This is a genomic window from Streptomyces sp. NPDC055632, assembly GCF_053618675.1.
Map to the genome: position 1 here is coordinate 1 of NZ_JBSHHY010000029.1, position 57051 is coordinate 57051.

The window sequence follows — 57051 nt, forward strand, 5'->3', positions numbered from 1 at the left end:
GTATAAGAGACAGGGCCTCCCCGGTGATCCGGGGAGGCCCTCTCGCGTACGTGCCGCTCAGTTGCCCGTCAGCTCCGCCACCAGCTCGTCGGCGGCCGCGTACGGGTCGAGGCCGCCCGCCGTGATCCGCTCCGCGAGCGCGTCCAGGCGCCGGTCGCCGCGCAGGTCCCCGATCCGCTCGCGCAGGGCCGTGACCGCGATGGTCTCGACCTCGCGCGACGCCCGGGTCCTGCGGCGCTCCGCCAGGACCCCGTGCTCCTCCATCCAGGCGCGGTGCTTCTCCAGGGCCTCCACGACCTCGTCGACGCCCTCGCCGCGCGCCGCGACCGTCTTCACGATCGGCGGCCGCCAGTCGCCCGGACCGCGCGACTCCCCGAGGCCGAGCATGTGGTTGAGCTCGCGGGCGGTGGCGTCCGCGCCGTCCCGGTCGGCCTTGTTCACCACGTACACGTCGCCGATCTCCAGGATGCCCGCCTTCGCGGCCTGGATCCCGTCGCCCATGCCCGGCGCGAGCAGGACCACCGAGGTGTCGGCCTGGGAGGCGATCTCGACCTCCGACTGCCCGACGCCGACGGTCTCCACGAGGATCACCTCGCAGCCGGCCGCGTCCAGGACGCGGATGGCCTGCGGGGCGGACCAGGCGAGGCCGCCCAGGTGCCCCCGGGTGGCCATGGAGCGGATGTAGACGCCCGGGTCGGAGGCGTGGTCCGACATCCGGACCCGGTCGCCGAGCAGCGCTCCCCCGCTGAACGGGGAGGACGGGTCGACGGCCAGGACGCCGACCCGCTTCCCCGCCCGGCGGTAGGCGGTGACGAGCGCGGACGTCGAGGTGGACTTGCCGACGCCGGGCGAGCCGGTCAGGCCCACCACGTACGCGCCGCCGGTGAGCGGCGCGAGCGCCGCCATCACCTCACGGAGCTGCGGGGACGCCCCCTCCACCAGCGAGATCAGCCGGGCCACGGCCCGGGGCCTGCCCTCGCGCGCCTGGGCGACGAGTGCGGGGACGTCCACCATGTGCAGAGCTCCTTGCCTCGGTGCTTACTTGCCGGCCACGCGGACGATCAGGGCGTCGCCCTGGCCGCCGCCGCCGCACAGGGCCGCCGCGCCGACGCCGCCGCCGCGCCGCTTGAGCTCCAGGGCGAGGTGGAGCACGACCCGGGCGCCGGACATGCCGATGGGGTGGCCGAGGGCGATGGCGCCGCCGTTGACGTTCACCTTGTCGGAGGTGACGCCGAGGTCCTTCATCGACTGGACGAGGACCGCGGCGAAGGCCTCGTTGATCTCGATCAGATCGAGGTCGTCGACGCTCAGGCCCTCCTTCTTCAGGGCGTGCAGGATCGCGTTGGCCGGCTGCGACTGGAGGGAGTTGTCCGGACCGGCCACGTTGCCGTGGGCGCCGATCTCGGCGATCCACTCCAGGCCCAGCTCCTCGGCCTTGGCCTTGCTCATCACGACGACGGCGGCGGCGCCGTCGGAGATCTGCGAGGAGGTGCCGGCGGTGATCGTGCCGTCCTTGGCGAAGGCGGGACGGAGCTTGCCGAGGGTCTCGGTGGTGGTCTCGGGGCGGACGCCCTCGTCCTTGGCGAAGATCACCGGGTCGCCCTTGCGCTGCGGGATCTCGACCGGGGTGATCTCGGCCTCGAAGAGGCCGTTCTTCTGGGCGGCGGCGGCGCGCTGGTGCGACAGGGCGCCGATCTCGTCCTGCGCGGGGCGCTCGATGCCCAGGCGGGTGTTGTGCCGCTCGGTGGACTCGCCCATGGCCACGGCGTCGAAGGAGTCGGTGAGGCCGTCGTACGCCATGGAGTCGAGCATCTCGATCGCGCCGTACTTGTAGCCCTCGCGGGACTTCGGGAGCAGGTGCGGGGCGTTGGTCATCGACTCCTGGCCGCCGGCGACGACCACGTCGAACTCGCCGGCGCGGATGAGCTGGTCGGCGAGGGCGATGGCGTCGAGCCCGGAGAGACACACCTTGTTGATGGTGAGGGCCGGGACGTTCATCGGGATGCCGGCCTTGACGGCGGCCTGGCGGGCGGGGATCTGACCGGCGCCCGCCTGCAGCACCTGGCCCATGATCACGTACTGCACCTGGTCGCCGCCGATGCCGGCCCGGTCGAGGGCGGCCTTGATGGCGAAGCCGCCGAGGTCGGCGCCCGAGAAGGACTTGAGCGAACCGAGCAGGCGACCCATGGGCGTACGGGCGCCCGCGACGATCACTGAGGTGGTACCGGTCGTTCCAGACATGAGGCACGGCCCCTAGGGATGAGAAGTGAACGAGGGTTTACCGCCAATGTACTGAGGGGTCCGGCACCCGGTCATCGGCGCGACGGTGTGACGGCGCGCACGTTGCGTAACCGCCCCTTCGGGGATGCACTGGACCCATGCTGACGCGAATCGACCACATCGGGATCGCCTGTTTCAACCTCGACGCGACCGTCGAGTTCTACCGCGCGACCTACGGCTTCGAGGTCTTCCACACCGAGGTCAACGAGGAGCAGGGCGTCCGCGAGGCCATGCTCAAGATCAACGGGACCTCGGACGGCGGCGCCTCCTACCTCCAGCTCCTGGAGCCGACCCGGGAGGACTCGGCGGTGGGCAAGTGGCTCGCCAAGAACGGCGAGGGCGTGCACCACATCGCCTTCGGCACCGCCGACGTCGACGGGGACGCCGAGGCCATCCGCGGCAAGGGCGTCCGGGTCCTCTACGACGAGCCGCGGACCGGCTCCATGGGCTCCCGGATCACCTTCCTGCACCCCAAGGACTGCCACGGCGTCCTCACGGAACTGGTCACCTCGGCGAAGCCGTCGGCTGACCACTCCTCAGCGGAGCACTGACCTCCGGATTCCCGGCCCGGTAGAGTGGGCGGCTCCGGGCCGGGGCCGGTCGGGGCCGCTCCGCGTGGCACCCAAGTCGGGATGTCGGGGTCGTCCGATCTGCCACGATTCCCCGGGGGCCCGTCCCCGGCCGAGGGGGCGGCGCTCGTTGAGTGTCGCGACCAGGGTTGGGGTCTTCCCTGCTCGAACGCGTTGAGAGCTCGGGGAAGGATGGGACCGCGCAGTGCGGGGCTACGAACGCCAGGAGAGCCACCGAGCTGAAGACGACCATCTCGCCCGGTTCGAAGCCGAGATGGACCGGCTGAAGACCGAGCGGGAGAAGGCCGTCCAGCACGCCGAGGACCTCGGTTACCAGGTCGAGGTCTTGCGCGCCAAGCTCCACGAGGCGCGCCGCACCATCGCGTCCCGGCCCGCGTACGACAGCGCCGACATCGGCTACCAGGCCGAGCAGATGCTGCGGAACGCGCAGGCGCAGGCCGAGCAGCTCCGCCAGGACGCCGAGCGCGAGCTGCGCGAGGCCCGCGCCCAGACCCAGCGCATCCTCCAGGAGCACGCCGAGCACCAGGCCCGGCTCCAGGCCGAGCTGCACAACGAGGCCGTCCAGCGCCGTCAGCAGCTGGACCAGGAGCTGAACGAGCGCCGCCAGACCGTCGAGGCGCACGTCAACGAGAACGTCGCCTGGGCCGAGCAGCTGCGCGCCCGTACGGAGTCCCAGGCCCGCCGGCTGCTGGAGGAGTCCCGCGCGGAGGCCGAGCAGGCGCTCGCCACCGCCCGCGCCGAGGCCAACCGGCTCGCCGAGGAGACCAGCCGCCGCGTCGGCGCCGACGCCGAGGCCGCCCGTGCCGAGGCCGAGGCGATCCTGCTGCGCGCCCGCAAGGACGCCGAGCGGCTCCTCGCCAACGCCGCGGGCCAGGCCCAGGAGGCCACCAGCCACGCCGAGCAGCTCCGCTCCTCCACCGCGGCCGAGACCGACCAGGCCCGCCGCCAGGCCACCGAGCTGTCCCGCGCCGCCGAGCAGCGGATGCAGGAGGCCGAGGAGAGGCTGCGGACCGCCCGTACCGAGGCCGAGAGGGCGCTCACCGAGGCCAAGGAGGCCGCCGCCCGGCAGCTCTCCTCCGCCGAGTCGGTCAACGAGCAGCGCACCCGTACGGCCAAGGCGGAGATCGCCCGGCTCGTCGGCGAGGCCACCAAGGAGGCCGAGAACCTCAAGGCCGACGCCGAGGAGAAGCTGCGCGAAGCGACCGCCGAGGCGGAGAAGCTGGTCGCGGAGGCCTCCGACAAGGCCCGTACGGCCGCCGCCGAGGACTCCGCCGCCGCGCTCGCCAAGGCCGCCCGCAGCGCCGAGGAGATCCTCACCAAGGCGTCCGAGGACGCCCGGGAGACCACCCGCAAGGCCGCCGAGGAGGCCGAGCGGGTCCGCCGGGAGGCCGAGACCGAGGCCGACCGGCTGCGCGCCCAGGCCGAGGAGCAGGCGGACGAGCTGCTCGGTTCGGCGAAGGACGACACCAAGGAGTACCGCGCCAAGACCGTCGAGCTCCAGGAGGAGGCGCGGCGGCTGCGCGGCGAGGCCGAGCAGCTGCGCGGCGAGGCCATCGACGAGGGCGAGCGGATCCGCGGCGAGGCGCGCCGCGAGGCCCTCCAGCAGATCGAGGAGGCGGCCGGGACCGCCGAGGAGCTGCTGTCCAAGGCCCGTACGGACGCCGAGGAACTGCGGACGAAGGCCGGCGCGGAGAGCGAGCGGGTCAAGTCCGAGGCGATGGAGCGCGCCCAGACGCTCCGGGCCCAGGCCGAGGAGACCCTGGAGCGCACCCGCGCCGAGGCCGAGCGGCTGCGCGCCGAGGCCGAGGAGCAGGCCGAGTCGGTGCGGACCGCGGCCGAGACGGCGGCGGCGGGGCTGCGCGCGGACGCCGAGCGGGCCGCCGAGGCCCGGCGCGCGGAGGCCGCCGAGGAGCTGACCCGGCTGCACACCGAGGCCGGGGCGAAGGTCGCGGCCGCCGGGGAGGAGCTCACCGACGCGCGCGCCGAGGGCGAGCGGATCCGGCGCGAGGCCGCCGAGGAGACGGAGCGGCTGCGGACCGAGGCCGCCGAGCGCATCCGCGTCCTGCGGGAGCAGGCCGAGCAGGAGGCCGAGCGGCTGCGGATCGAGGCGGCGGCGGACGCGGGCGCCGCGCGCGCCGAGGCCGAGGCCGTGGCCGTACGGCTGCGCACGGAGGCGTCCGACGAGGCCGAGCGGCTGCGGTCGGAGGCCCAGGAGACCGCCGACCGGGTGCGGGCGGAGGCCGCGGCCGCCGCCGAGCGGGTGGCCGCCGAGGCCGCCGAGGCGCTGGCCGCCGCGCAGGAGGAGGCCGTACGGCGCCGCCGGGAGGCCGAGGAGACCCTGGAGTCGGCGCGTTCCGAGGCCGGCCGGGAGCGCGAGCTGGCCCGGGAGCAGTCCGAGGAGCTGCTCGCGGCGGCCCGCAAGCGGGTCGAGGACGCCCAGACCGAGGCGCAGCGCCTGGTCGAGGAGGCGGACGCGCGGGCGACCGAGATGGTCGCGGCGGCCGAGCAGACCGCCCAGGAGGTGCGGGACTCGGTGGCCGGTCTGCGCGAGCAGGCCGAGGAGGAGATCGCCGGGCTGCGGTCGGCGGCCGAGCACGCCGCCGAGCGGACGCGCACCGAGGCGCAGGAGGAGGCGGACCGGGTCCGCGCCGACGCGTACGAGGAGCGGGAGCGGGCGACCGAGGACGCGGCCAGCGTCCGGGCGCGGGCCCAGGAGGAGTCCGAGGCCGCGAAGGCGCTGGCCGAGCGGACGGTCACGGACGCGCTCGCCGAGTCGGAGAAGCTGCGGGCGGACACCGCCGAGTACGCGCAGCGGGTGCGGACCGAGGTGACGGACTCGCTCGCCTCGGCCGAGCAGGACGCGGCCCGTACGCGGGCGGACGCCCGGGACGACGCGAACCGGATCCGTTCGGAGGCCGCGGAGCAGGCCGAGACGGTGGTCGGCGAGGCGCGGACCGAGGCGGACCGGCTCACCGCCGAGGCGGTCGAGCTCATGGAGACGACCGAGCAGGACGCCCGGCGCATCCGTACCGAGGCCGAGCAGGTCAAGGCGGACGGCGAGGCGCACGCGGAGGCGCTGCGGGCGGCCGCGCTCGCGGACGGTGAGCAGGTCCTCGACGAGGCCCGCAAGGCCGCCGACAAGCGCCGCGCCGACGCGGCCGAGCAGGCCGACGCCCTCATCGCCGAGGCCACGAGCGAGGCCGAGCGCCTCACCCGCGAGGCCGCCGAACTGGCCGAGCGGGTCACGTCCGGGGCGACGGCCGAGGCCGACCGGCTCACCGCCGAGGCGGTCGAGCTCATGGAGACGACCGAGCAGGACGCCCGGCGCATCCGCGCCGAGGCCGAGCAGGTCAGGATCGACGGCGAGGCGCACGCCCAGGCGCTGCGGGCCGCGGCCCTCGCGGACGGTGAGCAGGTCCTCGACGAGGCCCGCAAGGCCGCCGACAAGCGCCGCAGCGACGCGGCCGAGCAGGCCGACGCCCTCATCGCCGAGGCCACGAGCGAGGCCGAGCGCCTCACCCGCGAGGCAGCCGAACTGGCCGAGTCGGTCGTGGCGGAGGCGCGCGCCGGGGCGGAGGCGACGACGGGTGCCGCGCGGCGGGACGCCGAGGAGGTCCGTGCCGGGTCGGAGCGGCTGAAGGCGGACGCCGAGGCGGCGGCCGAGCGGATGCGCTCGGAGGCCCGCGAGGAGGCGGACCGGGTCCTCGACGAGGCGCGGGAGGCCGGGGCCAAGAAGCGTTCGGACGCGGCCGAGCAGGCGGACCAGCTCATCGACAAGGCCCGGGAGGAGGCGCTGCGCGCCACCACGGAGGCCGAGTCGCAGGCGGACCTGATGGTGGGCGCGGCCCGCAAGGAGGCCGAGCGGATCGTCGCCGAGGCGACCGTCGAGGGCAACTCGCTGGTGGAGAAGGCCCGTACGGACGCGGACGAGCTCCTGGTCGGGGCGCGCAGCGACGCGACGGCCATAAGGGAGCGGGCCGAGGAGCTGCGGGGCCGGATCGAGGGCGAGATCGAGGAGCTGCACGACCGGGCGCGGCGCGAGACGGCCGAGCAGATGAAGACGGCCGGCGAGCGGGTCGACAAGCTGGTGAAGGCGGCGACGGAGCAGCGCGCCGAGGCCGAGGAGAAGGCGAAGGAGCTGGTCTCCGACGCGAGTTCGGAGGCGAGCAAGGTCCGGATCGCGGCGGTGCGGAAGGCCGACGGGCTCCTCAAGGAGGCCGAGCAGAAGAAGGCGTCGCTCGTCGCGGAGGCCGAGGCCATCAAGGCGGAGGCCCAGCGGATCAGGGCCGAGGCGGAGGCCGAGGCCGCGGAGACGATCGCGGAGGGCAAGCGCGAGCTGGAGGTGCTGGTGCGCCGGCGCAAGGACATCAACGCCGAGATCTCGCGTGTCCAGGACGTGCTGGAGGCGTTGGAGTCCTTCGAGGCGCCGGGGGGCGCGAAGTCGGCCGGGGGGATCGGCACCAGGGCGGGGGCTTCGGCCGGTTCCACCCGTACGAGTGGCAAGTCCCAGGACGGCTAGCCACTCAAAAGGCTGGACATTCTCCAGACCAAACAGGCATACGCTCGATGACACGCCGCTTCGGCCCCTAGGATTCCCTCTAACACCTCACCGGTCTCATTCGACAGGAACCCCATGAGCGACACTTCCTCCCCCTTCGGCTTCGAGCTCGTGCGGCGCGGTTACGACCGCGGTCAGGTGGACGACCGCATTACCAAGCTCGTGGCCGACCGCGACAGTGCTCTTTCACGCATCACCTCTTTGGAGAAGCGCATCGAGGAGCTCCACCTCGAAACGCAGAACGCCCAGGCACAGGTCACCGACGCCGAGCCGTCGTACGCGGGGCTCGGCGCCCGGGTCGAGAAGATCCTCCGGCTCGCCGAGGAGGAGGCGAAGGACCTGCGCGAGGAGGCCCGTCGCGCCGCCGAGCAGCACCGCGAGCTGGCCGAGTCGGCCGCCCAGCAGGTGCGCAACGACGCGGAGACGTTCGCGTCGGACCGCAAGGCCAAGGCCGAGGACGAGGGTGTCCGGATCGTCGAGAAGGCGCAGGGCGAGGCCAACTCGCTGCGCGCCGAGGCGCAGAAGGACGCGCAGTCGAAGCGCGAGGAGGCGGACGCCCTCTTCGAGGAGACCCGCGCCAAGGCCGCCCAGGCCGCCGCGGACTTCGAGACCAACCTGGCGAAGCGCCGCGAGCAGTCGGAGCGGGACCTGGCCTCGCGCCAGGCGAAGGCCGAGAAGCGCCTGGCCGAGATCGAGCACCGGGCCGAGCAGCTCCGCCTGGAGGCCGAGAAGCTGCGTACGGACGCGGAGCGCCGGGCCCGCCAGACGGTGGAGACCGCGCAGCGCCAGGCCGAGGACATCGTGGCCGACGCGAACGCCAAGGCCGACCGCATCCGCAGCGAATCGGAGCGCGAGCTGGCGGCCCTGACGAACCGCCGGGACTCCATCAACGCGCAGCTGACCAACGTCCGCGAGATGCTGGCGACGCTGACCGGTGCCGCGGTGGCGGCGGCCGGCTCCCCGATCGACGACGAGCGCCAGGCCGGCGTCCCGGCCCAGCAGACGCGGTAACGGCACGCCGGACGACGGTCCGACGACGCCCCGGGAACCCCCCGCCACTCCGGTGGCGGGGGGTTTCGCGCGCCCGTAGGTTGGTCGCATGATCGAGCTGGAGGGCCTGACCAAGCGCTACGGGACGAAGACCGCGGTCGACCACCTCTCCTTCCAGGTGCGGCCCGGCGTGGTGACCGGCTTCCTCGGGCCGAACGGGGCGGGCAAGTCGACGACGATGCGGATGATGCTGGACCTGGACAACCCGACGAGCGGGACGGTCCGGATCGACGGGAAGCACTACCGGGAGCTGCACGAGCCCCTGAAGCACATCGGGGCGCTGCTCGACGCCAAGGCGATGCACGGCGGCCGGTCGGCGTACAACAACCTGCTGTGCCTGGCGCAGTCGAACCGCATCCCGCGGAGCCGGGTGGACGAGGTGCTCGGCCTGGTGGGTCTGACGCCGGTCGCGCGGAAGAAGTCGAAGGGTTTCTCCCTCGGCATGGGGCAGCGGCTCGGCATCGCCTCGGCGCTCCTGGGCGATCCCGAGATCCTGATGTTCGACGAACCCGTCAATGGTCTGGACCCCGAGGGAATTCACTGGATCCGCAATCTCATGAAGGCGTTGGCGGCCGAAGGCCGGACGATCTTCGTTTCCAGCCATCTGATGAGCGAAATGGCGCTGACGGCCGATCACCTGATCGTGATCGGACAGGGAAAACTGCTGGCCGACACGTCGATGGCGGATTTCATCCAGCGGAATTCGCGGAGTTATGCGCGGCTGCGTTCGCCGCAGCGGGAGCGGCTGCGGGACGTGCTGCGCGCCCACGGCTTCGTCGTGGTCGAGGCGGGCGGCGACGTCCTGGAGGTGGACGGGGCGACGACCGAGAAGCTGGGCGAGCTGGCGGCGGAGAACGGGATCGTGCTGCACGAGCTGAGCTCCCAGCGCGCCTCGCTCGAAGAGGCCTTCATGCAGATGACGGCGGACACGGTGGAGTACCACGCGCACGGCACCGACGTACACGGCGGCGCACAGGCGCCGGGCCCCCGGTGGGGCACGACCTCCGAGGGAGACTGAACGATGACAGCGGCATCCGCGGTCCTCCAGTCCGAGTGGACCAAGATCCGGACGGTGTCGTCGACCGTCTGGACCCTGGCGAGCGCCCTGCTCGTCACGGCGGGCATGGGGGCGGGCCTGTCCGCGCTCACGGCCGCCAACTTCGACAGCCTGTCCGAGGCCGAGCGGTTCACCTTCGACCCGACCACGGTCAGCTTCTCCGGGATGATCCTGGGCCAGCTGGCGATGGTGGTCTTCGGCGTCCTGGTGGTGGGGACCGAGTACTCCTCCGGCATGATCCGCACCTCGCTGGCGGCCGTGCCCGGGCGGGGGACCTTCCTCTTCTCGAAGGTCGCGGTGGCGGGGGTGCTCGCGCTCCTGGTGAGCCTGGCGACGAGCTTCCTCTCCTTCTTCCTGGGGCAGGCGCTGCTCGGCGAGCACCGGACGACGATCGGCGCGGACAACGTGCTGCGGGCGGTGGTCGGCGGCGGGCTCTACATGGGCCTGATCGCGGTCTTCTCGATGGGGGTGGCGGCGATGCTGCGCTCGTCGGTGCTCTCGCTGGGCATCCTGGTGCCCTTCTTCCTGCTGATCTCGCGGATCCTGATGGCGGTGCCGGGGGCCAAGGAGGTGGCCCGCTACTTCCCGGACCAGGCCGGGTCGAAGATCATGCAGGTGGTGCCGGGCGCCCTGGACTCGGACAAGCCCCCGTACGGCCCGTGGGGCGGGCTCGGGATCATGCTGCTCTGGGTGGCGGCGTCGCTCCTCGGCGGCTACCTGGTGATGAAGGAGCGGGACGCCTGATCCCCCTCTGTTTGGCCGGAACCGTCAACGGCTCGATAAGCTCCTAGCTCATACGGGGGGCTCCGGCCGACGGACGCCGCGCCCCGGCACGGATCCGACCGACCTGTCGATGGGGCTGCAGAATGATCGAGGCAGTCGGCCTGACGAAGCGCTACGGCGCCAAGACGGCCGTGTACGACCTTTCCTTCCGGGTGAGGCCCGGCGTGGTGACCGGCTTCCTGGGGCCCAACGGCTCCGGGAAGTCGACGACGATGCGGATGATCCTGGGGCTCGACCAGCCCTCGGCGGGCCATGTGACGATCGGCGGCCACCCCTTCCGGCAGTTGCCGAACGCACCCCGGCAGGTGGGCGCGCTCCTCGACGCCAAGGCCGTGCACGGCGGCCGGAGCGCGCGCAGCCACCTCCTCTCGCTCGCCCAGCTCGCCGGCATCCCGGCGCAGCGGGTCGACGAGGTCCTCGGCGTGGTCGGCCTCCAGGACGTGGCCAAGCGGCGCTCGAAGGGCTTCTCGCTCGGCATGGGCCAGCGGCTCGGCATCGCGGCGGCGCTCCTCGGCGATCCGCAGGTGCTGCTCTTCGACGAGCCGGTCAACGGTCTGGACCCCGAGGGCATCCTCTGGGTGCGGAACCTGATGAAGAAGCTGGCCGCCGAGGGCCGGACGGTCTTCGTCTCCAGCCACCTCATGAGCGAGATGGCGCTGACGGCGGACCACCTGATCGTGATCGGCCGGGGACAGCTCCTCGCGGACATGAGCGTCAAGGAGTTCATCTCGGCCAACTCCGCCGACTTCGCCCGGGTGCGGACGCCGGGGACCGAGCCGGCGCAGCGGGAGAAGCTGACGGCGGCCCTGACGGAGGCCGGCGGCCAGGTCCTCTCCGAGCCGGACGGGGCGCTGCGGGTGACCGGCCTGCCCCTGCCGAGGATCAGCGACCTGGCGCACGGCGCGGACGTACGGCTCTGGGAGCTGTCCCCGCACCAGGCGTCCCTGGAGGAGGCGTACATGCGCCTGACGCAGGGCGCCGTGGACTACCGCTCCACCGACGACCGGCTCGCCCACCTCCAGCCGCCGCTCCAGCCCGGGCAGCCGGGGTACGGGACGCCGCCGCGGCCGGTGGTCCAGGACGTGCCGCAGCAGGGCTGGTACGCCCCGCCGCCGCCCGGACAGAACCCGTACGCCACGGCGCCGCAGGCTCCCGGCCACGCTCCCGCGCCGGCCCCGTACGCCCCTCCGGCCGCTCCCCGGCCGGGCGACACCACCGAGGACGCCCGATGACCGCCCCCGCACACCCGCAGCACGTCCCGGCGCCGCACGCCTACGTCTCCCCCATCCCGGTCCGCCGGGCGCACCTCGGGGACGCCCTCGCCTCCGAGTGGACGAAGATCCGCTCGGTGCGTTCGACGGTGTGGACGCTCGGCGTCATGATCCTGCTGATGGTGGTCATCGGCCTGGGCGTGGCGGCCATCGCCTCGGCCTCCGAGGCCCCGATGGGGGACGAGAGCGCGCTCGCGTTCGGCTTCTTCGGGATGCTGCCGGCGTCGATCTGCGTGATCACGCTCGGGGTGCTCACGATCGCCTCGGAGTACGGCACGGGCATGATCCGCACGACGCTGACGGCCTGCCCGAGCCGGGCCCGGGTGCTCACGGCGAAGGCGATCGTCTTCTTCCTGCTGGTCTTCACGGTCACCACGGCGGTGGCGACGCTGGTCGCGGTGGCGCAGGTCGGCATGGTGGACGGGGCGGAGCCGTCGGGCGGCGAGTGGCTGCGCGCGACGGTCGGCGCGGGCGCCTACCTGGCCGCGCTCGGTCTGCTGTCGCTGGCGATCGGCACGGTCATCCGGCACTCGGCGGGTGCGATCACGGTGATGATCGGTCTGCTGCTCCTGCCGCTGGTGGCGGCCCTCTTCATGTTCTCCGAGGCGCTGAAGTCGGTGCAGGAGTGGCTGTTCACGTACGCGATCCCCTCGCAGATGATCGCGCTCTACAGCTCGCGGCCGCCGTTCGGCGAGGACGGTCCGGCCGGCTGGGAGCCGCTGCTGATCATGGGGGGCACGGCGGCGGTGGCGCTCGCCGGCGCCTACGCCCTGCTGAACAGCCGGGACGTGTAGGCGGACGCCTTTCAGTACCTCGGCGCGTTGCGGGACCGCTGCACCCGGCTGGTGCGGCGGTCCTTCGCGTTCCAGCAGGCCTTGTGCCAGTGGCGCCGGTCGTCCACTCCCCCGTACTCCGGCCAGGCGACCACGTGCGGGGCACCGGCCGGGATCTCCTGGTCACAGCCGGGGCAGCGGTAGCGCTTGCCGGGTGAGCTGGCCCCGGCGACGAGGCGGACGTACCACTCCTCGCCCTGCCAGCTCTCGGTGCGATGCGCCCCGCCGTACCGGTCGCCGTGATCGCCCTGCGGCTCGGACTGGTCGCGGCCTCGGGCGCGGTTGTGACGCGGGGACACGGGCACACCTCACGGGATCGGGGAACACGGACGGTTCCCTCCAGCCTACGGGCCGCCACGCGGTGCCCCGGGCCCGGTGGGCGGGGGCCCTGCCGAAAATCGCAAGAACTTCATGAACGGCCGTTGCCTTTGGCACGTGTCAGGCGTTGTTGCCAGTGCGAGGGGGAGATTCGCGTCGGCCGCAAGGAGGCACAAGGCGATGCGCGTGGGTACGTTCGTTCTGGCCGCCCAGTTCCCGGGCCAGGGACAGGGAGAGGCGCTGCACCGTGCGGTGCGGACCGCCGAGGTCGCCGAGGAGGCGGGACTCGACTCCGTCTGGCTGGCCGAGCACCACTTCGTGCCGTACGGGGTGTGTCCCTCGGCCGTGACGCTGGCCGCGCTGCTGCTCGGCCGCACCCGGCGGCTGCGGGTCGGCACGGCGGTGAGCGTGCTGCCGACCGTCCACCCGGTCGCCCTGGGCGAGCAGGCGGCGCTGCTGCACCTCACCTCGGGCGGCAGGTTCACCCTCGGGGTGGGCCGGGGCGGGCCGTGGGTCGACCTGGAGGTGTTCGGCGCGGGTCTGGAGGCGTACGAGAAGGGGTTCCCCGAATCGCTCGACCTGCTGCTTCGCTGGCTGACCGAGCCGCGCGTCGGCGCCGGAGGGGAACGGTTCTCCTTCCGGGAGGTGCCGGTGGTGCCCCGGCCGGACGAGCTGATCGGCGGGGAGGCGGCCCCGGAGGTGGTGGTGGCGTGCACCTCGCCGAAGAGCGTGCGGCTGGCCGCCGAGCGCGGCCTCCCGATGCTGCTCGGGATGCACTGCGGCGACGAGGACAAGGCCGAGATGGTCGCGGCCTGGGCGCGCTGGTCGCGGGAGTCCGGGCGGGACCCGGACGAGACCGCGCGGATCGGCTCCCACCACGTGTCGGCGGGGGTGGCCCAGCTCGCGGACCGGCGCGAGGACGCGGCCGAGGCGCTGGTGAAGGCGATGCCCGGCTGGCTGAGGCAGGGGCTCGACGCGCACGTGACCGTGGACGGCCGGCACCGGTCGATGCGGGACCCCGTGGCGTACACGGAGCTGCTGTGCGGACTGCACCCGGTGGGCACGCCCCGGCTCGCGGCGGACCGGCTCGCGGCGACGGCGGAGCGCACGGGCATCACGCGCTTCGCCCTGCTCGCGGAGGGCTCGGGCGACCTCGCGGCGACCGAGGAGAACGTCCGGCGCCTGGGCGCGGAGGTCCTGCCGCTCCTGGTGTGACGCGGCGGGATCCCGGTGGCGGGGCGGCGGGCTTCCCGGTGCGGGGCCGCGCGGTCCCGTCCTCCCGGTGACTGTGCTGCCGCTCCGGCATCCCTTCGCGCCGGTGCGCGTCGACACGCGCCGGCCCCCTTCTCCCGCGACGGGGAGCGGCAGCACCACGACTCAGCAGTCGCGCAGTTCCGGGGACTGGTTGAGCAGCTGCCCCCTGATGGACGTGAAGCGGGCGAGCCGGTCGTCCACCGCCGGGTCCAGCGGGAAGACCGCCACCCGGTGGCAGTTCTGGAAGGCGAGACGCACCCCGAAGTGCCGCTGCAGGGCGCCACGGATGGCGTCGCTCGCGAGTGCGCGCAGCAGCTGACCACGTGCCTGCTCATTCGGCGGCGGCGTCTGGTTGTCGGCGAACTCTCCGCCGTCGACCTTCAGCTGGGCCACCAGAGAACTGATCATCTCCCATGCGTAGGGCAGGGAGGTCCGGACGCAGTCGACGAAGTCGGCTTCGTCGACCTCGCCTCGCTCGGCCTGTTCCAACAGGGCCGGTGAGACGTCGAGCGACATGGGTTCTCCTCTCGCGACCCCGCGGGCGGGGTCTTGCGGGCAGGGCGAAGGCCGGGCCGTGCGCCACGCAGCGTGCACGGACGACGACCTCCAGCTTCCACGGTAAGCGCGCAGTCCTGGCCGCACCAGAAGATGGGGAACACAACCGGCTGATAACCGACGGGTGTTCGGCTCATGAAGATCCCCCTCCGAACTCCGGATGACGCCCGAATCGCGCGGGAGAGCGCCCGTCTTGTAGCGTTGCCGACCATGCGTCTCGTCATTGCCCGCTGTTCCGTCGACTACGCGGGCCGGCTCACCGCCCACCTGCCCTCCGCGCCCCGTCTGATCCTGGTCAAGGCAGACGGCAGCGTCTCCATCCACGCGGACGACCGGGCGTACAAACCGCTCAACTGGATGTCCCCGCCGTGCACCCTGAAGGAGGGTGCCGACGCCGAGGCCGGCGTCTGGACCGTGATCAACAAAGCGGGCGAGAAACTGATCATCACGATGGAGGAGATCCTCCACGACTCCTCGCACGAGCTGGGCGTGGACCCGGGCCTCATCAAGGACGGTGTGGAGGCGCACCTCCAGGAGCTGCTCGCCGACCGCATCGAGACCCTCGGCGCGGGGTACTCCCTGATCCGCCGCGAGTACCCGACCGCGATCGGCCCCGTGGACATCCTGTGCCGCGACTCGGACGGCGCGACGGTCGCGGTGGAGATCAAGCGGCGCGGCGAGATCGACGGCGTCGAGCAGCTCACCCGCTACCTGGAGCTGCTCAACCGCGACCCGCACCTGGCCCCGGTCAGGGGCGTCTTCGCGGCCCAGGAGATCAAGCCGCAGGCGCGGGTCCTCGCGACGGACCGCGGGATCGGCTGCGTGGTCCTCGACTACGACGCCCTGCGCGGCATCGAGGACGACAAGCTGCGCCTGTTCTAGGAGCGGTACGGACGGTACGGGAACGGCCCCGGGTGCGTGGACACGCGCCCGGGGCCGTTCCCGTTCTTCCGTGCGTACGGGGTCAGGCGGGGGTCTCCGTGGCGGGAGGCTCCGTGGCGGTGGAGTCGGCGGGGGCGGGCGCGCTGCCGAGGGAGGCGGAGGCGGAGTTGCTGGGGCTGCCTTCTCCGGCGGGCGGGCTCGTCGTCTCCGTCGTCTCCGTCGGCTCCGGTTCGGTGGTCGGCGGGGTCACGGGCGGCGTCGTCGGAGGGGTCGTCGGCGGCTTCGACGTCGAAGAACTCGGCTTCGGCGACGTCGGCGGGCGGGACGTGGTCGGCCCCGACGTCGGGGACGTGGGCCGCGTCGTCTCCGTCGGGGACGTCGTCGTCGACGGGCCGTCCGAGGAGGAGGGCGAGCCGCCGGTGGCGCCGGGGCTCGTGGAGGAGGACGGCGAGGCGCTGCCGGAGCCGGAGGGGCTCGGGGTGCCGGAGGCGGAGGGCTCGCCCGTCTCCCCCGGTTCGGCGTCCTCGGACGCCTCGTCGGCCTCGGTCTCCTCGTCGGGGGCGCCCTGGGTCGCCGTGCTGTCGGAGGTGACGCGCTGCGGGGCCGGGTCCTCGCCGTTGCCGGAGGTGGCGCCGAGGGTGACGACGGTGCCGAGGACGGCGACGAGGAGCGCGCCCGCGCCGACCGCGACGAGGTTGCGGCGGGCGCCGTCGAGGATGCCGCTCCCGAGGCCGGGGCGGCCGTCGCCCTTGACGGGGACGGGGACGGGGCTCGTGGCGGGCTCCGGGCCCTTGTCGGCGAAGCCGGAGAAGCTGGCGAAGCCGGGAAAGGCGGGGGCCGGGGGCCGTACGGGTCCGCCGGGCAGCGGGGCCGTGGCCGGTTCCGGGGCCGGGCGGACCGGGCGGGCGGCCGGGGTGCCGCGCGGCGGGGAGACGGGCTCCTCGGCGCGGAGGGCGGCCGGGGCGGTGTGCTCCCGGGAGAGGTCGGCGACGAGGGCGAGCGCCCGGCGGCCGGCGACGGTGCCGGGCTTGTCGGCGAGCACGCCGCGCATGCCGATGGAGGCCTCCAGTTCGGCGCGGGCCCGCTCCAGGTTGCCCGCGCAGATCGCGAGGACGCCGAGCTCGTGGTGGAAGTAGGCCTCCTCCGCGACGTCCCCGGTCAGCCGGGCGGCCTCCTGGCCGGCGCGCAGGGCCCGCTCCCAGGCGCCCCAGTGCAGTCCGGCGGCGAAGGCGGGGGCGGCGGCGCGGGCGAGGAGGACGGCGGTGGCCCGCTGCTCGGCGGCGGCTTCGGCGTCGGTGGTGTTGCCGGGGAGGAGGGCGGTGAGCGCGGCGAGCAGGGCGTCGGACTCGACGGCGGCCCGTTCGGGGGTGACGGAGGGGTGGGCGGCCCACCAGGCGTAGTGCTGGGCGGCGGTGTGGGCGCGGTCGGCGGCCCCGGGCTCGTACCCCTGGGCGAGGAGCTGGGTGAGGACCCCGGCGGCGAGCCGGTAGCGGGGGCCGGCCGGGGAGAGCAGGCCGCAGGCCATGAGTTCGCCGAGGGCGGCGTCGGCGTGGGTGTCGCCGACCAGGGCCGGCAGGTGGGCCTGGTGCGGGACCTCGCCGCCGAGGGCGACGGCGAAGCGCAGGGCGGTCTGGGCGGAGCGGCTGAGCCGGGAGGCGAGGAGGGCGGCGGGGGCGGCGCCCTCGCCGAGGCTGGGCAGGGGTATCTCGCGCAGTTCGACGTCGGGGTCGTCGACGCCGTCGAAGGCGGCGGCCGCGGCCTTCGCCGCCGCTTCGGGGTCGGTGGGTCCGAAGGCCTCTTCGAGGGCGCCGAAGGCGTCGAACTCGGCGGGGGTGACGCGCAGCCGGTCGCGCTGGCGGAGCAGGGCGCCGGCCTGGACGAAGCGGAGGGGCAGGCCCTCGGACTCGAACCACAGGTCGCCGGCCCAGTTGGCCTCCTCGTCGGTGAGGGTGCGGCCGACGGCGCTCTCCAGGAGCTTGAGGGCGGCGCCGCGGCCGAGGCCGGCGAGGAGGACCTCCTCCAGGTGGGCGGCGGCCGGGGGCGCGGGGGTGTCCGGGGACGCGGCGAGGAGGAAGGCGCACTCGGGGGCGGCGGCGAGGAGTTCGTCGAGGGCGGCGCCGCCGAACTCCAGGTCGTCGACGACGACCACGGCGCCGACGCCGCGGAGCTGGTCGAGGAGGGCGGGCCGGTCGGGCCGGTGGCCGGGGGCGTGCCGGACGGCGTCGAAGAGCTCGTGGAGGAGTTCGCCGGCGGTGCGGTGGTGGCCGGAGAGGCGGACGACGCCGTCGGGGGCGAGGTCGGCGCAGTCGGCGGCGACCGCGTCGAGGAGGGCGGTGCGGCCGGAGCCGGGGACGCCGAGCAGCCGGGCGGAGCGGCCCCGGCCGAGGATCGCGGCGAGCCGCTCGCGCTCCTCCTGGCGTTCGAGGAGCGGCAGGGCGGGGGCCGCCGGGCCGGGCGGTACGGACGGGGCGGCGGCGCGGGCGGCCTCGGCGCGCTCCTCGGGGGTGCGGGGGCGGGGCGCTTCCGGCGTCTGTCCGGGCGGGCAGGGTTCGATCTCGCTGCCGTCGACGGGGTTGACGGTGAGGAGGAGCTCCCCGGAGACGAGCCGGACGACGCGGGCACGCGCGGGCGTGGGCGCGGGTGCGGGCACGCCGCGGCCCTGGCGGGCCTCCTCGCCCTCGGTGTCGTGACCGTACTCCTCCGACCCAGGATTGATCGGGTCCATGGTCCTAGCCCCCAAGAAGCGGTGTGCGGGCCCGCCGGGTGGGTCGCGTCCTCGTCGGACGGCCGAATGTGCGGACGGCCGAAACCCTAGACCGTGCCGGGACGCCCGGGAACAGTCGGGGTGCTCCCGAGACCAAGACGTCACGGTCTTGTGAGGATGGGGCGTGATGCCCGGTGCGCGCCGCGGGTCCGCTTCGGACCGGCCCCCGGGGCGGGTCTCAGACCCGGGGCAGCGACTCCAGGGCGAGGCCGCCCTCGATGGCGAGGATGCGGTGCAGCCGGGTGGCGACGAGGAGGCGCTGCATCTGGGGCGGCACCCCGCGCAGGACCAGGCGCCGGCCGCAGCGGCCGGCCCGCCGGTGGGCGCCCATGATGACGCCGAGCCCGGTGGCGTCCCAGGAGTCGAGCCCTGTCAGGTCGAGCACCAGGTCGCCGACTCCGTCGTCGACGGCCGAGTGCAGGACCGTACGGGCGTCCGCCGCGCTGCGGACGTCGAGGCGGCCCCCGACGACCAGCTCGACGTGGTCGCCCCTGATGTGCATATGCGCTCCCCGAGAGTGCTCCGTCTTCGCAACAACTGACTGCCGCACCGGCAGAAGCGTTGCGCCTTGTCAGCGATCCGATACCGAAATTCACCCCACGGAGTGAGGGCGGGGTGGTGGGCCGGGTTCCGTACTCGTTCGGTGGGTGCGGAGGCCCCGGCCCGCTCAGTACGTTCCGCTCAGTACGTGTAGTAGCCCTGCCCGCTCTTGCGGCCGATGTCACCCGCGTCCACCATCCGGCGCATCACCTCCGGCGGAGCGAACTTCTCGTCCTGGGACTCGGTGTAGATGTTGTTGGCCGCGTTCACCAGGATGTCGATGCCGGTGAGGTCGGCGGTGGCGAGCGGGCCCATGGCGTGGCCGAAGCCCAGCTTGCAGGCGATGTCGATGTCCTCGGCGGTGGCGACGCCCGACTCCTGGAGCTTGGCGGCCTCGACGACGAGGGCGGCGATGAGCCGGGTGGTGACGAAGCCGGCGACGTCGCGGTTGACGACGATGCAGGTCTTGCCGACGGACTCGGCGAACTCGCGGGCGGCGGCGAGGGTGGCGTCGCTGGTCTTGTAGCCGCGGACGAGCTCGCAGAGCTGCATCATCGGGACCGGGGAGAAGAAGTGGGCGCCGACGACGGCCTCGGGGCGCCCGGTCACCGCGGCGATCTTGGTGATCGGGATCGCGGAGGTGTTGGAGGCGAGGACGGCGCCGTCCTTGGCGACCTTGTCGAGCGAGCGGAAGATCTCGTGCTTGACGTCGAGGTTCTCGAAGACGGCCTCGACGATCACGTCGGCGTCCGCGACGGCCTCCAGCTCGGTGGTGGCGGTGATCCGGCCGAGCGCGGCCTCCGCGTCGGCGGCGTCCAGCTTGCCCTTGGCGACGAAGCGGTCGTACGACGCCTTGATGCCGTCGGTGCCGCGGGTCAGGGCGGCGTCGGTGACGTCACGCAGGACGACGTCCCAGCCCGCCTGTGCCGAGACCTGCGCGATGCCGGACCCCATGAGTCCGGCCCCGATGACGGCGAGCTTCCTGGCCACGATGTTCCACCCCTCCACGCCTGTTCACTTCTGGCTCTCCGGCGGAGATTAGCGGTCCGGAGGCGCCATGTGACCGCTAAGTAATGCGCGTCACGCCCTCTTTGACGGACGTCACACTCACGACAGGCCGTACGGGGTTCCGGGCGGGGGCGCGCGGCGTGCGCCGTGACGGTCGGCACACGCGCGTCACGGGACGCGGGCGGCTGACTACGCTGGCGCCATGGTCAATCTGACGCGCATCTACACCCGTACCGGCGACAAGGGCACCACCGCCCTGGGGGACATGAGCCGGACCGCCAAGACGGATCTGCGGATCTCGGCCTACGCCGACGCCAACGAGGCGAACGCCGTGATCGGTACGGCGATCGCCCTCGGGCAGCTGGACGAGGAGGTCGTGAAGGTCCTCGTCCGCGTCCAGAACGACCTCTTCGACGTCGGCGCGGACCTCTCCACCCCGGTCGTGGAGAACCCGGAGTACCCGCCGCTGCGGGTCGAGCAGACGTACGTGGACAAGCTGGAGGCCGACTGCGACCGCTTCCTGGAGGAGCTGGAGAAGCTGCGCTCCTTCATCCTGCCGGGCGGCACGCCCGGGGCGGCGCTGCTGCACCAGGCGTGCACGGTGGTCCGGCGGGCGGAGCGCTCCACCTGGGCGGCCCTGGAGGTGCACGGCGAGACGATGAACGCCCTGACCGCCACGTACCTCAACCGGCTATCGGACCTGCTCTTCATCCTCGCGCGCACGGCCAACCGGGAGGTCGGGGACGTCCTCTGGGTGCCGGGCGGGGACCGCTGAGGCCTTCTCGGGGGCCTTCTCCGGAGTCTTCTCGGGGGCCTTCTCCGGCGCCTTCTTCGGCCAGATCGCGTAGCTGAGCGCGATCAGGCCGTGGATGCCGGCCGCCCGCCAGGCGACGAGGATCCAGCTCCGCAGGCCGTCGGTGTTCCCGTCGTCGCCGACGTACCAGGCCGCCAGGAGCAGCAGGCCCGAGGCGACGGCGGCGGCGGTCACCGTGCCGAGCCAGACCGCGCCCTCGTGGCGGGCGCGGGCCATGCCGTACCGCGGGGGCTTCACGGGCGGCGGGGCGCCGCCGAAGCGGTGGGCGGCGTGGCCGTCGAGCCACTTCACGGTGCGGTGGCCGTGGCCGACGGTGTAGCCGATGTAGAGCGCGGCGATGCCGTGCCGCCAGTTCGGGTCGGCGCCGTTCTTGAGGTCGATCGCGGTGACGACGAGGAGCAGGACCTCCAGGAGGGGTTCGCAGAGCAGCAGGGCCAGGCCCGTCCGGGGCATCTTCAGCAGGTAGCGGGTGGCGAGGCCGGCGGCCAGCAGGACCCAGAAGCCGACCTCGCAGACGACGATCAGCGTGACGATCACGAGGGTTCCCCTTTCGGTTCCCCCTCAGCGTCCCGCCGGCCCGGGCCGGTTTCGTCGTCGCGGGTGACGAATCCCGTCTACATCCTTCGACGGAGGGCCGGATCGGCCCGGACGAGGAGGTTCCCGCACGCGGGGGCGTGTTGGATGAGTACGTGACGCCCCGCCGCCCCGTGACGCTCCCCCGCCCGGTGAAACTCTCCCGCCCGCACCGCTTCGACCTGCTGATGGGCTTCCTCGGGCTCTCCTGCGGACTGCTCCTGTGGTCCTTCGGGCTCTACACGACGGGCGGCCGCCTCTTCGACCAGCGGTGGGCGGCGCTGGTCCCGCTCGCGGTGATGGCCTCGGCGGAGACGGTGCGCCGGACGATGCCGCAGACGGCGATCGTCGCCGGCACGCTCGCGATCGTCGGCGACCAGTTCACCAACGGGAACCTGGTCACCGTCCTGATGTTCACGGACGTGGTCTACGCGGCCGTCGTGTACGGGAACCCCGCCACCGCCCGCCGGGTCCCCTACACGACCGGGCTGGTCACGGTCGCGGTGACGGTCGGCTTCCTCGTCTGGTGGCAGAACGCGATCGCCCTGCTCGTCGGGGTGCTCACGGGCATGATCTCCTTCATGCCCGCGATGACCGGCGCCGTCGTGCGCAACCACCGGGAGGCGGCGGTCGCCGCGCGGCTGCGGGCCGAACAGACGGCGCTGCTCGCCGAGATGGACCGTACGCAGGCCGTGGTCGCCGAGCGGGCCCGGATGGCGCGCGAGCTGCACGACATGGTGGCGAACCACCTCTCGGCGATCGCGATCCACTCCACGGCGGCGCTCTCCCTCGACGACCCGGGCACCACCCGGCAGGCGCTCACCGTGATCCGGGAGAACAGCGTGGCGGGCCTGTCGGAGATGCGACGGCTCATCGGCATCCTCCGGGACGGCAGCGGGGACGCCGAACCGGCCGCCGCTCCCACCCTCGCCGGCCTGGACGCCCTGGTCGACCAGGCGCGGGCGAACGCCCGGCCGAGCGGTCTCGTCCTCGTCCTGGAGGACGTCCGGGAGAGCGAGGCGGACCTCCCTGCGCCGGTGGAGCTGGCGGCGTACCGGATCGTGCAGGAGTCGCTGACGAACGCGCTGAAGCACGCGGCGCCCGGCGAGGTCCGGGTGGTCCTCGCCCGGGAGCCGGACGCCCTCACGGTCGAGGTGACCAGTCCGTTCGGGGAGCGCCCGGGGCCGACCGCGCCCGGCTCGGGGGCGGGCCTGGTGGGGATGCGGGAGCGGACGGCCCTGCTCGGCGGGGCCTTCGGGGCGGGGCCGGTGACGGACGGCGGGGGAAGGAGACTGTGGCGGGTGCGGGCGGAGCTGCCCGTGGACGCGAGCGACGAGGAGCGGGCATGACGGTGCGGGTGGTGGTCGCCGAGGACCAGAGCGCGGTGCGGGCGGGCCTGGTCCTGATCCTGGGCAGCGCGCCGGACGTCGAGGTGGTCGGGGAGGCGGCCGACGGGGAGCGGGCGGTGGAGCTGGCGCGCGAACTGCGCCCGGACCTGGTCCTGATGGACGTGCAGATGCCCCGGATGGACGGGGTGACGGCGACCGGGATCGTGGTGTCGGAGGGGCTCGCGGACGTGCTCGTGCTGACCACCTTCGACCTGGACGCGTACGTCTTCGGGGCGCTGCGGGCGGGGGCGGCGGGTTTCCTGCTGAAGAACGCGGAGGCCCGGGAGCTGATCGAGGCGGTGCGGACGGTGGCGCGCGGCGAGGGGCTGATCGCCCCGGCGGTGACGCGGCGGCTCATCGCGGAGTTCGCCGCGTCCGGGCGGCCGTCCGCGGCGGAGCGGGGGACGGACCCCGCCGTCCTGGACGCCCTGACGCCCCGGGAGCGGGAGGTCCTCTCGGCGCTCGGCCGGGGCCTGTCGAACGCCGAGATCGCGGTACGGCTCGACATGGCGGAGGCGACGGTGAAGACGCACGTCAGCAAGGTGCTGGGGAAGCTGGAGCTGCGGAGCAGAGTCCAAGCGGCAGTGCTCGCACAGGAGTTGGGGGTGTAGGAGGGGTTACCGACGTTGGTCTGGACCTCTTGACGATTGGTCCAGACCTTCCTACGCTCGCGGGGCGCGCGCATCTTCACGGACCACCCCCACCCCGTCCGCAACTTGAGGAGCACCGTTGAGCACTCAAGCACCGACGCGCAGAGCAGGGTTCAGACACCGGGCCGCTGCCGGTCTGACCGCCCTCGTCCTGCCCCTGGCCGCCATGGTCGGCCTCGCCACCCCCGCCGAAGCGGCCACCTCGGCCACGGCCACCTACACCAAGACCCAGGACTGGGGCTCCGGCTTCGGCGGCAACTGGACCGTCAAGAACACCGGAACCACCACCCTGACCTCCTGGACCGTCGAGTGGGACTACCCCGCCGGCACCGCGGTCACCTCCGCCTGGGACGCCACCGTCACCAGCTCCGGCACCCACTGGACCGCCAAGAACGTCGGCTGGAACGGCACCCTCGCCCCCGGCGCCTCCGTCTCCTTCGGCTACAACGGCACCGGCTCCGGAGCGCCCAGCGGCTGTAAGATCAACGGCGCTCCGTGCGACGGCTCCACCCAGCCGGGCGACAACCCGCCCTCCGCCCCCGGCGCCCCGGTCGCCTCGAACGTCACCAACACCTCGGTCAAGCTCACCTGGACCGCGGCCACCGACGACAAGGGCGTCAAGAACTACGACGTGCTGCGCGGCGGCACGAAGATCGCCACCACCACGGGCCTCACCCACACCGACACGGGCCTGACCGCCGGCACCGACTACAGCTACACGGTCGTCGCCCGCGACACCATCGACCAGACCGGCCCCGCCGCCGGCCCGGTCCCGGTCCGCACCACCGGCGGCCCGGACGTCCCGCCGCCGCCGAACGCGGTCAAGCTGGGCTACTTCACCAACTGGGGCGTCTACGGGCGCAACTACCACGTGAAGAACATCGTGACCTCGGGCTCCGCGTCCAAGATCACCCACATCAACTACGCCTTCGGCAACGTCCAGGGCGGCAAGTGCACCATCGGCGACTCCTACGCCGACTACGACAAGGCGTACACCGCCGACCAGTCGGTCGACGGCGTCGCCGACACCTGGGACCAGCCGCTGCGCGGCAACTTCAACCAGCTCCGCAAGCTGAAGAAGGCGTACCCGAACATCAAGGTCCTGTGGTCCTTCGGCGGCTGGACCTGGTCCGGCGGCTTCGGCCAGGCCGTGCAGAACCCGACCGCCTTCGCCCAGTCCTGCTACGACCTGGTCGAGGACCCGCGCTGGGCCGACGTCTTCGACGGCATCGACCTGGACTGGGAGTACCCCAACGCCTGCGGCCTGACCTGCGACACCAGCGGCCCGGCCTCGTTCAAGAACATGATGCAGGCCATGCGCGCCAAGTTCGGCGCCAACAACCTGGTGACCGCTGCCGTCACGGCCGACGCCTCCTCCGGCGGCAAGATCGACGCCGCCGACTACGGCGGCGCCGCCCCGTACTACGACTGGCTCAACGTCATGACGTACGACTTCTTCGGCGCCTGGGCGACCAAGGGCCCGACGGCCCCGCACTCCCCTCTCACCTCGTACCCCGGCATCCCGCAGGCGGGCTTCAACTCCGCCGAGGCGATCGCCAAGTTCAAGGCGAAGGGCGTCCCGGCCTCCAAGCTGCTGCTCGGCATCGGCTTCTACGGCCGCGGCTGGACAGGCGTCACCCAGTCCGCCCCCGGCGGCACGGCGACGGGCGCGGCTCCCGGCACGTACGAGGCGGGCATCGAGGACTACAAGGTCCTCAAGAACACCTGCCCCGCCACCGGCACGATCGCCGGCACGGCGTACGCCCACTGCGGCACCAACTGGTGGAGCTACGACACCCCGGCCACGGTCACGTCCAAGATGGGCTGGGCCAAGACCCAGGGCCTGGGCGGTGCCTTCTTCTGGGAGTTCAGCGGTGACACCACCAACGGCGAGCTGGTCGGCGCGATCAACAGCGGCCTGAGCTAGCCCGTACGAGAACGAAGAAGCGGGGGACGGCGCAGCACGCCGTCCCCCGCTTCCGTCGTTCCGAAAAGATCAGGCGACGTTGACCCTCTGCCCGGGAGGCGCCGCCTCCAGCCAGGCCATGAAGCCCGTCCGGGCGTCCTCGCTCATCGCGAGCTCCAGGCGGACGCCCTCGTACATACAGGGCTGGATGACCGCGTCCGAGAGCAGCGCGAGCTCCTCCTCGCCCGCCGGCGTCCGGCGCTCCAGGGCCACGATGGAGGAGCGCTCCAGGACCCGGCGCGGACGGGGCGCGTACGAGAAGACGCGGAACCAGGCGATCTCGTCACCGCTGTAGCGGGCGACGCCGTACACCCAGCCCTTGCCGGCCGGATCCGGCTCGTCGGGGACGTTCCAGCGCAGGGAACAGTCGAACGTCCCGCCGGCCTTCTGGATCAGTCTCCGGCGCAAGCCGAAGACGAAGAGCCCGATCACCACCAGTGCGACGACCAGGCCGCACACGAGCAGAGCGAGGAACATCTTCACCGACCTCCTCGCTGCGTCCCGTGACCGGACCAGCCGGCCGAACCGAATACAACCTGCACCTGCATCGCCTCAGCCGCGGCACGGTCTGGAAAATTCCAGCCGTGCCGCGGCTGAGGGCACTACTCTGCGCGGACCGTCAGCGGACCGCTACCGCGCGCAGCCGGACCTCGGCGCGCCGCTCGGCGGCGGCGTCGGAGTCCGTCTTGGCGCGCTCCAGCGCGCGTTCGGCGCGCTGGGCGTCGATCTCGTCCGCCAGCTCGCAGACCTCCGCGAGCAGCGACAGCTTGTCGTCCGCGAACGAGATGAATCCACCGTGGACGGCGGCGACGACGGTCGCGCCCTCGCTCGTACGGATGGTCACCGGGCCCGACTCCAGCACACCGAGCAGCGGCTGGTGGCCGGGCATGACGCCGATGTCGCCGGAGGTGGTACGCGCGATGACCAGGGTGGCCTCGCCGGACCAGACACTCCGGTCCGCGGCGACCAGCTCGACGTGCAGCTCAGCAGCCAAGGGTGGCTCCTCGGGTCACCACCCGGCGGTCGTGCCGGGTGTTGGGGTCAATTCTAGGGGGCGTGGAGAGGGGGGCGGGACGGATCCCGCCCCCCTCAAGGCGAGCACGGGGCTCAGGAGACGCCGAGCTCCTTGGCGTTCTTCTTGAGGTCCTCGAGACCACCACACATGAAGAAGGCCTGCTCCGGGAAGTGGTCGAACTCACCGTCGCAGATCGCGTTGAACGCGGCGATCGACTCGTCGAGCGGAACGTCCGAACCGTCCACACCGGTGAACTGCTTGGCGGCGTGGGTGTTCTGCGACAGGAAGCGCTCGACGCGGCGCGCGCGGTGGACGACGAGCTTGTCCTCCTCGCTGAGCTCGTCGATGCCGAGGATCGCGATGATGTCCTGGAGGTCCTTGTACTTCTGCAGGATCCCCTTGACGCGCGTGGCGGCGTCGTAGTGCTCCTGCGCGATGTAGCGCGGGTCCAGGATCCGGGACGTGGAGTCCAGCGGGTCCACGGCCGGGTAGATGCCCTTCTCGGAGATCGGACGGGAGAGAACCGTCGTCGCGTCGAGGTGGGCGAAGGTGGTCGCCGGCGCCGGGTCGGTGAGGTCGTCGGCGGGGACGTAGATCGCCTGCATCGAGGTGATCGAGTGACCACGGGTCGAGGTGATGCGCTCCTGGAGGAGACCCATCTCGTCGGCCAGGTTCGGCTGGTAGCCCACCGCGGAGGGCATGCGGCCGAGCAGGGTCGACACCTCGGAACCGGCCTGGGTGAAGCGGAAGATGTTGTCGATGAAGAACAGCACGTCCTGCTTCTGCACATCGCGGAAGTACTCCGCCATGGTCAGACCGGCGAGGGCGACGCGGAGACGGGTGCCCGGGGGCTCGTCCATCTGGCCGAAGACCAGGGCGGTCTTGTCCAGAACGCCGGACTCTTCCATTTCCGCGATGAGGTCGTTGCCCTCACGGGTGCGCTCGCCGACGCCGGCGAAGACGGAAACGCCCTCGTGCAGCTTGGCCACACGCATGATCATTTCCTGGATCAGAACGGTCTTGCCGACACCGGCGCCACCGAACAGACCGATCTTTCCACCCTTGACGTACGGGGTGAGGAGGTCGACGACCTTCAGGCCGGTCTCGAACATCTCGGTCTTCGACTCGAGGTCCGCGAACGCCGGGGCCTTGCGGTGGATGGACCAGCGCTCGCCGACCTCGGACTCGGCCTCGGGCTCGTTCAGGATCTGGCCCAGCGTGTTGAACACGCGGCCCTTGGTGACGTCGCCGACGGGCACCGTGATGCCGTCGCCGGTGTCGACCACGGGGGCCTGGCGGACCAGACCGTCGGTGGGCTGCATCGAGATGGTGCGGACGATGCCGTCACCGAGGTGCTGCGCGACCTCGAGGGTCAGCGTCTTGAGCTTGCCCTCCTCGGCCGGGTCGGCGACCTCGACGTGCAGGGCGTTGTAGATCTCCGGCATCGCGTCGACGGGGAACTCCACGTCGACGACCGGGCCGATGACCCGGGCGACGCGGCCCGTGGCGGCGGCCGTCTCAACAGTGGTCGTCATTACTTGTCACTCCCCGCGGTCGCGTCGGCCAGGGCTGCGGTGCCACCGACGATCTCGCTGATTTCCTGGGTGATTTCGGCCTGGCGGGCCGCGTTGGCAAGTCGGGAGAGGTTGTTGATCAAGTCTCCCGCGTTGTCGGTGGCCGACTTCATCGCGCGGCGCGTGGCGGCGTGCTTGGAGGCAGCCGACTGGAGCAGCGCGTTGTAGATCCGGCTCTCGACGTAGCGCGGCAGCAGGGCGTCGAGGACGTCCTCCGCCGACGGCTCGAAGTCGTACAGCGGACGGAGGGTGTCCGGCTCGCCGGCCTCCTTCGCCACCTCGTCGAGGCTGAGGGGCAGCAGCCGGGCCTCGATGGCCGTCTGGGTCATCATCGAGACGAACTCGGTGTAGATGATGTGGAGCTCGTCCACACCGCCCTCGGCCGTGTCCTTCTCGATCGCCTCGATCAGCGGTGCCGCGATCTTCTTGGCGTCCGCGTACGTGGGCTCGTCCGTGAAGCCGGTCCACGTGTCGCTCAGCTTCCGCTCACGGAAGTTGAAGTGCGCGACACCGCGGCGGCCGACGACGTAGACGTCGACCGTGCGGCCCTTGCCCTCCAGCTCCTTGATGAGCTTCTCCGCCGCCTTGATGGCGTTGGAGTTGAAGGCGCCGGCCAGACCGCGGTCGCTCGACAGGAGCAGGACCGCGGCACGGCTCGGGTTCTCCGCCTCGGTGGTCAGCGGGTGCTTGTCGTTCGCACCCGTGGCCACCGCCGTGACCGCGCGGGTGAGCTCGGTCGCGTACGGGGTCGACGCCTGCACCTTGCGCTGCGCCTTGACGACACGCGAGGCGGCGATCATCTCCATCGCCTTGGTGATCTTCTTCGTCGCGGTGACGGATTTGATGCGACGCTTGTAGACCCGGAGCTGCGCTCCCATGAGTCAGGTCCCTTCCGTCGTCACTTCGAGACGTTGACGGCGGCAGGGGCGTCCGCGCCGAGCAGCTTGCCGTCGGACGTCTCGAACTGCTGCTTGAACTCCGCGATGGCGTCGGCGACGGCCGTGAGGGTGTCGTCCGACATCTTCTTGCCCTCGCGGATGGAGGTCATGAGACCGGAGTGGTTCTGGCGCAGGTACGCCAGGAGCTCGGCCTCGAAGCGGCGGATGTCGGCGACCGGGACGTCGTCCATCTTGCCGGTGGTGCCGGCCCAGACCGAGACGACCTGGTTCTCCGTGGGCATCGGCTGGTACTGAGCCTGCTTGAGCAGCTCGACCATCCGCTGACCGCGCTCCAGCTGCGCCTTCGAGGCCGCGTCCAGGTCGGAACCGAAGGCCGCGAAGGCCTCCAGCTCACGGAACTGGGCGAGGTCCACGCGGAGGCGACCGGCGATCTGCTTCATGGCCGGGTGCTGGGCGGAGCCACCGACTCGGGAGACCGAGATGCCGACGTTCAGGGCCGGGCGCTGGCCGGCGTTGAACAGGTCGGACTCCAGGAAGCACTGGCCGTCGGTGATGGAGATGACGTTGGTCGGGATGAACGCCGAGACGTCGTTCGCCTTGGTCTCGACGATCGGCAGACCGGTCATCGAGCCGGCACCCAGCTCGTCCGAGAGCTTCGCGCAGCGCTCGAGGAGACGGGAGTGCAGGTAGAAGACGTCACCCGGGTAGGCCTCACGGCCCGGCGGGCGGCGCAGCAGCAGCGACACGGCGCGGTAGGCGTCGGCCTGCTTCGACAGGTCGTCGAAGACGATCAGGACGTGCTTGCCCTGGTACATCCAGTGCTGGCCGATGGCCGAGCCCGTGTACGGCGCCAGGTACTTGAAGCCGGCCGGGTCGGACGCCGGGGCGGCGACGATCGTCGTGTACTCGAGCGCACCGGCCTCTTCCAGCGCGCCGCGCACGGACGCGATGGTCGAGCCCTTCTGGCCGACGGCGACGTAGATGCAGCGGACCTGCTTGTTCACGTCGCCCGAGCGCCAGTTGTCGCGCTGGTTGATGATCGTGTCGACGCACAGCGCGGTCTTGCCGGTCTGACGGTCGCCGATGATCAGCTGGCGCTGACCGCGGCCGACCGGCGTCATGGCGTCGACGGCCTTGTAGCCGGTCTCCATCGGCTCGTGCACCGACTTACGGGCCATGACGCCCGGGGCCTGCAGCTCGAGGGCGCGGCGGCCCTCGGTCGCGATCTCGCCGAGACCGTCGATCGGGTTGCCGAGCGGGTCGACAACGCGGCCGAGGTATCCCTCGCCGACACCGACGGAGAGGACCTCGCCGGTGCGCTGCACCGACTGCCCCTCCTCGATGCCGCTGAACTCGCCGAGGACGATCGCACCGATCTCGCGCTCTTCGAGGTTCAGCGCAAGACCGAGGGTGCCGTCCTCGAACTTCAGCAGCTCGTTCGCCATGGCCGAGGGAAGACCCTCGACCTTCGCGATGCCGTCGCCGGCCAGGCTGACCGTGCCGACCTCCTCGCGCGAGGCCGCGTCCGGCTGGTACGACTGGACAAAGGTCTCCAGTGCGTCCCGGATCTCCTCCGGCCGGATCGTGAGCTCCGCCATCTGGGTTCCCTGCTCTCCTTGTTGGGCCCGAAGTTTCTTAAGGGGTCTGGGGGCCGACCCCCAGGAATCTTCTGCAATCTCTGCACGGCCCAACCGGGCCGCTGGTGATGCTGTGATGCTTTTCTGCTGTGGTGACCGCGTCAGCCGGCCAGTCGACGGGTCGCCTCGCCGAGGCGCTCCGCGATGGAGCCGTCGATGACCTCGTCACCGATCCGCACGGTGATCCCGCCGAGGACCGCGGGGTCCACGTCCAGGTTCAGGTGCATCTCCCGGCCGTACAGCTTGGCGAGGACGCCTCCGAGGCGCTGCTTCTGCCGGTCCGACAGCGGCACCGCCGAGGTGACGACGGCGACCATCCGGTCCCGGCGCGCCGCGGCGAGCTTGGACAGGGACTCGAGTCCCGCTTCCAGGCTACGTCCCCGGGGCTGGGTCACCAGACGGACGACCAGGCGCTCGGTGGTCGCGTGGGCCTTGCCGCCCAGCAGGCTGCGGAGCAGCGTGCCCTTGGCGGTGGCCGTGGCGGCCTTGTCCGTCAGCGCCGAGCGGAGCTCGGTGCTGGAGGACACGATCCGGCCGAAGCGGAACAGCTCGTCCTCGACGCCGTCCAGCGCGCCCGCCTTCTGCGCCGCGGTGAGGTCCGCGGTGTTCGCCAGCTCCTCGGTCGCGTCGACCAGGTCGCGCGAGCGCGACCAGCGGGAGCGGACCATGCCCGAGACCAGGTCGGCGGTCTCGCCGCCCACCTGACCGGTCAGGAGTCGCTGCGCGAGTGCGGCCTTGGCCTCACCCGACTGGGCGGGGTCGGTCAGGACCCGGCGCAGCGACACCTCGCGGTCGAGCAGCACGGTGACGGCGGCGAGCTCGTCCGCGAGCTTCGTCGCGTCGACCGGGGTGTTGTCGGTCAGCGCGTCGAGGGACTCGCGGGCGGCTGCCAGTGCTTCACGGCTCGCTCCGTTCATCGGACGGCCTCGGCCTTCTCCTCGAGCTCGTCGAGGAAGCGGTCGATCGTGCGGCTCTGGCGGGCGGTGTCCTCGAGGGACTCGCCGACCAGCTTGCCGGCCAGGTCCGTGGCGAGCTTGCCCACGTCCTGACGCAGCGAGGCGGACGCGGCCTTGCGGTCGGCCTCGATCTGCGCGTGGCCGGCCGCGATGATCTCCTCGCGCTGGCGCTGGCCTTCCGCCTTCATCTCCTGGATGATCGCGGTGCCCTGCTCCGTCGCCTCCTGGCGAAGACGCGCGGCCTCGTGGCGGGCCTCGGCGAGCTGGGCCTTGTACTGCTCCAGCACACTCTGAGCCTCGATCTGGGCCGACTCGGCCTTCTCGATGCCACCCTCGATGGCCTCGCGGCGCTCGTCCAGAACCTTGTTGATGTTCGGGAGGAGCTTCTTGGCGAGGAAGCCGAAGACGATGACGAAGGCGATCAGGCCGATGACGAGCTCGTCAAGATGCGGGATCAGAGGAGGCTGGGGCTCCTCCGCCGCAAGAAGCAGAGCGTTCACATCAGTGCCTTCCGTAAAAAGAATCGGGCTGTCGATCCGGGCTTACTGGTAGACGAAGCCCATGACGATGCCGATGAGGGCGAGCGCCTCACAGAAGGCGAAGCCCATGATCTGGTTGGTACGGATCAGACCGGCGGCCTCGGGCTGGCGGGCGAGGGCCTGGGTGCCGTTACCGAAGATGATGCCGACGCCGACGCCGGGGCCGATGGCCGCGAGGCCGTAGCCGATGGAGGCGACGTTGCCGACCAGGGTCGTCTTGGCGGAGTCACCGGGGGCGGCGAGGTTGATCAGTTCGAGAGCAGCGGACATGCCGTTACTTCCTTCTCTTTCAATGACCCGGTGGGGGTTGGCCACCGGACGTCTGCTGGTTTCGGGGGGAACTGCGTCCGAGGGTCGGGCTCAGTGGTGCTCGGAGAGCGCGCCCTGGACGTAGCTGCAGGCCAGGAGGACGAAGACGTACGCCTGGACGGCCTGGATGAAGAGCTCGAATGCGGTCATCACGATGACCATCACGAACGAGGCGCCGGCGTAGACGAAGCCCAGGCCGTTCATGAGGTACCAGGTGGCCAGCGAGAACATCACGATGAGCAGGTGACCGGCGAACATGTTCGCGAACAGTCGGACCGCGTGCGTGAAGGGCCGGATGAGGAGGTTCGAGAAGAACTCGAGGACGACGACCATCGGGAGGATCGCGCCGAGGGACTTGTCGTAGCCGACGATGTTCTTCCAGCCGCCCACGAAGCCGTGCTTCTTGAAGGTGAGCGAGATCCACATGACGTACACGATCAGCGCGAGACCGGCCGGGAAGGCGATCAGCGAGGTGACCGGGAACTGGGCGAGCGGAACGATCGACCAGAGGTTCATGATCCAGACGAAGAAGAACAGCGACACCATGAAGGGGACGTACTTCTCGCCGTCCTTCTTGCCGATGATCTCGTAGACGATGCCGCGGCGCACGAAGTCGTAACCGGCCTCGCCGACCATCTGGAGCTTGCCGGGGATCAGCTTGGGCTTGTTGAAGGCGGCCCAGAAGAAACCGACGACCACGATGGAGCCGAGGATGGCGAGCAGCATCGGCTTGGTGAACTCGATGCCGCCCACCGTCGCGATGGGCTCGTACATGAACGTGTGCAGGCCCGGCGCCGGGAAGCCACATCCACTGAAGATGTGGCAATCCGGGTCGAAGGCAAGCGTCTGGTCAGCACTCACCGCGGGCTCCTTCAGCGTGGCGCATAGGTACGGCAACCTCGTTGTGTCGGCGCGGCACGCAGCCGCGGGTCGGCACTGGACTGGTCTTACGGATAAGGGGGCGGCGGTTCGGCTTCGAGCCTCGCGCTGGGACAGGCGTCTCGGATGCCCGCGCCCGCAGTGCCGCAGTTGGCACCGGACGATAGCAGGAAGCCGAACGCGGCTTTATCCCGGCCCTACCCTTCACGACTTCGGCCCCGAGTTTCCGGGGTCGATGTAGGCGATCTTGGCCTTCATGTAGGCCCGGGCCTGCGCGGCGACCCACACGATGGTGGCGGCGAGCAGCGTGAAGGCGAAGGCCTTGAAGTCGAACAGCGTGGTGTTCTTGAGCAACGCCAGGAAGATGAAGAGCACCAGGAGCTGGGCCGTGTAGAGCATCAGCCCCATCGCCTGGAACAGGTGCGGGAACGACTTCGCCGTCCGCTGGAGAACCAGCTGTCCGATTCCCATGAAGAGGAGGACCACCACCGTGCCGACGACCGCGCCGAGCGCGCCCTTGCCACCGGCGACCACCCCGCTGACGACCGTGGCGACGACGCCGACGGCTGCGGTGGGTACAACGGTGTGCAGAAGGATGCGTGCGTCGTTGGACGGCATGGCGGTGTCTCCGCTTGATGGAGGGGGCGATGGTGTCGTCATGGACGAGCGTAAGCCCGGTCCGAGGTGGGTCTCGGGGCCAACGGACCGTCGCACTACGGTCTTTCGGCACTGTCGCCGGGTCTCGTGAACGGTATCACAAACTATTTGAATAGGTCTTTACCCATAAGGTGTGCCAGTTGTCACACATGAGGGTTACACCGCGCGTGTGTGCACGACAGCGGGGCGCCTTGTCTGGTAATGCCCGCCGTCGCGGCTTTCGTCAACCTGGCGTTCCGGCCTTCCGCCGGTCGGTGAAGCGCGCGCGGTTGCCGATGGCGGTGGCGCCGTTGATGCCGGCGGGCACCGGGACGCGCTCGTCCTCGTCCGTGACGGGCTCCGGGGACGGCTCCGCGTCCGCCTCCCCGGCGGGGACCGGCCCACGGCGCCGGTAGCGGGGCGGCACGACGGACTCGGCCCAGCGGGGCGCGCGCGGCGTGAAGCGCGGCATCAGGAGCAGCACCAGGCCGATCGCGCTGAGCGCGACGACCCCGAGGACGATCCACATCGAGGTCGAGTGGACCGAGTACGCCAGCGTCCCGAAGGCGATCAGGGCCGACCAGAAGTACATGATCAGCACCGCGCGGCTGTGCGAGTGGCCGATCTCCAGGAGCCGGTGGTGCAGGTGGCCGCGGTCGGCCGCGAACGGCGACTGGCCCTTCCAGGTGCGGCGCACGATCGCCAGGACCAGGTCCGCCATCGGGATCGCGATGATCGTCAGCGGCAGCACGAGCGGGATGAAGACCGGCAGGGCGGCGTGGGTGGCCTCACGGGTCGAGCCCTCGAAGAGCTTCAGCACGTCGGGGTCGACCTGACCGGTGATCGAGATGGCGGAGGCGGCCAGGATCAGGCCGATCAGCATCGAGCCGGAGTCGCCCATGAAGATCCGCGCCGGGTGCATGTTGTGCGGCAGGAAGCCCAGGCACATGCCCATGAGGATGGCGGTGAAGAGGGTCGCGGGGGCGGCGGCCTCGATCGTGTAGCCGTACCAGAGGCGGTAGGCGTACAGGAAGAAGGCGGTGGCGGCGATGCAGACCATGCCGGCGGCGAGGCCGTCGAGGCCGTCGACGAAGTTCACCGCGTTGATGGTGAGGACCACCAGGGCGACCGTGAGGAGCGTGCCCTGCCCGGGGGTCAGGGAGACGACGCCGACGCCGGGGATCGGCAGCCACAGGATCGTCAGGCCCTGCGCGACCATGACGCCCGCCGAGATCATCTGCGCGCCCAGCTTGATCAGCGCGTCCAGCTCGAACTTGTCGTCCAGGACGCCGATCAGCCAGATCAGCGCGGCGCCGGAGAGCAGCGCGCGGGGCTCGTTGGACAGCTCGAAGACGCTGCCGAGGTTCTGCAGGTGGGCGGCGACGAGCAGACCCGCGCACAGGCCGAAGAACATGGCGATGCCACCGAGCCGCGGAGTCGGTTCTCGGTGTACGTCGCGGGCGCGGATCTCCGGCATCGCCCCGGTCGCGATGGCGAACTTGCGCACCGGACCGGTGAGCAGGTAGGTCACCGCGGCCGTGACACAGAGCGTCAGCAGATAATCACGCACGGGCTGCCCCACAGGAATCGCTGGCCATCTCAGCCCCACACCCTAGCCGTGCCGTCCATGTGCTGGGAGACACGCGGGGCCTCCCGGACGGTTGCACCGGGGCGCGCCCGGTGTCCGCGCGGCGGAGAACTCAGTGTCCGTACGGCGGAAACCGGCCGGTCAGCGCGCGCACTTCGGCCCGTACCCGGGCCGTCTCCCCGGGGTCGTCGCGGAGCGCGGCGGTGAACAGCCCGGCGATCCTGGCCATTTCGGGGGTGCCCATGCCCTGGGTGGTGACGGCGGCCGTGCCGAGCCGGATCCCGCGCCCCTCCCCGTGCGGGAGCGCGCAGGTGTCGAGCACGATGCCGGCGGCGGCGAGCCGGGCGCGGGTGGTGCGCCCGTCGATGCCGAGGGGGGCCGGGTCGGCGGTGACGAGGTGGGTGTCGGTGCCGCCGGTGGTCAGGGCGAAGCCCTCGGCGGCGAGGGCGGCGGCGAGGACCCGGGCGTGCTCGACCACCCGGTGGGCGTACGCGGTGAACGCGGGCGCCCCGGCCTCGCCGAAGGCCACCGCCTTGGCCGCGATCGTGTGCATCTGGGCGCCGCCCTGGCTGAACGGGAACACCGCCCGGTCGATCCGTCCCGCGAGCTCCTCCCCGCACAGGACCATTCCGCCGCGCGGGCCGCGCAGCACCTTGTGGGTGGTGGCGCAGACGACGTCGGCGTACGGGACGGGGCTGGGGGCCGCTCCCCCGGCGACCAGGCCGATGGTGTGTGCCGCGTCGGCGATGAGGTAGGCGCCGGTCTCGTCGGCGATCTCGCGGAAGACCTCGTAGTCGAGGTGGCGGGGGTAGGAGATGGAGCCGCAGACGATCGCCTTGGGGCGGTGGTGGCGGGCGAGGGCGGCGACCTGCTCGTAGTCGACGAGCCCGGTCTCGGCGTCGACGCCGTACGGGACGAAGTCGAACCAGCGGCCGGAGAAGTTGGCGGGCGAACCGTGGGTGAGGTGCCCGCCGTGCTCCAGGCCCATGGCGAGGACCGTGTCACCGGGCCTGAGAAGGGCCGCGTACGCCGCCAGGACGGCCGAGGAGCCGGAGTGGGCCTGGACGTTCGCGTGGTCGGCTCCGAAGAGCGCGGTGGCCCGTTGCACGGCGATCCGCTCGACGGCGTCGGCGTACTCGCAGCCGCCGTGGTGCCGGGCGCCGGGGTAGCCCTCGGCGTACTTGTTGGCGAGCGGGGAGCCGAGGGCGGCGAGGACGGCGGGCGAGGTGAAGTTCTCCGCCGCGATCAGCTGCAGGCTGTCGGCCTGCCGCCGCTCCTCGCCGAGCAGCACGTCGGCGACCTCCGGGTCCTGCCGGCGCAGGACGTCGAGTGCGTCTTCGGGGGGCGCGGTGACCGGCATGGCTGACTCCGGGCGTGGAGGGATGTCAGCACCAATGTAGGTACGGGCCGCCGGACCCGCGCGCCGAGAACCGGCACGGGCCCCGCCCCCTCCCCGACGCGGCCGCGCCCGACCGGCTCAGCGCCGCGCCGTCACCCCGGTCAGGGCCGTCACCACCGGGTCCAGCGCCTGGTCGAGCACCTTCCCCGACGCGCCCCTCGCGCCGCTCGGCCCCGGGGGGCCTCCCGGGCTTCGGGCCGCCGCGCCGGACTCCGTCCGCCGGACGTGGTGGCCGTGGTCGCGCCCGACCGGCTCAGCGCCGCGCCGTCACCCCGGTCAGGGCCGTCACCACGGGATCCAGCGCCTGGTTGATCTCGTCGCCGATCGAGCGGAAGAACGTGATGGGGGCTCCGTACGGGTCGTTGACCTCGTCCGCGTCCGGGGACGGGGCCAGGAGCCACCCGCGTAGAGCCGCGGCCGCGCGGACCAGGGCGCGGGCGCGTTCGACCATGCCCTCGTCGCGCGGGTCCGGGAGCGTGGCCGGGTCGATGGCGCGGACCAGGCGGGTGAACTCCTTCAGGGTGAAGGTGCGCAGCCCCGCCGAGTGGCCCATCGAGATGACCTGCGCCCGGTGGTCGCGGGTCGCCGTCAGGACGAGGTCCGCGCGGATGACGTGCTCGTCGAGGAGCTCGCGGCCCACGAAGCCGGTGTGGTCCGCGCCGAAGTCGGCGAGGACCAGCTCCGCGTTGGCCTCCATCGGGGCGCCCTCGTGGCCCCAGGTGCCCGCGCTCTCCACGATCAGGCCGCCGCCGAGGGGGTCCCCGAGCCGGTCGCACAGGGCGTGGCGGGTCAGCCGCTCGGTGATCGGCGAGCGGCAGACGTTGCCGGTGCTGACGTGGAGGATGCGGAAGGTGTCGCTGTCGTCGTGCCCCGCTATGCCACGCCCCTCAGGGGCGGTCAACTGGCCACCTCGAGGTCGGGTACGACCTTCCGGAGCTCCTCCGCGGAGAGTGCTCCCTGCCGCAGCAGCACCGGCACCGGGCCGGTCACGTCGACGATGGACGAGGGGACGTTGCCGGGCGTCGGGCCGCCGTCGAGGTAGACGGAGACGGAGTCGCCGAGCATGTTCTGCGCGGCGTCGCAGTCCTCCGGCGACGGGTGGCCGGTGAGGTTCGCCGAGGAGACGGCCATCGGGCCGACCTCGGTGAGCAGCTCGATCGCGACGGGGTGCAGCGGCATCCGGACGGCGACGGTGCCCCGGGTGTCGCCGAGGTCCCACTGGAGGGACGGCTGGTGCCGGGCGACCAGGGTGAGCGCGCCGGGCCAGAAGGCGTCGACGAGCTCCCAGGCCTGCTCGGAGAAGTCGGTGACCAGGCCGTGGAGGGTGTTCGGGGAGCCGATGAGCACGGGCGTGGGCATGTTGCGGCCGCGCCCCTTGGCGGCCAGCAGGTCAGCCACGGCCTCGCTGCTGAAGGCGTCCGCCCCGATCCCGTACACGGTGTCGGTGGGCAGCACGACCAGTTCGCCCCGGCGGACGGCGGACGCGGCCTCGCGCAGGCCCGTCAGTCGGTCGGTCGCCTCGTTGCAGTCGTATCGCCGTGCCATCAGTTCCCGGCCTCCTCGTACGCGTGGTTCGTCATGGCGGTCGCGCCGGTCACGGCGTCGCCTTGCGGGCGGTCGCGAAGCGCGGCCGGTTGTTCAGGTCGGGGTGGTCGGCGGCATCCGCCCAGCCGGCCTCCTCGTTGAAGATCCACGGCACCTGGCCGCCCTGGGTGTCCGCGTGCTCGATGACGACGAGGCCGCCGGGACGGAGCAGGCGGTGGGCGGTGCGCTCGATGCCGCGGATGGTGTCGAGGCCGTCCTCGCCGGAGAAGAGGGCCATCTCCGGGTCGTGGTCGCGGGCCTCGGGCGCCACGTACTCCCACTCGGTGAGCGGGATGTACGGCGGGTTGGAGATGACCAGGTCGACCTGGCCGTCGAGGTCGGGCAGGGCGGTCAGCGCGTCGCCCTGGTGGACGGTGACGCGGGAGCCCTCGGCGTTCTTCCGGGTCCAGACGAGGGCGTCGTCGGAGAGCTCGACGGCGTGCACGCGGGAGCGCGGCACCTCCTGGGCCATGGCGAGGGCGATGGCCCCGGAGCCGGTGCACAGGTCGACGATGAGCGGCTCGACGACGTCCATGGCGCGCACGGCGTCTATGGCCCAGCCGACGACCGACTCGGTCTCCGGGCGGGGCACGAAGACGCCGGGCCCCACCTGGAGCTCCAGGTAGCGGAAGAACGCCCGTCCGGTGATGTGCTGGAGGGGTTCGCGGGCCTCGCGGCGGGCGACCGTCTCCCAGTAGCGGGCGTCGAAGTCCGCGTCCTTGACGTTGTGCAGCTCCCCCCGCTTGACGCCGTGCACGAACGCGGCGAGCTCCTCGGCGTCGAAGCGCGGGGAGGGGACGCCGGCGTCGGCCAGCCGCCGGGTGGCCTGGGCCACCTCGGCGAGCAGCAGACTGCGGGGGCCTGGGGGTCGCCCCCCAGAAAGTGACTGCACGCTGGTCCTCCGTGGTGCGGGGTGGGGCTTGAGGGGTGGCCGTACGGTCCTGCGGGCCGTACGGCCTCGGCGGCTACGCCGCGGCGAGCTTCGCCGCCGAGTCGGCGTCGACGCACGCCTGGATCATCGTGTCGAGGTCGCCGTCGAGCACCTGGTCCAGGTTGTACGCCTTGAAGCCGACGCGGTGGTCCGAGATGCGGTTCTCCGGGAAGTTGTACGTCCGGATCTTCTCGGAGCGGTCGACGGTGCGGACCTGGCTGCGGCGGGCGTCGGCGGCCTTCGACTCGGCCTCCTCCTGCGCGGCGGCGAGGAGCCGGGAGCGCAGGATGCGCATGGCCTGCTCCTTGTTCTGGAGCTGGCTCTTCTCGTTCTGGCAGGAGGCGACGATGCCGGTCGGCAGGTGGGTGATGCGGACGGCGGAGTCGGTGGTGTTGACCGACTGGCCGCCGGGGCCGGACGAGCGGTAGACGTCGATGCGCAGGTCGTTGGCGTGGACCTCGACCTCGACCTCCTCGGCCTCGGGCGTGACGAGCACGCCGGCGGCGGAGGTGTGGATGCGGCCGGCGGACTCGGTGGCGGGCACGCGCTGGACGCGGTGCACCCCGCCCTCGTACTTGAGCCGGGCCCAGACGCCCTGGCCGGGCTCGGTGGCGCCGTTGCCGCCCTTGGTCTTCACGGCGACCTGGACGTCCTTGTAGCCGCCGAGCTCGGACTCGGTGGCGTCGATGATCTCGGTCTTCCAGCCGACGCGCTCGGCGTACCGGAGGTACATGCGGAGCAGGTCGCCGGCGAAGAGCGCGGACTCGTCGCCGCCGGCGCCGGCCTTGATCTCCAGGATGACGTCCTTGTCGTCGCTGGGGTCGCGCGGGACGAGGAGCAGGCGGAGCCGTTCGGTCAGCTCCTCCCGGTCCTTCTCCAGCTGCTTGACCTCGGCGGCGAAGTCGGGGTCGTCGTGCGCCAGCTCGCGGGCGGTCTCGATGTCGTCACCGGTCTGCTTCCAGGAGCGGTAGGTGGCGACGATCGGGGTCAGCTCGGCGTAGCGCTTGTTGAGCTTGCGCGCGTTCGCCTGGTCGGCGTGGACCGAGGGGTCCGCCAGCTTCTTCTCGAGGTCGGCGTGCTCGCCGACCAGTTCCTCGACCGCCTCGAACATGCGGGGGCTCCTGGTCTTCGTCAGTTGCTACGGGGACGCCAAAGCGCCGGTCCCGGCCACCCGCGCGGGGCGACCGTGGACCGGCGCAGGGGCTCGCTACTTGTTGGCGGAGCCGGCGGCCTTGCCGAAGCGGGCCTCGAAGCGGGCGACGCGGCCGCCGGTGTCGAGGATCTTCTGCTTGCCCGTGTAGAACGGGTGGCACTCGGAGCAGACCTCGGCACGGATGGTGCCGTCGGTGAGGGTGCTACGGGTGGTGAACGACGCGCCACAGGTGCAGCTGACCTGGGTCTCGACGTACTCGGGGTGGATCTCGCGCTTCAAGGTGTCTCCTATGTTCCGGGAGGGCACCGGGTCGCTGCTGCGGGTTGCGGCATGCGTGAACCGGGGCCGACGTACCAGTCTGCCAGGACCGGCCGCATCTCCCCAAACCGGGGTCGGGCCGGAGGTATTCCCGGCCTACCTCACGACGCCCCCGGCCGCCCCGGCGGCGGTGTCCTTCGTGACGGAGGCGGGGATGGGCAGGTCGTCCTTGAGCGCCTTCCAGACCTGCGCGGACTGCTGCTCCAGGGGCACGACCCGGTTGGGGTCGATCCGGTCGTACACGACGGGCAGGGTGACCATCTGGACGTTCTGGGCGTCGATGCCGGAGAGGCCCCGGGCGAAGCCGGTCAGCTCCTGGACGGAGTCGAGTTCGGAGTCGGGGGTGATGGCCCTGGTGGCGGCGTCGGCGAGGCCGAGGAGCTTCGTCGGGTCGGTGAGGACGCCGAGGTCCTCGACCTGCGTGACGAGGGCCTTGATGAAGGCCTGCTGGAGCTGGATGCGGCCGAGGTCGCTGCCGTCGCCGACGCCCTTGCGGGTGCGGACGAGGCCGAGGGACTGCTCGCCGTCGAGGGTGTGGGGGCCCGGGGCGAGGTCGAGGTGGCTGTCGTCGTCCTTGATGGGCTCGGTGGTGGTGATCTCGACGCCGCCGAGTTCGTCGATGATCTCCTTGAAGCCGGTGAAGTCGACCTCGACGTAGTGGTCCATGCGGATGCCGGACATCGACTCGACGGTCTTCACGGCGCAGGCCGGGCCGCCGACCTCGTACGCCGTGTTGAACATGGCGCGGCGCCGGCCGGGGACGCCGGCGCCCCGGGCGTCGGTGCAGTCCGGCCTCGTTATCAGGGTGTCGCGGGGTATGGAGACGACGCTCGCCCTCTTGTGGCCCTCGTGGACGTGGACGACCATCGCGGTGTCGGAGCGGGCGCCGCCCTCGTCCCTGCCGTAGGCGTCGTTGTCGCCGGAGCGCGAGTCGGAGCCGAGGACGAGGATGTCCATGGAGCCGTCGTCGACGTCGACGGGGCGCTGGGGGCCGAGCTGGGCGTTGATGTCGACGCCCTGGATGTTGTGGTCGAGCTTCTTGTAGTAGGCGTAGCCGAGGCCGGCGCCGCCGAGGACGAGGACCACGAGGGCCCCCGTGATGAGGATCGGCACCTTGCGGCGTCGGCCGCTGTTCGTCTGCTCGGTCATCGCCCGTCCTTCGGCCCTGGATTCACCTTCTGTGACGGGGAGACACCCCAAAGGGTTGCACGCGGATCAGCGGCGTTTCGGACGGGAAAACACCGCGCCCACCGTGCGGACACGGTGGGCGCGGTGTTCGGCGCAGTTCACGACGGGGGCGCGGGCCGGGCCCGGCCCCGTCGTGTGACGTGGATCTCGTGGACCGCGTCAGTCGTTGTTGCTCGCTCCGGGGGTGGTCTTCTGGATCTGGAGGAGGAACTCGCCGTTCGACTTCGTCTGCTTCATCTTGTCGAGCAGCAGCTCGATCGCCTGCTGCTGGTCGAGCGCGTGCAGCACGCGGCGCAGCTTCCAGGTGACGGCGAGCTCGTCGCTGCCGAGGAGGATCTCCTCCTTGCGCGTGCCCGAGGCGTCGACGTCGACGGCCGGGAAGATGCGCTTGTCGGCGAGCTTCCGGTCGAGCTTGAGCTCCATGTTGCCGGTGCCCTTGAACTCCTCGAAGATCACCTCGTCCATGCGCGAGCCGGTGTCGACCAGCGCGGTGGCCAGGATGGTCAGCGAGCCGCCGTCCTCGATGTTGCGCGCGGCGCCGAAGAAGCGCTTCGGCGGGTAGAGCGCGGTCGAGTCGACACCACCGGACAGGATGCGGCCGGAGGCCGGGGCGGCGAGGTTGTACGCGCGGCCCAGGCGGGTGATCGAGTCGAGCAGGACGACCACGTCGTGACCCAGCTCCACGAGGCGCTTGGCGCGCTCGATGGCCAGCTCGGCGACGGTGGTGTGGTCCTCGGCCGGACGGTCGAAGGTCGAGGAGATGACCTCGCCCTTGACCGACCGCTGCATGTCGGTGACCTCTTCCGGACGCTCGTCGACCAGGACGACCATCAGGTGGCACTCGGGGTTGTTGTGGGTGATCGCGTTGGCGATCGCCTGCATGATCATGGTCTTGCCGGTCTTCGGCGGGGCCACGATCAGACCGCGCTGGCCCTTGCCGATCGGCGACACGAGGTCGATGATCCGCGTGGTCAGCACGCCCGGGTCGGTCTCCAGGCGGAGCCGGTCCTGCGGGTAGAGCGGGGTCAGCTTGTTGAACTCCGGGCGGCCGCGGCCGGAGTCGGCGGCCATGCCGTTCGCGGAGTCCAGGCGGACGAGGGCGTTGAACTTCTCGCGGCGCTCGCCCTCCTTCGGCTGACGCACGGCACCGGTGACGTGGTCGCCCTTGCGCAGGCCGTTCTTGCGGACCTGGGCGAGGGAGACGTACACGTCGTTCGGGCCGGGCAGGTAGCCCGAGGTCCGGATGAACGCGTAGTTGTCGAGGATGTCGAGGATGCCCGCGACGGGGATCAGGACGTCGTCGTCGGCGACCTGCGGCTCGCCGGCCTGGAAGTCGTCGCGGCCACGGCGCCCGCGGCGGTCGCGGTAGCGGCCGCGACGGCCCCGGCGGCCGCCGGCCTCGTCGTCGTAGTCGTCCTGCGGACCGGCCTGCTGGCCGCCCTGCTGACCCTGGCCGCCGCCCTGGCCCTGGCTCTGGCCCTGACGCTCCTGGCGGTCCTTGCGCTGGCCGCCCTGGCCGCCGCCCTGCTGGTCGTCGCCCTTGCGGTCGCGCTGGCGGTCCCGGCGGTCGCGGCGGTCACCGCGCTCGCCGCGGTCCCGGCGGCCGCGGCCCTCGGCGCCGTCGACGGCGCCGTCGGTCCGGGTGTCGGTCTGCGCCTCGGCCTTGACCTCGCGGGTCTCGGTACGGGCTTCCGCACGCGCCTCGGTCTTGACCGCCTGGGCGGTCTCGGCCGCGCCGTCCGGCGAACCGGCGGGGGCGGTGGCGCGACGGCGGCGGCGCTCGCCGGCCGGCTGCTCGTCGCCCTGCTCCGACGGGGTCTTGGGCGAGGGCTGGCCCGGGATGTCGATCTGCTGCTGGGTCGCGGCCTTCTCGGCCTTCTCCGCCTTGGGGGCGGGGGCCTCGGCGGCGGGCTCCGCGGCGGTCTCGCCCGTACGGGCCTTGGAGGTGGCGCGGCGCTTCGGCTTGGTCTCGGCGGCGGCGTCGGCGGCCTTGGCCGGGGCGGCGGAGCCCCCGCCGGCCTGCGCCTCCTTGATGACCTCGATCAGCTGGCTCTTGCGCATCCGCGCGGTGCCCCTGATGCCGAGGCCGGACGCGACCTGCTGCAGCTCGGCCAGGACCATGCCCTCGAGGCCGGTGCCGGAGCGGCGGCGCCGTGCGGTGCCGCCGGTGGCAGCACCTGCGGCGGGCGCGGCGTTGTCGACACTGCTGTCGGCAGTCACGCCCATCAGATCGGTGGTGTCGCTCACGAAGGGTCCTTCCCTGGAGCGGACGTCGGCCATCTGGCTCGGCGACCGGTTGTGCTGTCCGGCAGGGTCCTGGTGTGTGGACCGAGTCCGGGGCGGTGGTCCCGCCGGGTGCGGCGGAAGAGAGGAAACGTGCTGTGGGTCCGGCCCGAGGCCCCCTGCTCGGCCCTCACGAGAGAAGAGCGAGGGGTGTCGTGCCGGTTCCGGAGCGTGCTCGAAACTGCTCAGGCGGGCTGCTCAGGCAGTTGGGGAGGCTCCCGGAAGAATGGGTGGTCCCTGAGGGGACACTCCGCACCGCTCCACAAAGAGGTCGGGTGCAGACTTGAGGTTAACACTACCGGCTCCAACAAACATTCCCCCTCTCACTCACCGGCAATCTGCCGACCGGGGCGCTGCCCGGCGCCCCGGCCCGTCACCTAGGGCGCCAGCGGCAGGACGCTCGCGCCGGACGCGTCGAGGTCGAGCCGGTTCGCGGCCCATCCCCCGCCCGCGAGCAGGGCGACCTTGTCGGCGGTCCCCCGCTCGGCGAGGGCGAGGACCGTGGGGCCCGCGCCGGAGATGACCGCGGGGACGCCGTCCGCCCGCAGCCGGTTGACCAGGGCGACGCTCTCGGGCATCGCGGGAGCGCGGTACTCCTGGTGCAGCCGGTCCTCGGTGGCCGCGAGCAGCAGCTCGGGGCGGCGGGTCAGGGCCTCGACGAGGAGGGCGGCGCGGCCGGCGTTGGCGGCGGCGTCCACGTGCGGGACGGTGCGCGGCAGGAGTCCGCGGGCGGTCTCGGTCAGTACGGGCTTCCCGGGGACGAAAACCACCGGAACGATGGAATCGGAGGGGTCCATCCTGATGGCCCGCGCGGCGCCGGACTCGGTCCAGGCGAGCGTGAATCCGCCGAGGAGACAGGCGGCGACGTTGTCGGGGTGGCCCTCGATCTCGGTGGCCAGCTCCAGGAGGGCGGCCTCGTCGAGCTTCGCGTCGCCGCCTATGGTCACGGCGCGGGCGGCGACGATGCCGGCGCAGATGGCGGCGGAGGAGGAACCGAGACCGCGGCCGTGCGGGATGCGGTTGGCGCAGACGACCTCAAGGCCGCGCGGCTGCCCGCCGAGCAGGTCGAAGGCCGTGCGCAGGGAGCGTACGAGCAGGTGGCTCTCGTCGCGCGGGAGCGTCTCGGCGCCCTCGCCGGCGATGTCGACGTGCAGCCCGGAGTCGGCGACCCGGACGACCACGTCGTCGTAGAGCCCCAGCGACAGGCCGAAGGCGTCGAAGCCCGGGCCGAGGTTGGCGCTGGTGGCGGGGACGCGCACCCGTACGGCGGCGGCGCGGAACGCTGGACCGGCCATCGCTCGTTGACTCTCCTTGGATTGCGACAACGGGTATTTCAACGGGTATTTCAAGAGAAGTACACCGGGACCCGGCGGGCCGTTTCGGCCACGGGGGCGACAACGGCAACGACACCGCGCATATGCGTCGGGGCGGGTCGGTACAGCCTATCGAAGGAAGGTTCTGCGGCGACATAGGGCGCACAGGAGGCGCACGATGCGTGTCGCGGGCCGACCCGTGCCCCCTCTGTGGATTCCTGATCGGGCTTCACCGCACGGCACTTCCCGTACGGGGGACGGCCCGGAGCGGGACGCGTCCCCCGTACGGGGGAACGGGATCAGGCCAGGCCGAGGCGCTCGGCGGCGGCCGCAGCGTCGACCGGGACGGTGACGGGCTGCGGCGCGCCGGCGACGGCCCAGTCGGGGTCCTTGAGGCCGTTGCCGGTGACGGTGCAGACGATCCGCTGGCCGGGGTCGACCTTGCCCTGCTCGGCGGCCTTCAGCAGACCGGCGACCGAGGCGGCCGAGGCGGGCTCGACGAAGACGCCCTCCTGCGCGGCCAACAGGCGGTAGGCGCGCAGGATCTCACGGTCCGTCACCTCGTCGATGAAGCCGCCCGACTCGTCGCGCGCGGCGATCGCGTAGTCCCACGAGGCCGGGTTGCCGATGCGGATCGCGGTGGCGATCGTCGACGGGTCCTTGACGACCTCGCCGCGCACGAGCGGGGCGGAACCGGAGGCCTGGAAGCCCCACATGCGCGGCTGGCGGGTGGCCAGGCCGTCCTCCGCGTACTCGCGATAGCCCTTCCAGTACGCGGTGATGTTGCCCGCGTTGCCGACCGGCAGGACGTGGATGTCGGGGGCGTCGCCCAGCATGTCCACGATCTCGAACGCGGCGGTCTTCTGGCCCTCGATGCGGACCGGGTTGACCGAATTGACCAGCGCCACCGGGTAGTTGTCGGAGAGGCGGCGGGCCAGGGTGAGGCAGTCGTCGAAGTTGCCGTCGACCTGGAGGATCTTCGCGCCGTGCACGAGGGCCTGGCCCATCTTGCCGAGCGCGATCTTGCCCTGGGGCACGAGCACGGCGGACACCATGCCGGCGCGCACCGCGTAGGCGGCGGCGGAGGCCGAGGTGTTGCCGGTGGAGGCGCAGATGACGGCCTGCGCGCCCTCCTCCTTGGCCCGGGTGATGGCCATGGTCATGCCCCGGTCCTTGAAGGAGCCGGTGGGGTTGGCGCCCTCGACCTTGAGGTGCACCTCGCAGCCCGTGCGCTCGGAGAGGACCTGAGCCGGAACGAGCGGCGTACCGCCCTCACGGAGCGTGACGACCGGCGTCGCGTCCGTGACCGGAAGGCGGTCCCGGTACTCCTCGATGATGCCGCGCCACTGGTGGGTGCCCTTGCTGGTCATGGGTCCTTACTCCCCTTCAACACGCATGATGCTGGCGACACCGCGCACGGTGTCGAGCTTGCGCAGCGCCTCGACGGTCCCGGAGAGGGCGGCGTCGGGCGCGCGGTGGGTGACGACGACGAGGGAGGCCTCGCCGTCTCCGTCCTGTCGACCGTGCTGGCGCACGGTGTCGATCGACACGCCGTGCTCGGCGAAGACCGTCGCGACCTGGGCGAGGACGCCCGGCTTGTCGGCCACGTCGAGGCTGATGTGGTACCGCGTGACGACCTCGCCCATGGAGCTGACGGGCAGCTGGGTGTACGCGGACTCCCCGGGGCCGTTGGCCCCGTCGAGCTTGTTGCGGCACACGGCGACGAGGTCGCCGAGCACGGCCGAGGCGGTCGGCGAGCCGCCGGCGCCGGGGCCGTAGAACATGAGCCGCCCGGCGGCCTCCGCCTCGACGAAGACCGCGTTGTACGCCTCGCGGACGGAGGCCAGCGGGTGGCTGAGCGGGATCATCGCGGGGTGCACGCGCGCGGTGACGGACCCGCCGTCGGCGGCCCGCTCGCAGATGGCGAGCAGCTTGATGGTGCAGCCCATCTGCTTGGCGGAGGCGAAGTCGGCGGCGGTGACCTCGGTCATGCCCTCGCGGTAGACGTCGTCGAGGCGCACGCGCGTGTGGAAGGCGATCCCGGCGAGGATGGCGGCCTTGGCGGCGGCGTCGAAGCCCTCGACGTCGGCGGTCGGGTCGGCCTCGGCGTACCCGAGGGCGGTGGCCTCGTCGAGCGCCTCGGAGTAGCCGGCGCCGGAGGTGTCCATCTTGTCGAGGATGAAGTTCGTCGTGCCGTTGACGATGCCCATCACCCGGTTGATCTTGTCGCCGGCGAGGGACTCGCGCAGCGGCCGGATGAGCGGGATGGCGCCGGCGACGGCGGCCTCGTAGTACAGGTCCTGTCCGTACCGCTCGGCGGCCTCGTAGAGGGTCGCGCCGTCCTGGGCGAGCAGCGCCTTGTTGGCGGAGACGACGGAGGCGCCGTGCTCGAAGGCGGCGGTGATGAGGGTGCGGGCCGGCTCGACGCCGCCGATGACCTCGACGACCACGTCGATGTCCCCCCGTTTGACCAGGGCGGTGGCGTCGGTGGTGACCAGCTCCGGGGCGATGCCCTCGCGGACCTTGTCGGGCCGGCGGACGGCCACGCCGGCGAGCTCGACCGGGGCGCCGATGCGCGCGGCGAGGTCGTCGGCGTGCGTCGTCATGATGCGCGCCACCTCTGAGCCGACCACTCCACAGCCCAGCAGCGCCACCTTCAGCGGACGCGTACGCATCATCCGACCTCGTTTCTCGTACTACTTCGTATTGCTACGTTCGTATCTCTACGGTCCCTACGGTGTGGACCAGTCTCACTCACCGGACGGGGGTTTCCGCCCTTTGTCCGGATCGTGAGACATGGATTCCATCACCCGACTATTTCATCACCCGACGTCGAGACGCAGGAGATCTTCCTCCGTCTCGCGGCGGACGATGACGCGCGCCCCGCCGTCGCGGACGGCGACGACGGGCGGGCGGAGCGCGTGGTTGTAGTTGCTGGCCATGGAGCGGCAGTACGCGCCGGTGGCCGGCACGGCGAGGAGGTCGCCGGGGGCCAGGTCGGAGGGCAGGAAGGCGTCCCGTACGACGATGTCGCCGCTCTCGCAGTGCTTGCCGACGACGCGGGAGAGCATCGGCTCGGCGTCGCTGGTCCGCGAGACGAGGGCGACGCTGTACTCGGCGTCGTACAGGGCGGTGCGGATGTTGTCCGACATGCCGCCGTCGACGCTCACGTACGTCCGCAGCCCGTCGAGCGGCTTGATGGTGCCGACCCGGTAGAGGGTGAAGGCGGTGGGCCCGACGATGGCCCGCCCGGGCTCGACGGAGATGCGGGGCGTCCGCAGCCCGGCGGCCTCGCACTCCCTCCTCACGATCTCGTTGAGGGCCTTGGCGATCTCGTGCGGCTCGCGCGGGTCGTCCTCGGAGGTGTACGCGATGCCGAGGCCGCCGCCGAGGTCGATCTCGGGCAGCTCGACGCCGTGCTCGTCGCGGACCTCGGTGAGGAGCTGGACGACGCGGCGGGCGGATACCTCGAAGCCGGCCATGTCGAAGATCTGCGAGCCGATGTGCGAATGGATGCCGACGAGTTCGAGCCCGTCGAGCTTGAGCGCCCGGCGCACGGCCTCGGCGGCCTGCCCGCCGGCGAGCGCGATGCCGAACTTCTGGTCCTCGTGGGCGGTGGCGATGAACTCGTGGGTGTGGGCCTCGACGCCGACGGTCACCCGGATCTGCACGCGCTGCCGCTTGCCGAGGGACTGGGCGACGTGGGCGACGCGGACGATCTCCTGGAAGGAGTCGAGCACGATCCGCCCGACGCCGGCGCTCACCGCCTTCTCGATCTCCTCCTCGCTCTTGTTGTTGCCGTGGAAGGCGATGCGCTCGGCGGGCATGCCGGCGGAGAGGGCGGTGGCGAGCTCGCCCCCGGAGCAGACGTCGAGGTTGAGCCCCTCTTCCTCCAGCCACCGCACGACGGCCCGGGAGAGGAAGGCCTTCCCGGCGTAGAAGACGTCGGCGTCCGGACCGAAGGCCTCGGCCCAGGCGCGGCAGCGGGCGCGGAAGTCGGCCTCGTCGAGGAAGTAGGCGGGGGTGCCGAACTCCTCGGCGAGGTCGGTCACGCCGATCCCGCCGACCGTGGCGACCCCGTGCTCGTCCCTCCCGACGGTCCGGGACCACACCTTGGGGTCGAGGACGTTGAGGTCGGCGGGCGGGGCGGAGTAGTGGCCCTCGGGGAGGACGTCGGCGTGGCGGGGCCCTGCGGGGTGGGCGGAACGGCTCATGTCTGCGTCTGCTCTTTCAGATCCGATCGGGTGCGCTGATGCCGAGCGCGGAGAGGCCACCGGCGAGCACCGTCCCGGCGGCTTCGGCGAGCGCGAGCCGGGAACGGTGGGCGGCCGAGGGTTTCTCGTCGCCGAGCGGCAGCACGGCGTGCTGGAACGCGAGCAAGGCGTCGGCGACGGCTTCGAGGTGCCGGGCGACCCGGTCGGGGGCGCGGTGACGGGCGGCGGAGAGGAGGACGGGGGGGTGGTCGCGGAGGAGGCCGAGGAGTTCGGCGCCGTCGCAGTCCCCCGGTTCGGGGGAGAACCCGAGCTGCCGGGCGTTGACGAGCAGCCGGCGGGTGCGGGAATACGCGTACCGGACGCGGAAGAGGGGGTTGCGCTCGTGCGGGACGAGGAGGGGGGCGGGGTCGAGGGCCCGGTCGTGGGGGGCGGCCCGCAGAAAGGCCCAGCGCGTGACGTCGTCCCCGTACGCGCCCGGCTCGCCGGGCCGCACGTGAATCCGCTCGCCGTCGTGCGCCCCGACCTCGGCGTCGGCCCCCTGGGAACGCAGCAGCCGGGCGAGGGTCTCGACCACGACGGCGGCGCGGGGACCGTCGCCCCCGGCGAGACGGACGGTGGTCCCGGCGAGGGCGGCACCGTGCCCGTACGAGGTCCCGGCGGCCAGGATCCCCCGTACGAGATCGGCGTCGGCGTCCCCGCGCAGGGTGAAGTTCAGGAACCCGGGCCCGGTGATCTCGACGGACCGCAGCTCCGGAACGTCCCGGAGTCGTTCTTCGAGGATCCCGGCGACGTCGAGGGCGCTGCGCCCGGCGGGCCGGGCGAGGGCGAGGGCGATGCTGCTGGCGTACTCCCCCGCTCCCCCGGGCCGGGCCCGCTCGACCTTGGCACGGGGAGGGACGTCGACCCGCAGAGCACCGTCGTCGACCGCACGGCGCACGGCGCGCAGCACGGTGAGGGAGAGGTCCGCGGGGGTCACGGGACAAGCGTAGGGGAGGAGGGGGGGCCTGACGCGAACCGGTTTCGCCATGCGGGCAGCGGGGCGGCGGAGCGGCTCGTGGGAGGGGTCGCTCCGGCGGGGAGGAAGCGGTCGGGGAGGAGGTCGCCCCGGGGGGCGATCAGTCGGGTGAGAAGTCACCCTGACGGGGGGATCGGTCGGGGAGGGAGGGTCGCTCTGATGAGGGGGTCGGTCGCGGAGGGGCCCCTCTGGCGAGGAGGTCACTCTGTCGAGGGGGGCAGTCGCGGAGGGGCCCCTCTGCCGAGGAGGTCACTCTGCCGAGGGGGTCAGTCGGCGAGGGGGGCAGTCGGCGAAGAGGTCGGTCGGCGAAGAGGTCGGTCGGCGAAGAGGTCGGTCGGCGAAGGGGTCAATCGGCGAGGGGATCGCTCCGACCGTCGACGGCTCCGCCGAGGAGCCCGTCGCGGGACACCTCTCGAAGCCCGTCACGGGCCCCTTCTCGGAGACCGTCGCGGGACCCCTCCCGGAGACCTTCGTGAAGACCGTCCGGGGCCCCCTCTCCGAGACCGTCGTCCCGGAGGCCGTCCCGGGGCCCGTCCGCGAGCCCCTCTCCGAGGCCGTCCCGGGGGATGTCGGCCACGGCGGGCTTCAACCCGCGGACCGCGGCCGGTTCCTCTCCGCCGTCCCGCCCCGCCGCGTCGGGACGCTCCCGCCGCTCGCGGTGCATCAGCTGCCGCACGACACGGACGAGCTCGGTGGGCTCGAAGGGCTTGGAGAGGAAGGCGTCGACCCCGGAGGCGGCTTCGCCGGCGGCATCGCCGCAGGCGCTGATGATGGCCACCGGAAGATGCCGGGTCCGCGGATCGGCCCGCAGCCGCTCGGCCGTCCTGATCCCGTCGAGACGGGGCATGACGACGTCGAGGGTGACGACATCGGGCCGAACCCGATGCACGACATCCAGACACTCGGCACCATCGGCCGCGGTCACGACCTCGAACCCCTCGAGTTCGAGATTGACCCTGATCAACTGCCGGATCACCTTGTTGTCGTCGACAACGAGCACCCGGCCGGACGCGCCTGACACACGAACGAGAGTAGGCCGCCCCCGACGACCGCGTCCGGCTTTTACCCACTTCTGACCCGTGCGGGGGACACGCCCCTCCGTGACACCCCGGAAATACCTGTTCACAGGCACTCCCCCGAAGCTGGTAGGGTTCTACCCGTCGCCGCCGAACGCGGCGGACGCCCCCGTAGCTCAGGGGATAGAGCAACGGCCTCCGGAGCCGTGTGCGCAGGTTCGAATCCTGCCGGGGGCACTTCGCGAGAAGTGCCAAAGAAGCCCCTGACCCGCAGAGATGCGAGTCAGGGGCTTCTTTGTCGATGCCGGAACGCACACGGCCCATGTGGCCGTTGCACTTTTGGGGTCCTGGTCACCCAAGCGCCTTTGACCTGCACTTTTACCCCAACCCATCTACCAGACGAGGCGTTCAAGACCCCTTAAAACCGGCCCACGCGGGACATCTGTGGGACGCTCACGAAAAATGTGACGGGCAATCAGTCGTACTCGTTCAGGAGTGCGTCAATGCGCTTGTTGGCGAGGACCTGGCGCCCGTAAAGGCACTTCGCGTACCGGGTCATGAGGACCTCGACACTGTTGCCCGCCCGCTCGGCCACCTCGGTGGGATCGACACCGGCGTTCAGCCAAGTGGACAGGGCGGAGTGCCGCAGGTCATAGGGGCGGGCGGCGAGGGGTGACGCCCGCAGGTCCGGCGGGAGAGCAAGTTCACGGGCCTCGTGCCAGGCGCGGTCGTAGGTGGTGGAGCCCACGATGCCGCCCTTTTCGTTGAAGAACAGCCGGCCGTCGCCCGCAGTACCGAAGGTGTCGGCGCTCTCCCGCCACAGGCTGACGAGTTCGGGCGGGAGCGGCACCGTACGTGTGTCTCCCGGCGGGCGACTCTTCAGGCCGCGCAGGTCGTGAGTTCGCCCGCTGTCGGTCCACTTCTTTCCGACAAAGGGACGGGTGGCATGAAGGACTACGCTGCCCCATCCCTCCGCCGGTAGGTCGCAGTCCGGCAGCGTGACCGCAACGACTTCGGCCGGCCTCAGCCCGGCGTAGTACATCCCGGCGAAGAGACCGACCAGCCTCCGCCCACGGGCCCGTTCGAAGCCCCCGACATAGGAGACCGCCCAGAGCAGGTTCCGAGCCTGCACGGGATTGACGACGACACGGGGGTCAACCTGTTTGGTGGTCTCGGTGATGCGCCAGCTGACGTTGGCCAAGGGATCGGCACGGAGCTGGCCCTGCTCGATGGCGTACCGCACCGCATTCACGAGCGTCATGCGTTTGCGCCGCTGTGTCTCGGCAGCAGCGATCGTGCCGTCCTGCTTCAACCGGAGAGCCTGCAGTACGCTCCGCATCACGGCTGGGTCCAGCAGGTCGTCCAGGGGACGTGAGGCCCGGGCAACCCAGTCCAGAGTCAACCGCACCTCTGCGGGCGCCGTGCGCACATCAGGCCGTGGCACCACGAAGGCCCAGTTCCGCAGCGCTCGCCGCAACAGTTCGTCGTTCGGCCGGCCTCGCGCCTTCCGAAGCATCGCCCGGGTGATCGAGCACAGAGCATCATTGGTCTCGTTGCGCGTCTTCGCCGCGACCTGCCCCCAGCGCGCCTCCAGATATTCGAGCGCGAAGGCATACCAACTGACAGAAACCGAACCATGCCCCCTCTTCGCCCTGCCGAAGTCATCCGCCGCAGCTTCCCTGACGGCCCGGACCAATGAGGCACCGAGTTCGTCAGCCAGCGCCCTGACACTCTCCCCGCCTCCAGCAGACCGCCCCCGACGGGACTGTGAAGCAATCACCGTCCTCGCCCCACGCCTCCCCTTGGACGCTCCTCGTAGCTGGTCCGTTGGCTTCCGCATTGCGTCCACCGCCTCTCTCCAGAACAACGCATCACCCGTGGAGGCAATGCCGGAGAGACAAGATTTCATCTCCTCAGAGGAGGGAAGACGAGAGGTAGGATAAGTAGCATGAGCGAGCCCACCGGCAAGTACTCGATCACCATGCCGCGCGACATCGCCGAAGCCGCCAAGGCCCGCAGCGGCCCCTCCGGCCTGTCCGCCTACGTGGCCGCGGCCGTCGCCCGCCAGATCGAGCGCGACAACCTCAACGAGCTCATCACCGTGGCCGAGGCCGAACACGGGCCTGTCACGGACGAAGAGATCCAGTCCTTGCGCGACCAGCTCACCCAGGCACGACGCGAGCAGACCGAGCGCGGAGCGAGCGCGGCGTGACCCCCTCCCCCGCAGTCCCCGGTGGCACCCTCGTCCTCGACAGCGAGGGACTGGCCAAGGCCGTCCTGCGCGACCGTACGGTCACCGGCTGGCTCGCCCTGGCACGTGCCGACGACCTCCGCGTGATCACCTCGGCGGCCACCCTCGTCGAAGTGGTCCACCCCCGCATCAACCGCCCGGCCCTGGAGTGGACCCTCTCCCGCCTGGTCGTCGAACCGATCACCGAACCGATCGCCCGCCACGGCGCCGCGCTCCTCGCCGACGCCGGCCTGCACGGCCACAAGTACGCCATCGACGCCATGCTCGCCGCCACCGCCCTCGCAGCCCCCGGACCAGTCACGATCCTCACCTCAGACCCCGAAGACCTCACTCTCCTCTGCGGCGGACGCGCCACCGTGCTCAAGGTCTGACCCGGAGCCCCATCTGTGTCACCGCATTCCGGCACAGCCGACGAAGGGCTTTACGCTGCGGGCCGAAACTCCGCCTTCACGGCCTGTGACGATAATCACCCCGACGGTCTAGGGCGGCGGGACGGCTCCCGGCCCGCCCTCCTCCGTAGACGGGCGAGCCGGGCTCTCACCTCGCAGGGAGAAGCGGTACGAGGAACCGGCTCGGCTCACCGTGCCAGGTGATGGCGAGCGCGTCGCGGGCGCGGGTCGCCGCGACGAAGAGCAGTGACCGTGCGCGGTGCAGTTCTCGCCGATGGCGGCTCGGATCCGTGCGTTCCCAATCGTCCACGGAGGCCCGTGGAACAAGCCCCTCCGCCGCTCCGGCGATGATCAGGCAGCGGTACTCCAGTCCTTTGAAGCGGTACATGGTGCCGATGTGGACGCCCTGGTCGCCACGCGGTCCGTCCTGTGTGATCTCCGACGGAGTGATGCCGCTTCGCGCGAGACGGTCGGCCATCTGGGTGACCATGTCGTTGGTCGGGACGCAGATCGCCATGGCCTCCCGGGGCACATCGTGCCAGGCCCGCAGCTGCTCCACGACAAGATCCATCTCCTCGTCCCAGCTCCGTGCGCCGCGGAACGACGGTTCCGTGCCATGGAGCACCGAGCGGTAGCCGGCGAGTGTGTCAGTGTCGCCGTCGAGGTCGTCGTAGTCGGCGTCGCCCAGGACCCGGATGGCGTCGCGGAGGATCTCGCGGGTCGTGCGGTAGCTGAGGGTCAGCCGGGAGGACCTGCCTCGGATATGGACGCCGAGGCTGCCGAGGGTGACCTGGTTGTCGTAGATCCGCTGATGGGTGTCGCCGACGAGGAAGATGTCATCGGGCTCGGACGGCACCATGGCCCGCAGCATCTTCCAGTGGGCGGCACTGAGGTCCTGGGCTTCGTCGACCACGATGTGGCGGTACCGGTAGCGCAGCCAGGCGCCGGAGCCGGCCTCGAAGTGGAGGTTGTGCAGGCCGCCCCGATCCTCGCGTTCCTCCGCACGGCGGTCGATGCGGGCCTTGCGGGCCATCTCCAGTCGCGCGGCCCGTTCGGCGACCTGGCGATGGGTCTCCAGGCCTTTGGTCTCCAGCCGCTGGGCGAAGCGCTCGGCCATCTGCCAGATGCCGGCGCGTTCGGCGCGGGTGACACTGCGGCCCCGCCCCGCGCGGCGGGCCTGGAAATAGTCGCTCCGGGAGGGCACGGCTTGGCCGAGGATGACCTGGTTCCACTCGTCGCTGAGGAACTCGGCGTTCCAGCGGGTCTCTCCGGTCTCCACCAATAGTTCCCGCCACTCGCGGAGGGCCGAGGTGTCGTCGATGCGCCGCTTCGTGTTGCCCGGGTCGGCCTCGCTGACGATGCGGGTGGCGAGCTGGTCGACATGGGCGATGTCGACCCGGGCCAGGACCTCGGGCCCCCCGAGGGAGAGCAGCCTGGCCCTCAGGTCGGCGGCGAGGTTCCGGTTGAACGTGGTGAGTAGCACAGGCTTGGTGTGGCCGGGAGGGAGCTGGCCCACCAGATGGCAGACGCGGTGGAGAGCGACGATGGTCTTGCCCGTTCCCGGACCGCCACCGACCCGGGCCGGACCGGAGTATCGCCGGTGGACCAGCTTCTCCTGGGTGGGGTGGAGGAAGATCTTCCAGCGGCCGAAGTCGCCCTCCTCCAGGATGCTCTGCAGGGATTCGTCGTCTGTGATCACCACTGTCTGGGAGCGGTCGACGGCCGCCTGCCAGTCCTCGGAGTCGAGGCTCCGCTCCGGCTCGGCCACCGCGACGGGCGCGGTCACCTGTTCCATGACCTTTTCGTACGGGACGCCGTCGCGCAGCCGGAGGAGGACCTCCCCCGTGTGGCGGGGCGCGTACTCGGCGAGGCCGAGGAGTTCGTCGTCCGTGGTGAGCTTCCGGACGATCGGGATGAGGGGCTCGGTGACACCGAGGTCCACCAGCTGCTGGTCCGTGTAGGCGCCGAAAAGAGGCTCCTCTGGCGGCGGCCCGACCTGTTCGGGGACGACGACAGCGGGCGGTGCCCCCCGGAGCGCGGCAGGCGGTGTGAGGCCGCGGCGCAGCAGGCTCTCCTCGACGACCTGGAGGTCGACGTACTCGATGGCGCCGGTGATGTGGTTGATGCCGTAGTTGAACCGGTCCAGGTTCTTGTGGACGTGGCTACGGTGTTTGACCGAGACGAGTAGCCAGTCGTCACCGCCGAGGCGGATCATCAGCGCCCGCCACTCCCGGTTGACGCGCGCCGACCAGAGGCGGTCGTGGCCCTCCAGTTGTTTGAGATCGAAGCCGCCGGCGTCGGGATTGCGGCGGAAGTCGTGCTGGAACTTGTAGAACGCTCCGAGGACCGCGCGGTCCAGCTTGACGATCTCCTTGTCCGCCTTGTCGAGCAGGCGCAAGGTCACGCCCGTCCGCGGCGCGCTGGTGACCGTCATCGCTCGTTCTCCCCGTGGTCGTTCGTGATTCCGTCTGCATCGCCTCGTACCAGCGCGGCGAGTTCGTCGGCGTTCCATTCCGTCGCGGTACGGACCTGCCAGCCCGCGTCGCGGTAGGCCGCGTCCCGTTGTTCGGCGTCGATGTCCCGGTCGCTCCCGGGATCCGGCCGGTGGGTGAGGACGACGCCCGTACGCCGGTCGGGCCAGGCGAGTTCGGCGGGCCAGGCGGCCGCTCCCAGCTCGTAACCGGCCTCGGGAGCGGGAACGCCCCGGTCGGCCAGTGCGTCGGCGAGCGCGTCGAGACCCGGATCGTCGACGAGGAACTCGATGACCTCGTCCCAGGCGGGGTCACGTACGGACGCGGTGGACTCCGCCTCCTGCCGATCCGCCGATGGCA

At 71.8% G+C, this 57051-nt stretch carries 51 protein-coding genes and 1 tRNA gene (1 of these 52 only partly in view); 16 read left to right on the forward strand and 36 right to left on the reverse strand.

What is annotated here, in order from left to right:
* Positions 1-57: 57 nt before the first annotated feature.
* The gene (gene meaB / locus ACWGSR_RS28680) at positions 58-1014 is read right to left on the reverse strand and encodes a methylmalonyl Co-A mutase-associated GTPase MeaB (protein WP_376236867.1); all 957 of its coding nucleotides are present in this window, start codon (positions 1012-1014) and stop codon (positions 58-60) included.
* A 24-nt stretch (positions 1015-1038) separates the two neighbouring features.
* Positions 1039-2241 carry an acetyl-CoA C-acetyltransferase gene (locus tag ACWGSR_RS28685; RefSeq protein ID WP_376236870.1) on the reverse strand — a complete coding sequence of 401 codons (1203 nt, stop codon included), beginning with the start codon at positions 2239-2241 and terminating at the stop codon, positions 1039-1041.
* Between the two features lie 137 nt (positions 2242-2378).
* Here ACWGSR_RS28685 and mce point away from each other — a divergent pair, with 137 nt between their 5' ends.
* The 7 genes from mce (at position 2379) to ACWGSR_RS28720 (ending at position 12383) form a co-directional block, all read left to right on the forward strand.
* The gene (gene mce / locus ACWGSR_RS28690; RefSeq protein WP_366371980.1) at positions 2379-2831 is read left to right on the forward strand and encodes a methylmalonyl-CoA epimerase; all 453 of its coding nucleotides are present in this window, start codon (positions 2379-2381) and stop codon (positions 2829-2831) included.
* Between the two features lie 223 nt (positions 2832-3054).
* A complete protein-coding gene (gene scy, locus ACWGSR_RS28695) occupies positions 3055-7389 on the forward strand; it encodes a polarized growth protein Scy (RefSeq protein ID WP_453570340.1) in 4335 nt (1444 codons plus the stop codon).
* Positions 7390-7503: 114 nt separating this feature from the next.
* On the forward strand, positions 7504-8439 hold the full coding sequence (locus ACWGSR_RS28700; RefSeq protein ID WP_366371977.1) for a coiled-coil domain-containing protein: 936 nt from the start codon (positions 7504-7506) through the stop codon (positions 8437-8439).
* Between the two features lie 88 nt (positions 8440-8527).
* Entirely contained in the window at positions 8528-9496 is a 969-nt protein-coding gene (locus tag ACWGSR_RS28705) for an ABC transporter ATP-binding protein (RefSeq protein ID WP_376236877.1), read from the forward strand.
* Between the two features lie 3 nt (positions 9497-9499).
* On the forward strand, positions 9500-10279 hold the full coding sequence (locus ACWGSR_RS28710) for an ABC transporter permease (protein ID WP_453570344.1): 780 nt from the start codon (positions 9500-9502) through the stop codon (positions 10277-10279).
* A gap of 122 nt (positions 10280-10401) precedes the next feature.
* Positions 10402-11550 (forward strand): ATP-binding cassette domain-containing protein, encoded by a 1149-nt coding sequence (locus ACWGSR_RS28715; protein WP_376236883.1) that lies wholly within the window; start codon positions 10402-10404, stop codon positions 11548-11550.
* The gene (locus tag ACWGSR_RS28720) at positions 11547-12383 is read left to right on the forward strand and encodes an ABC transporter permease subunit (RefSeq protein ID WP_453570348.1); all 837 of its coding nucleotides are present in this window, start codon (positions 11547-11549) and stop codon (positions 12381-12383) included. The genes ACWGSR_RS28715 and ACWGSR_RS28720 overlap by 4 nt, the downstream gene beginning before the upstream one ends.
* A gap of 11 nt (positions 12384-12394) precedes the next feature.
* Here ACWGSR_RS28720 and ACWGSR_RS28725 read toward each other — a convergent pair whose 3' ends face one another.
* Positions 12395-12721 carry an ATP/GTP-binding protein gene (locus ACWGSR_RS28725; protein WP_376236889.1) on the reverse strand — a complete coding sequence of 109 codons (327 nt, stop codon included), beginning with the start codon at positions 12719-12721 and terminating at the stop codon, positions 12395-12397.
* A 199-nt stretch (positions 12722-12920) separates the two neighbouring features.
* Here ACWGSR_RS28725 and ACWGSR_RS28730 point away from each other — a divergent pair, with 199 nt between their 5' ends.
* Entirely contained in the window at positions 12921-13955 is a 1035-nt protein-coding gene (locus ACWGSR_RS28730; RefSeq protein WP_453570352.1) for an LLM class flavin-dependent oxidoreductase, read from the forward strand.
* Positions 13956-14117: 162 nt separating this feature from the next.
* Here the strand turns inward: ACWGSR_RS28730 and ACWGSR_RS28735 are convergent, their stop codons facing one another.
* Positions 14118-14510: an SCO5389 family protein gene (locus ACWGSR_RS28735; protein ID WP_030218823.1), complete on the reverse strand. Its 393-nt coding sequence runs from the start codon at positions 14508-14510 to the stop codon at positions 14118-14120.
* 249 nt (positions 14511-14759) lie between these two features.
* Between ACWGSR_RS28735 and nucS the strand changes: the two genes are divergently transcribed.
* Complete coding sequence (nucS, locus tag ACWGSR_RS28740; RefSeq protein ID WP_376236894.1) at positions 14760-15431, forward strand: endonuclease NucS; 672 nt, start codon at positions 14760-14762, stop codon at positions 15429-15431.
* An 82-nt stretch (positions 15432-15513) separates the two neighbouring features.
* On the opposite strand, the gene ACWGSR_RS28745 is transcribed toward nucS, so the two are convergent.
* The 3 genes from ACWGSR_RS28745 to ACWGSR_RS28755 all read right to left on the reverse strand — a co-directional run bounded on the left by ACWGSR_RS28745 (position 15514) and on the right by ACWGSR_RS28755 (position 19725).
* Positions 15514-18156 (reverse strand): ATP-binding protein, encoded by a 2643-nt coding sequence (locus ACWGSR_RS28745; RefSeq protein ID WP_453570355.1) that lies wholly within the window; start codon positions 18154-18156, stop codon positions 15514-15516.
* Positions 18157-18373: 217 nt separating this feature from the next.
* On the reverse strand, positions 18374-18697 hold the full coding sequence (locus tag ACWGSR_RS28750) for an STAS domain-containing protein (RefSeq protein ID WP_030210572.1): 324 nt from the start codon (positions 18695-18697) through the stop codon (positions 18374-18376).
* A gap of 179 nt (positions 18698-18876) precedes the next feature.
* Positions 18877-19725, reverse strand: a complete 849-nt coding sequence (locus ACWGSR_RS28755) for a 3-hydroxyacyl-CoA dehydrogenase family protein (RefSeq protein ID WP_453570705.1) — start codon at positions 19723-19725, stop codon at positions 18877-18879.
* A gap of 220 nt (positions 19726-19945) precedes the next feature.
* Here ACWGSR_RS28755 and ACWGSR_RS28760 point away from each other — a divergent pair, with 220 nt between their 5' ends.
* On the forward strand, positions 19946-20518 hold the full coding sequence (locus ACWGSR_RS28760; RefSeq protein ID WP_366371960.1) for a cob(I)yrinic acid a,c-diamide adenosyltransferase: 573 nt from the start codon (positions 19946-19948) through the stop codon (positions 20516-20518).
* Here the strand turns inward: ACWGSR_RS28760 and ACWGSR_RS28765 are convergent.
* The gene (locus ACWGSR_RS28765) at positions 20435-21094 is read right to left on the reverse strand and encodes a hypothetical protein (RefSeq protein WP_453570358.1); all 660 of its coding nucleotides are present in this window, start codon (positions 21092-21094) and stop codon (positions 20435-20437) included. The two genes, ACWGSR_RS28760 and ACWGSR_RS28765, sit on opposite strands and share 84 nt — an antisense overlap.
* 188 nt (positions 21095-21282) lie before the next feature.
* Between ACWGSR_RS28765 and ACWGSR_RS28770 the strand changes: the two genes are divergently transcribed.
* From ACWGSR_RS28770 to ACWGSR_RS28780, 3 genes are all read left to right on the forward strand, one after another.
* A complete protein-coding gene (locus ACWGSR_RS28770; RefSeq protein WP_453570361.1) occupies positions 21283-22479 on the forward strand; it encodes a sensor histidine kinase in 1197 nt (398 codons plus the stop codon).
* The gene (locus tag ACWGSR_RS28775; protein WP_453570364.1) at positions 22476-23129 is read left to right on the forward strand and encodes a response regulator; all 654 of its coding nucleotides are present in this window, start codon (positions 22476-22478) and stop codon (positions 23127-23129) included. The genes ACWGSR_RS28770 and ACWGSR_RS28775 overlap by 4 nt, the downstream gene beginning before the upstream one ends.
* Positions 23130-23247: 118 nt before the next feature.
* The gene (locus ACWGSR_RS28780; protein ID WP_453570367.1) at positions 23248-25095 is read left to right on the forward strand and encodes a glycosyl hydrolase family 18 protein; all 1848 of its coding nucleotides are present in this window, start codon (positions 23248-23250) and stop codon (positions 25093-25095) included.
* 69 nt (positions 25096-25164) lie between these two features.
* Here the strand turns inward: ACWGSR_RS28780 and ACWGSR_RS28785 are convergent, their stop codons facing one another.
* From ACWGSR_RS28785 to ACWGSR_RS28905, 25 genes are all read right to left on the reverse strand, one after another.
* Positions 25165-25611, reverse strand: a complete 447-nt coding sequence (locus ACWGSR_RS28785; RefSeq protein ID WP_366371956.1) for a DUF2550 domain-containing protein — start codon at positions 25609-25611, stop codon at positions 25165-25167.
* A 142-nt stretch (positions 25612-25753) separates the two neighbouring features.
* Entirely contained in the window at positions 25754-26128 is a 375-nt protein-coding gene (locus ACWGSR_RS28790) for a F0F1 ATP synthase subunit epsilon (protein WP_030218854.1), read from the reverse strand.
* Positions 26129-26241: 113 nt separating this feature from the next.
* Positions 26242-27684, reverse strand: a complete 1443-nt coding sequence (atpD, locus tag ACWGSR_RS28795; RefSeq protein ID WP_366371954.1) for a F0F1 ATP synthase subunit beta — start codon at positions 27682-27684, stop codon at positions 26242-26244.
* A complete protein-coding gene (locus ACWGSR_RS28800; protein ID WP_376236916.1) occupies positions 27684-28601 on the reverse strand; it encodes a F0F1 ATP synthase subunit gamma in 918 nt (305 codons plus the stop codon). The genes atpD and ACWGSR_RS28800 overlap by 1 nt, the downstream gene beginning before the upstream one ends.
* A 20-nt stretch (positions 28602-28621) precedes the next feature.
* A complete protein-coding gene (gene atpA / locus ACWGSR_RS28805) occupies positions 28622-30220 on the reverse strand; it encodes a F0F1 ATP synthase subunit alpha (protein ID WP_125661757.1) in 1599 nt (532 codons plus the stop codon).
* Positions 30221-30360: 140 nt separating this feature from the next.
* A complete protein-coding gene (locus ACWGSR_RS28810; RefSeq protein WP_366371950.1) occupies positions 30361-31176 on the reverse strand; it encodes a F0F1 ATP synthase subunit delta in 816 nt (271 codons plus the stop codon).
* Positions 31173-31715: a F0F1 ATP synthase subunit B gene (locus tag ACWGSR_RS28815; protein WP_376236919.1), complete on the reverse strand. Its 543-nt coding sequence runs from the start codon at positions 31713-31715 to the stop codon at positions 31173-31175. The genes ACWGSR_RS28810 and ACWGSR_RS28815 overlap by 4 nt, the downstream gene beginning before the upstream one ends.
* A 42-nt stretch (positions 31716-31757) precedes the next feature.
* Positions 31758-32024 carry an ATP synthase F0 subunit C gene (atpE, locus tag ACWGSR_RS28820; RefSeq protein ID WP_366371947.1) on the reverse strand — a complete coding sequence of 89 codons (267 nt, stop codon included), beginning with the start codon at positions 32022-32024 and terminating at the stop codon, positions 31758-31760.
* Between the two features lie 90 nt (positions 32025-32114).
* Positions 32115-32924, reverse strand: a complete 810-nt coding sequence (gene atpB / locus ACWGSR_RS28825) for a F0F1 ATP synthase subunit A (RefSeq protein ID WP_432088671.1) — start codon at positions 32922-32924, stop codon at positions 32115-32117.
* A gap of 222 nt (positions 32925-33146) precedes the next feature.
* Positions 33147-33560, reverse strand: a complete 414-nt coding sequence (locus ACWGSR_RS28830; RefSeq protein WP_432088672.1) for a hypothetical protein — start codon at positions 33558-33560, stop codon at positions 33147-33149.
* Positions 33561-33822: 262 nt separating this feature from the next.
* Positions 33823-35148 (reverse strand): MraY family glycosyltransferase, encoded by a 1326-nt coding sequence (locus ACWGSR_RS28835; RefSeq protein ID WP_376236927.1) that lies wholly within the window; start codon positions 35146-35148, stop codon positions 33823-33825.
* Between the two features lie 130 nt (positions 35149-35278).
* Positions 35279-36526, reverse strand: coding sequence for a serine hydroxymethyltransferase (locus ACWGSR_RS28840; protein WP_453570378.1), 1248 nt, complete (start codon positions 36524-36526; stop codon positions 35279-35281).
* Between the two features lie 292 nt (positions 36527-36818).
* Entirely contained in the window at positions 36819-37466 is a 648-nt protein-coding gene (locus ACWGSR_RS28845; protein ID WP_053648608.1) for an arsenate reductase/protein-tyrosine-phosphatase family protein, read from the reverse strand.
* The gene (locus tag ACWGSR_RS28850) at positions 37463-38110 is read right to left on the reverse strand and encodes an L-threonylcarbamoyladenylate synthase (RefSeq protein ID WP_053648610.1); all 648 of its coding nucleotides are present in this window, start codon (positions 38108-38110) and stop codon (positions 37463-37465) included. Before ACWGSR_RS28850 ends, ACWGSR_RS28845 begins: the two co-directional genes overlap by 4 nt.
* A 49-nt stretch (positions 38111-38159) precedes the next feature.
* The gene (gene prmC, locus ACWGSR_RS28855; protein ID WP_366371939.1) at positions 38160-39041 is read right to left on the reverse strand and encodes a peptide chain release factor N(5)-glutamine methyltransferase; all 882 of its coding nucleotides are present in this window, start codon (positions 39039-39041) and stop codon (positions 38160-38162) included.
* Between the two features lie 73 nt (positions 39042-39114).
* Positions 39115-40191, reverse strand: a complete 1077-nt coding sequence (gene prfA / locus ACWGSR_RS28860) for a peptide chain release factor 1 (protein WP_376236937.1) — start codon at positions 40189-40191, stop codon at positions 39115-39117.
* Between the two features lie 96 nt (positions 40192-40287).
* The gene (gene rpmE / locus ACWGSR_RS28865) at positions 40288-40512 is read right to left on the reverse strand and encodes a 50S ribosomal protein L31 (RefSeq protein ID WP_030218896.1); all 225 of its coding nucleotides are present in this window, start codon (positions 40510-40512) and stop codon (positions 40288-40290) included.
* Between the two features lie 135 nt (positions 40513-40647).
* Complete coding sequence (locus ACWGSR_RS28870; protein ID WP_376236942.1) at positions 40648-41700, reverse strand: LCP family protein; 1053 nt, start codon at positions 41698-41700, stop codon at positions 40648-40650.
* 198 nt (positions 41701-41898) lie between these two features.
* Positions 41899-43986, reverse strand: a complete 2088-nt coding sequence (rho, locus tag ACWGSR_RS28875; protein WP_453570625.1) for a transcription termination factor Rho — start codon at positions 43984-43986, stop codon at positions 41899-41901.
* A 413-nt stretch (positions 43987-44399) separates the two neighbouring features.
* Positions 44400-45317, reverse strand: a complete 918-nt coding sequence (gene thrB / locus ACWGSR_RS28880; protein WP_366371931.1) for a homoserine kinase — start codon at positions 45315-45317, stop codon at positions 44400-44402.
* Between the two features lie 317 nt (positions 45318-45634).
* The gene (thrC, locus tag ACWGSR_RS28885; RefSeq protein ID WP_453570628.1) at positions 45635-46705 is read right to left on the reverse strand and encodes a threonine synthase; all 1071 of its coding nucleotides are present in this window, start codon (positions 46703-46705) and stop codon (positions 45635-45637) included.
* Between the two features lie 6 nt (positions 46706-46711).
* Positions 46712-48010: a homoserine dehydrogenase gene (locus ACWGSR_RS28890; protein WP_376237020.1), complete on the reverse strand. Its 1299-nt coding sequence runs from the start codon at positions 48008-48010 to the stop codon at positions 46712-46714.
* A 147-nt stretch (positions 48011-48157) separates the two neighbouring features.
* The gene (gene lysA, locus ACWGSR_RS28895) at positions 48158-49549 is read right to left on the reverse strand and encodes a diaminopimelate decarboxylase (protein ID WP_453570631.1); all 1392 of its coding nucleotides are present in this window, start codon (positions 49547-49549) and stop codon (positions 48158-48160) included.
* 16 nt (positions 49550-49565) lie between these two features.
* The gene (nrtL, locus tag ACWGSR_RS28900; protein ID WP_376236952.1) at positions 49566-50525 is read right to left on the reverse strand and encodes an ArgS-related anticodon-binding protein NrtL; all 960 of its coding nucleotides are present in this window, start codon (positions 50523-50525) and stop codon (positions 49566-49568) included.
* Positions 50526-50910: 385 nt separating this feature from the next.
* Positions 50911-51690: a response regulator gene (locus tag ACWGSR_RS28905; protein WP_453570634.1), complete on the reverse strand. Its 780-nt coding sequence runs from the start codon at positions 51688-51690 to the stop codon at positions 50911-50913.
* 55 nt (positions 51691-51745) lie between these two features.
* Here ACWGSR_RS28905 and ACWGSR_RS28910 point away from each other — a divergent pair.
* Positions 51746-51817 (forward strand) — tRNA-Arg (locus ACWGSR_RS28910).
* 238 nt (positions 51818-52055) lie between these two features.
* Here the strand turns inward: ACWGSR_RS28910 and ACWGSR_RS28915 are convergent.
* Positions 52056-53276: a tyrosine-type recombinase/integrase gene (locus tag ACWGSR_RS28915; protein WP_453570637.1), complete on the reverse strand. Its 1221-nt coding sequence runs from the start codon at positions 53274-53276 to the stop codon at positions 52056-52058.
* Positions 53277-53528: 252 nt separating this feature from the next.
* Between ACWGSR_RS28915 and ACWGSR_RS28920 the strand changes: the two genes are divergently transcribed.
* Positions 53529-53792, forward strand: coding sequence for a CopG family transcriptional regulator (locus ACWGSR_RS28920; RefSeq protein WP_401545064.1), 264 nt, complete (start codon positions 53529-53531; stop codon positions 53790-53792).
* Positions 53789-54202, forward strand: a complete 414-nt coding sequence (locus ACWGSR_RS28925) for a PIN domain-containing protein (protein WP_453570640.1) — start codon at positions 53789-53791, stop codon at positions 54200-54202. Before ACWGSR_RS28920 ends, ACWGSR_RS28925 begins: the two co-directional genes overlap by 4 nt.
* Positions 54203-54368: 166 nt before the next feature.
* Here ACWGSR_RS28925 and ACWGSR_RS28930 read toward each other — a convergent pair whose 3' ends face one another.
* Positions 54369-56654, reverse strand: a complete 2286-nt coding sequence (locus ACWGSR_RS28930) for a UvrD-helicase domain-containing protein (RefSeq protein WP_453570643.1) — start codon at positions 56652-56654, stop codon at positions 54369-54371.
* On the reverse strand, positions 56651-57051 hold the 3' portion of the coding sequence (locus tag ACWGSR_RS28935) for a DEAD/DEAH box helicase (protein ID WP_453570646.1). 6388 nt of this gene lie beyond the right edge of the window; 401 of the gene's 6789 nt are visible here — the last part of the coding sequence; its start codon lies off the right edge, out of view — the gene reads right to left on this strand; its stop codon occupies positions 56651-56653. Before ACWGSR_RS28935 ends, ACWGSR_RS28930 begins: the two co-directional genes overlap by 4 nt.

What these genes read in the sequence shown, in the direction of transcription:
- meaB (WP_376236867.1), bottom strand. Translation starts at nt 1,014, where the DNA reads ATGGTGGACGTCCCCGCACTCGTCGCCCAGGCGCGCGAGGGCAGGCCC.
- ACWGSR_RS28685 (WP_376236870.1), bottom strand. Translation starts at nt 2,241, where the DNA reads ATGTCTGGAACGACCGGTACCACCTCAGTGATCGTCGCGGGCGCCCGT.
- mce (WP_366371980.1), top strand. Translation starts at nt 2,379, where the DNA reads ATGCTGACGCGAATCGACCACATCGGGATCGCCTGTTTCAACCTCGAC.
- ACWGSR_RS28700 (WP_366371977.1), top strand. Translation starts at nt 7,504, where the DNA reads ATGAGCGACACTTCCTCCCCCTTCGGCTTCGAGCTCGTGCGGCGCGGT.
- ACWGSR_RS28705 (WP_376236877.1), top strand. Translation starts at nt 8,528, where the DNA reads ATGATCGAGCTGGAGGGCCTGACCAAGCGCTACGGGACGAAGACCGCG.
- ACWGSR_RS28710 (WP_453570344.1), top strand. Translation starts at nt 9,500, where the DNA reads ATGACAGCGGCATCCGCGGTCCTCCAGTCCGAGTGGACCAAGATCCGG.
- ACWGSR_RS28715 (WP_376236883.1), top strand. Translation starts at nt 10,402, where the DNA reads ATGATCGAGGCAGTCGGCCTGACGAAGCGCTACGGCGCCAAGACGGCC.
- ACWGSR_RS28720 (WP_453570348.1), top strand. Translation starts at nt 11,547, where the DNA reads ATGACCGCCCCCGCACACCCGCAGCACGTCCCGGCGCCGCACGCCTAC.
- ACWGSR_RS28730 (WP_453570352.1), top strand. Translation starts at nt 12,921, where the DNA reads ATGCGCGTGGGTACGTTCGTTCTGGCCGCCCAGTTCCCGGGCCAGGGA.
- ACWGSR_RS28735 (WP_030218823.1), bottom strand. Translation starts at nt 14,510, where the DNA reads ATGTCGCTCGACGTCTCACCGGCCCTGTTGGAACAGGCCGAGCGAGGC.
- nucS (WP_376236894.1), top strand. Translation starts at nt 14,760, where the DNA reads ATGCGTCTCGTCATTGCCCGCTGTTCCGTCGACTACGCGGGCCGGCTC.
- ACWGSR_RS28745 (WP_453570355.1), bottom strand. Translation starts at nt 18,156, where the DNA reads ATGGACCCGATCAATCCTGGGTCGGAGGAGTACGGTCACGACACCGAG.
- ACWGSR_RS28750 (WP_030210572.1), bottom strand. Translation starts at nt 18,697, where the DNA reads ATGCACATCAGGGGCGACCACGTCGAGCTGGTCGTCGGGGGCCGCCTC.
- ACWGSR_RS28760 (WP_366371960.1), top strand. Translation starts at nt 19,946, where the DNA reads ATGGTCAATCTGACGCGCATCTACACCCGTACCGGCGACAAGGGCACC.
- ACWGSR_RS28775 (WP_453570364.1), top strand. Translation starts at nt 22,476, where the DNA reads ATGACGGTGCGGGTGGTGGTCGCCGAGGACCAGAGCGCGGTGCGGGCG.
- ACWGSR_RS28785 (WP_366371956.1), bottom strand. Translation starts at nt 25,611, where the DNA reads ATGTTCCTCGCTCTGCTCGTGTGCGGCCTGGTCGTCGCACTGGTGGTG.
- atpD (WP_366371954.1), bottom strand. Translation starts at nt 27,684, where the DNA reads ATGACGACCACTGTTGAGACGGCCGCCGCCACGGGCCGCGTCGCCCGG.
- ACWGSR_RS28800 (WP_376236916.1), bottom strand. Translation starts at nt 28,601, where the DNA reads ATGGGAGCGCAGCTCCGGGTCTACAAGCGTCGCATCAAATCCGTCACC.
- atpA (WP_125661757.1), bottom strand. Translation starts at nt 30,220, where the DNA reads ATGGCGGAGCTCACGATCCGGCCGGAGGAGATCCGGGACGCACTGGAG.
- ACWGSR_RS28810 (WP_366371950.1), bottom strand. Translation starts at nt 31,176, where the DNA reads ATGAACGGAGCGAGCCGTGAAGCACTGGCAGCCGCCCGCGAGTCCCTC.
- atpE (WP_366371947.1), bottom strand. Translation starts at nt 32,024, where the DNA reads ATGTCCGCTGCTCTCGAACTGATCAACCTCGCCGCCCCCGGTGACTCC.
- ACWGSR_RS28830 (WP_432088672.1), bottom strand. Translation starts at nt 33,560, where the DNA reads ATGCCGTCCAACGACGCACGCATCCTTCTGCACACCGTTGTACCCACC.
- ACWGSR_RS28840 (WP_453570378.1), bottom strand. Translation starts at nt 36,526, where the DNA reads ATGCCGGTCACCGCGCCCCCCGAAGACGCACTCGACGTCCTGCGCCGG.
- ACWGSR_RS28850 (WP_053648610.1), bottom strand. Translation starts at nt 38,110, where the DNA reads ATGGCACGGCGATACGACTGCAACGAGGCGACCGACCGACTGACGGGC.
- prfA (WP_376236937.1), bottom strand. Translation starts at nt 40,191, where the DNA reads ATGTTCGAGGCGGTCGAGGAACTGGTCGGCGAGCACGCCGACCTCGAG.
- ACWGSR_RS28870 (WP_376236942.1), bottom strand. Translation starts at nt 41,700, where the DNA reads ATGACCGAGCAGACGAACAGCGGCCGACGCCGCAAGGTGCCGATCCTC.
- thrB (WP_366371931.1), bottom strand. Translation starts at nt 45,317, where the DNA reads ATGGCCGGTCCAGCGTTCCGCGCCGCCGCCGTACGGGTGCGCGTCCCC.
- thrC (WP_453570628.1), bottom strand. Translation starts at nt 46,705, where the DNA reads ATGACCAGCAAGGGCACCCACCAGTGGCGCGGCATCATCGAGGAGTAC.
- ACWGSR_RS28890 (WP_376237020.1), bottom strand. Translation starts at nt 48,010, where the DNA reads ATGCGTACGCGTCCGCTGAAGGTGGCGCTGCTGGGCTGTGGAGTGGTC.
- lysA (WP_453570631.1), bottom strand. Translation starts at nt 49,549, where the DNA reads ATGAGCCGTTCCGCCCACCCCGCAGGGCCCCGCCACGCCGACGTCCTC.
- ACWGSR_RS28920 (WP_401545064.1), top strand. Translation starts at nt 53,529, where the DNA reads ATGAGCGAGCCCACCGGCAAGTACTCGATCACCATGCCGCGCGACATC.
- ACWGSR_RS28930 (WP_453570643.1), bottom strand. Translation starts at nt 56,654, where the DNA reads ATGACGGTCACCAGCGCGCCGCGGACGGGCGTGACCTTGCGCCTGCTC.